Annotated in this window: 56 protein-coding genes and 1 riboswitch (2 of these 57 cut by a window edge); of the genes, 25 read left to right on the top strand and 31 right to left on the bottom strand. The window is 58.7% G+C overall.

The window, feature by feature from the left end:
* From LC334_RS11875 to LC334_RS11865, 3 genes are all read right to left on the bottom strand, one after another.
* On the bottom strand, window positions 1-251 hold the 5' end (the start) of the coding sequence (locus tag LC334_RS11875) for a histone deacetylase family protein (RefSeq protein WP_085800754.1). Its footprint begins 664 nt before the window's first position; the window shows 251 of its 915 coding nt (coding positions 1-251); its start codon is at window positions 249-251; its stop codon lies beyond the left edge, outside the window.
* 31 nt (window positions 252-282) lie between these two features.
* On the bottom strand, window positions 283-2964 hold the full coding sequence (locus LC334_RS11870) for a bifunctional acetate--CoA ligase family protein/GNAT family N-acetyltransferase (protein ID WP_085800753.1): 2682 nt from the start codon (window positions 2962-2964) through the stop codon (window positions 283-285).
* Between the two features lie 383 nt (window positions 2965-3347).
* On the bottom strand, window positions 3348-5774 hold the full coding sequence (locus tag LC334_RS11865; RefSeq protein WP_085800752.1) for a hypothetical protein: 2427 nt from the start codon (window positions 5772-5774) through the stop codon (window positions 3348-3350).
* 321 nt (window positions 5775-6095) lie between these two features.
* On the opposite strand from LC334_RS11865, the gene LC334_RS11860 reads away from it, so the two are divergent.
* Window positions 6096-8099 carry a hypothetical protein gene (locus LC334_RS11860; RefSeq protein ID WP_085800751.1) on the top strand — a complete coding sequence of 668 codons (2004 nt, stop codon included), beginning with the start codon at window positions 6096-6098 and terminating at the stop codon, window positions 8097-8099.
* A gap of 188 nt (window positions 8100-8287) precedes the next feature.
* Here LC334_RS11860 and LC334_RS11855 read toward each other — a convergent pair whose 3' ends face one another.
* From LC334_RS11855 to LC334_RS11845, 3 genes are all read right to left on the bottom strand, one after another.
* Window positions 8288-10285, bottom strand: a complete 1998-nt coding sequence (locus LC334_RS11855; RefSeq protein WP_085800750.1) for a DEAD/DEAH box helicase — start codon at window positions 10283-10285, stop codon at window positions 8288-8290.
* A gap of 401 nt (window positions 10286-10686) precedes the next feature.
* A complete protein-coding gene (locus LC334_RS11850) occupies window positions 10687-11100 on the bottom strand; it encodes a DUF4304 domain-containing protein (RefSeq protein ID WP_176237696.1) in 414 nt (137 codons plus the stop codon).
* Window positions 11101-11226: 126 nt separating this feature from the next.
* Window positions 11227-12597 carry a glutamate--cysteine ligase gene (locus LC334_RS11845; protein ID WP_085800748.1) on the bottom strand — a complete coding sequence of 457 codons (1371 nt, stop codon included), beginning with the start codon at window positions 12595-12597 and terminating at the stop codon, window positions 11227-11229.
* Window positions 12598-12755: 158 nt separating this feature from the next.
* Here LC334_RS11845 and LC334_RS11840 point away from each other — a divergent pair, with 158 nt between their 5' ends.
* Complete coding sequence (locus tag LC334_RS11840) at window positions 12756-13286, top strand: hypothetical protein (protein ID WP_139836393.1); 531 nt, start codon at window positions 12756-12758, stop codon at window positions 13284-13286.
* A 26-nt stretch (window positions 13287-13312) separates the two neighbouring features.
* Here the strand turns inward: LC334_RS11840 and LC334_RS11835 are convergent, their stop codons facing one another.
* Both LC334_RS11835 and LC334_RS11830 read right to left on the bottom strand, forming a co-directional pair.
* Window positions 13313-13831, bottom strand: a complete 519-nt coding sequence (locus LC334_RS11835; protein WP_085800746.1) for a hypothetical protein — start codon at window positions 13829-13831, stop codon at window positions 13313-13315.
* Entirely contained in the window at window positions 13828-14553 is a 726-nt protein-coding gene (locus tag LC334_RS11830; RefSeq protein WP_085800745.1) for a 16S rRNA (uracil(1498)-N(3))-methyltransferase, read from the bottom strand. Before LC334_RS11830 ends, LC334_RS11835 begins: the two co-directional genes overlap by 4 nt.
* Window positions 14554-14564: 11 nt before the next feature.
* Here LC334_RS11830 and ubiA point away from each other — a divergent pair, with 11 nt between their 5' ends.
* The 3 genes from ubiA to LC334_RS11815 all read left to right on the top strand — a co-directional run bounded on the left by ubiA (window position 14565) and on the right by LC334_RS11815 (window position 17839).
* Entirely contained in the window at window positions 14565-15530 is a 966-nt protein-coding gene (gene ubiA / locus LC334_RS11825) for a 4-hydroxybenzoate octaprenyltransferase (RefSeq protein ID WP_085800744.1), read from the top strand.
* A gap of 61 nt (window positions 15531-15591) precedes the next feature.
* Complete coding sequence (locus LC334_RS11820) at window positions 15592-17514, top strand: OmpA family protein (protein WP_085800743.1); 1923 nt, start codon at window positions 15592-15594, stop codon at window positions 17512-17514.
* Window positions 17501-17839 carry a hypothetical protein gene (locus LC334_RS11815; RefSeq protein ID WP_085800742.1) on the top strand — a complete coding sequence of 113 codons (339 nt, stop codon included), beginning with the start codon at window positions 17501-17503 and terminating at the stop codon, window positions 17837-17839. The genes LC334_RS11820 and LC334_RS11815 overlap by 14 nt, the downstream gene beginning before the upstream one ends.
* Before the next feature lie 99 nt (window positions 17840-17938).
* Here LC334_RS11815 and LC334_RS11810 read toward each other — a convergent pair whose 3' ends face one another.
* Complete coding sequence (locus tag LC334_RS11810; protein ID WP_085800741.1) at window positions 17939-18145, bottom strand: hypothetical protein; 207 nt, start codon at window positions 18143-18145, stop codon at window positions 17939-17941.
* A gap of 302 nt (window positions 18146-18447) precedes the next feature.
* Here LC334_RS11810 and LC334_RS11805 point away from each other — a divergent pair, with 302 nt between their 5' ends.
* The 6 genes from LC334_RS11805 to LC334_RS11780 are packed head-to-tail and all read left to right on the top strand — an operon-like array spanning window position 18448 to window position 24992.
* The gene (locus LC334_RS11805; protein ID WP_085800740.1) at window positions 18448-19494 is read left to right on the top strand and encodes a rod shape-determining protein; all 1047 of its coding nucleotides are present in this window, start codon (window positions 18448-18450) and stop codon (window positions 19492-19494) included.
* A gap of 31 nt (window positions 19495-19525) precedes the next feature.
* Entirely contained in the window at window positions 19526-20452 is a 927-nt protein-coding gene (gene mreC / locus LC334_RS11800) for a rod shape-determining protein MreC (RefSeq protein WP_085800739.1), read from the top strand.
* Window positions 20445-20978, top strand: coding sequence for a rod shape-determining protein MreD (locus LC334_RS11795; RefSeq protein ID WP_085800738.1), 534 nt, complete (start codon window positions 20445-20447; stop codon window positions 20976-20978). The genes mreC and LC334_RS11795 overlap by 8 nt, the downstream gene beginning before the upstream one ends.
* On the top strand, window positions 20975-22918 hold the full coding sequence (mrdA, locus tag LC334_RS11790; RefSeq protein WP_085800737.1) for a penicillin-binding protein 2: 1944 nt from the start codon (window positions 20975-20977) through the stop codon (window positions 22916-22918). The genes LC334_RS11795 and mrdA overlap by 4 nt, the downstream gene beginning before the upstream one ends.
* Entirely contained in the window at window positions 22915-24054 is a 1140-nt protein-coding gene (gene rodA / locus LC334_RS11785; RefSeq protein ID WP_085800736.1) for a rod shape-determining protein RodA, read from the top strand. The genes mrdA and rodA overlap by 4 nt, the downstream gene beginning before the upstream one ends.
* 5 nt (window positions 24055-24059) lie before the next feature.
* Entirely contained in the window at window positions 24060-24992 is a 933-nt protein-coding gene (locus tag LC334_RS11780) for a 2-hydroxyacid dehydrogenase (RefSeq protein WP_085800785.1), read from the top strand.
* On the opposite strand, the gene LC334_RS11775 is transcribed toward LC334_RS11780, so the two are convergent.
* Window positions 24993-25769, bottom strand: coding sequence for an SseB family protein (locus tag LC334_RS11775; RefSeq protein WP_085800735.1), 777 nt, complete (start codon window positions 25767-25769; stop codon window positions 24993-24995). It abuts the gene before it with no gap.
* Complete coding sequence (locus LC334_RS11770) at window positions 25762-26349, bottom strand: uracil-DNA glycosylase family protein (RefSeq protein WP_085800734.1); 588 nt, start codon at window positions 26347-26349, stop codon at window positions 25762-25764. Before LC334_RS11770 ends, LC334_RS11775 begins: the two co-directional genes overlap by 8 nt.
* A 192-nt stretch (window positions 26350-26541) precedes the next feature.
* On the opposite strand from LC334_RS11770, the gene LC334_RS11765 reads away from it, so the two are divergent.
* The 3 genes from LC334_RS11765 to LC334_RS11755 all read left to right on the top strand — a co-directional run bounded on the left by LC334_RS11765 (window position 26542) and on the right by LC334_RS11755 (window position 29266).
* On the top strand, window positions 26542-26886 hold the full coding sequence (locus tag LC334_RS11765) for an ArsR/SmtB family transcription factor (protein ID WP_085800784.1): 345 nt from the start codon (window positions 26542-26544) through the stop codon (window positions 26884-26886).
* Window positions 26879-27907 carry a permease gene (locus LC334_RS11760; protein ID WP_085800733.1) on the top strand — a complete coding sequence of 343 codons (1029 nt, stop codon included), beginning with the start codon at window positions 26879-26881 and terminating at the stop codon, window positions 27905-27907. Before LC334_RS11765 ends, LC334_RS11760 begins: the two co-directional genes overlap by 8 nt.
* A gap of 93 nt (window positions 27908-28000) precedes the next feature.
* On the top strand, window positions 28001-29266 hold the full coding sequence (locus tag LC334_RS11755) for a Na+/H+ antiporter NhaA (RefSeq protein WP_085800732.1): 1266 nt from the start codon (window positions 28001-28003) through the stop codon (window positions 29264-29266).
* Between the two features lie 78 nt (window positions 29267-29344).
* Here LC334_RS11755 and LC334_RS11750 read toward each other — a convergent pair whose 3' ends face one another.
* A complete protein-coding gene (locus LC334_RS11750) occupies window positions 29345-30295 on the bottom strand; it encodes a catalase (protein ID WP_085800731.1) in 951 nt (316 codons plus the stop codon).
* Window positions 30296-30458: 163 nt separating this feature from the next.
* Between LC334_RS11750 and LC334_RS11745 the strand changes: the two genes are divergently transcribed.
* Complete coding sequence (locus LC334_RS11745) at window positions 30459-30878, top strand: MarR family winged helix-turn-helix transcriptional regulator (RefSeq protein ID WP_223412963.1); 420 nt, start codon at window positions 30459-30461, stop codon at window positions 30876-30878.
* A gap of 179 nt (window positions 30879-31057) precedes the next feature.
* On the opposite strand, the gene LC334_RS11740 is transcribed toward LC334_RS11745, so the two are convergent.
* Window positions 31058-32392 carry a UDP-glucose dehydrogenase family protein gene (locus LC334_RS11740; protein ID WP_085800783.1) on the bottom strand — a complete coding sequence of 445 codons (1335 nt, stop codon included), beginning with the start codon at window positions 32390-32392 and terminating at the stop codon, window positions 31058-31060.
* A gap of 171 nt (window positions 32393-32563) precedes the next feature.
* Here LC334_RS11740 and LC334_RS11735 point away from each other — a divergent pair, with 171 nt between their 5' ends.
* Window positions 32564-33523 carry a KpsF/GutQ family sugar-phosphate isomerase gene (locus tag LC334_RS11735; protein ID WP_085800782.1) on the top strand — a complete coding sequence of 320 codons (960 nt, stop codon included), beginning with the start codon at window positions 32564-32566 and terminating at the stop codon, window positions 33521-33523.
* A 97-nt stretch (window positions 33524-33620) separates the two neighbouring features.
* Here the strand turns inward: LC334_RS11735 and LC334_RS11730 are convergent, their stop codons facing one another.
* The 7 genes from LC334_RS11730 to LC334_RS11700 form a co-directional block, all read right to left on the bottom strand.
* Window positions 33621-34805, bottom strand: coding sequence for a DegT/DnrJ/EryC1/StrS family aminotransferase (locus LC334_RS11730; protein ID WP_085800729.1), 1185 nt, complete (start codon window positions 34803-34805; stop codon window positions 33621-33623).
* On the bottom strand, window positions 34802-35728 hold the full coding sequence (locus tag LC334_RS11725) for a GDP-L-fucose synthase family protein (protein ID WP_085800728.1): 927 nt from the start codon (window positions 35726-35728) through the stop codon (window positions 34802-34804). The genes LC334_RS11730 and LC334_RS11725 overlap by 4 nt, the downstream gene beginning before the upstream one ends.
* The gene (gmd, locus tag LC334_RS11720; protein ID WP_085800727.1) at window positions 35725-36783 is read right to left on the bottom strand and encodes a GDP-mannose 4,6-dehydratase; all 1059 of its coding nucleotides are present in this window, start codon (window positions 36781-36783) and stop codon (window positions 35725-35727) included. The genes LC334_RS11725 and gmd overlap by 4 nt, the downstream gene beginning before the upstream one ends.
* Before the next feature lie 65 nt (window positions 36784-36848).
* Window positions 36849-37589, bottom strand: a complete 741-nt coding sequence (locus LC334_RS11715) for an SDR family oxidoreductase (protein WP_085800726.1) — start codon at window positions 37587-37589, stop codon at window positions 36849-36851.
* Between the two features lie 23 nt (window positions 37590-37612).
* Window positions 37613-38782 carry a winged helix-turn-helix domain-containing protein gene (locus LC334_RS11710; RefSeq protein ID WP_085800725.1) on the bottom strand — a complete coding sequence of 390 codons (1170 nt, stop codon included), beginning with the start codon at window positions 38780-38782 and terminating at the stop codon, window positions 37613-37615.
* A 3-nt stretch (window positions 38783-38785) separates the two neighbouring features.
* On the bottom strand, window positions 38786-39586 hold the full coding sequence (locus LC334_RS11705) for a hypothetical protein (protein ID WP_139836392.1): 801 nt from the start codon (window positions 39584-39586) through the stop codon (window positions 38786-38788).
* Window positions 39587-39722: 136 nt separating this feature from the next.
* A complete protein-coding gene (locus tag LC334_RS11700) occupies window positions 39723-41213 on the bottom strand; it encodes an ABC transporter substrate-binding protein (protein ID WP_085800723.1) in 1491 nt (496 codons plus the stop codon).
* Window positions 41214-41373: 160 nt separating this feature from the next.
* Here LC334_RS11700 and panB point away from each other — a divergent pair, with 160 nt between their 5' ends.
* Both panB and panC read left to right on the top strand, forming a co-directional pair.
* A complete protein-coding gene (gene panB / locus LC334_RS11695; protein ID WP_085800722.1) occupies window positions 41374-42225 on the top strand; it encodes a 3-methyl-2-oxobutanoate hydroxymethyltransferase in 852 nt (283 codons plus the stop codon).
* Window positions 42222-43070, top strand: coding sequence for a pantoate--beta-alanine ligase (panC, locus tag LC334_RS11690; protein WP_085800721.1), 849 nt, complete (start codon window positions 42222-42224; stop codon window positions 43068-43070). Before panB ends, panC begins: the two co-directional genes overlap by 4 nt.
* A gap of 129 nt (window positions 43071-43199) precedes the next feature.
* On the opposite strand, the gene LC334_RS11685 is transcribed toward panC, so the two are convergent.
* From LC334_RS11685 to LC334_RS11655, 7 genes are all read right to left on the bottom strand, one after another.
* Window positions 43200-43403: a hypothetical protein gene (locus LC334_RS11685; protein ID WP_085800720.1), complete on the bottom strand. Its 204-nt coding sequence runs from the start codon at window positions 43401-43403 to the stop codon at window positions 43200-43202.
* A 121-nt stretch (window positions 43404-43524) separates the two neighbouring features.
* A complete protein-coding gene (locus LC334_RS11680; RefSeq protein WP_085800719.1) occupies window positions 43525-44706 on the bottom strand; it encodes an aromatic ring-hydroxylating oxygenase subunit alpha in 1182 nt (393 codons plus the stop codon).
* Window positions 44707-44760: 54 nt separating this feature from the next.
* Window positions 44761-45939: a 23S rRNA (adenine(2503)-C(2))-methyltransferase RlmN gene (gene rlmN, locus LC334_RS11675; protein WP_085800781.1), complete on the bottom strand. Its 1179-nt coding sequence runs from the start codon at window positions 45937-45939 to the stop codon at window positions 44761-44763.
* 72 nt (window positions 45940-46011) lie between these two features.
* Complete coding sequence (locus LC334_RS11670) at window positions 46012-46944, bottom strand: OmpA family protein (protein ID WP_085800718.1); 933 nt, start codon at window positions 46942-46944, stop codon at window positions 46012-46014.
* 5 nt (window positions 46945-46949) lie between these two features.
* The gene (locus tag LC334_RS11665) at window positions 46950-47522 is read right to left on the bottom strand and encodes a peroxidase-related enzyme (protein ID WP_085800780.1); all 573 of its coding nucleotides are present in this window, start codon (window positions 47520-47522) and stop codon (window positions 46950-46952) included.
* 5 nt (window positions 47523-47527) lie between these two features.
* Window positions 47528-48247: a GNAT family N-acetyltransferase gene (locus LC334_RS11660; protein WP_085800717.1), complete on the bottom strand. Its 720-nt coding sequence runs from the start codon at window positions 48245-48247 to the stop codon at window positions 47528-47530.
* The gene (locus LC334_RS11655) at window positions 48244-48966 is read right to left on the bottom strand and encodes a competence/damage-inducible protein A (protein ID WP_085800716.1); all 723 of its coding nucleotides are present in this window, start codon (window positions 48964-48966) and stop codon (window positions 48244-48246) included. The genes LC334_RS11660 and LC334_RS11655 overlap by 4 nt, the downstream gene beginning before the upstream one ends.
* Before the next feature lie 47 nt (window positions 48967-49013).
* Between LC334_RS11655 and sfsA the strand changes: the two genes are divergently transcribed.
* The 3 genes from sfsA to LC334_RS11640 all read left to right on the top strand — a co-directional run bounded on the left by sfsA (window position 49014) and on the right by LC334_RS11640 (window position 51387).
* Complete coding sequence (gene sfsA, locus LC334_RS11650) at window positions 49014-49715, top strand: DNA/RNA nuclease SfsA (protein ID WP_085800715.1); 702 nt, start codon at window positions 49014-49016, stop codon at window positions 49713-49715.
* Between the two features lie 121 nt (window positions 49716-49836).
* Complete coding sequence (gene map, locus LC334_RS11645) at window positions 49837-50676, top strand: type I methionyl aminopeptidase (RefSeq protein WP_176237695.1); 840 nt, start codon at window positions 49837-49839, stop codon at window positions 50674-50676.
* A 150-nt stretch (window positions 50677-50826) separates the two neighbouring features.
* Entirely contained in the window at window positions 50827-51387 is a 561-nt protein-coding gene (locus tag LC334_RS11640; protein WP_085800714.1) for an outer membrane protein, read from the top strand.
* A 148-nt stretch (window positions 51388-51535) separates the two neighbouring features.
* On the opposite strand, the gene LC334_RS11635 is transcribed toward LC334_RS11640, so the two are convergent.
* Complete coding sequence (locus LC334_RS11635; protein WP_085800713.1) at window positions 51536-52039, bottom strand: invasion associated locus B family protein; 504 nt, start codon at window positions 52037-52039, stop codon at window positions 51536-51538.
* A 205-nt stretch (window positions 52040-52244) separates the two neighbouring features.
* On the opposite strand from LC334_RS11635, the gene LC334_RS11630 reads away from it, so the two are divergent.
* The 3 genes from LC334_RS11630 (at window position 52245) to LC334_RS11620 (ending at window position 54540) form a co-directional block, all read left to right on the top strand.
* Window positions 52245-53240 (top strand): asparaginase, encoded by a 996-nt coding sequence (locus LC334_RS11630; protein ID WP_085800712.1) that lies wholly within the window; start codon window positions 52245-52247, stop codon window positions 53238-53240.
* A 274-nt stretch (window positions 53241-53514) separates the two neighbouring features.
* Complete coding sequence (locus tag LC334_RS11625; RefSeq protein ID WP_085800711.1) at window positions 53515-53757, top strand: EF-hand domain-containing protein; 243 nt, start codon at window positions 53515-53517, stop codon at window positions 53755-53757.
* Between the two features lie 120 nt (window positions 53758-53877).
* Window positions 53878-54028, top strand: a riboswitch (FMN riboswitch).
* A 77-nt stretch (window positions 54029-54105) separates the two neighbouring features.
* On the top strand, window positions 54106-54540 hold the full coding sequence (locus tag LC334_RS11620; protein ID WP_085800710.1) for a 6,7-dimethyl-8-ribityllumazine synthase: 435 nt from the start codon (window positions 54106-54108) through the stop codon (window positions 54538-54540).
* A 121-nt stretch (window positions 54541-54661) separates the two neighbouring features.
* On the opposite strand, the gene LC334_RS11615 is transcribed toward LC334_RS11620, so the two are convergent.
* The 3 genes from LC334_RS11615 to LC334_RS11605 are packed head-to-tail and all read right to left on the bottom strand — an operon-like array spanning window position 54662 to window position 55763.
* Window positions 54662-54976, bottom strand: a complete 315-nt coding sequence (locus LC334_RS11615) for a YciI family protein (protein WP_085800709.1) — start codon at window positions 54974-54976, stop codon at window positions 54662-54664.
* A gap of 26 nt (window positions 54977-55002) precedes the next feature.
* Window positions 55003-55437, bottom strand: a complete 435-nt coding sequence (locus LC334_RS11610; protein ID WP_085800708.1) for an SRPBCC family protein — start codon at window positions 55435-55437, stop codon at window positions 55003-55005.
* Between the two features lie 2 nt (window positions 55438-55439).
* Window positions 55440-55763 (bottom strand): ArsR/SmtB family transcription factor, encoded by a 324-nt coding sequence (locus tag LC334_RS11605; RefSeq protein WP_085800707.1) that lies wholly within the window; start codon window positions 55761-55763, stop codon window positions 55440-55442.
* Window positions 55764-56088: 325 nt separating this feature from the next.
* On the opposite strand from LC334_RS11605, the gene LC334_RS11600 reads away from it, so the two are divergent.
* Window positions 56089-56450, top strand: partial view of a MerR family transcriptional regulator gene (locus tag LC334_RS11600; RefSeq protein WP_085800706.1) — the 5' portion only. 40 nt of this gene lie beyond the right edge of the window; 362 of the gene's 402 nt are visible here — the first part of the coding sequence; its start codon is at window positions 56089-56091; its stop codon lies off the right edge, out of view.

Below are 56450 nucleotides of genomic sequence, written 5' to 3'. Positions count from 1 at the left end.
ACCGTATCTCCGTCGATCTCGACAGATCCGTCTGTGGGGGCCATGTCATAGACTCGCGAAATATACTCTCGGTCGTGAACGCGTTCCAAAGCCTCCCGGCTAACCTTGGGGGCATCGTAGCGGCGGATGACGAAATCCAACCCCGACATCAACAACTGGTTGTCGATTGCCTCAAGCCGCTGGCGGCATTCGGGATGACATGGGCCTGCGTCGTGTTCCAGACAGTCGGAGTGCGAAACAAAACCTAGCATTTATGCACTCTTTCGGATGGCGGAAGCCTGATCATAACGAGCGCTCAACCTGCACGACATCACTGTCACTGGCGAACGTCTGGATGCTGAATCCAAGTTCTTTCATCAAATCCAGCATCGGCTGGTTTCGCGCCAGAACAGAGCCTTCGATAGAGGTCAGGCCATGATCGCGGGCGGCCTCCATCAGTGCTTTCATCAGCTTCGTACCGATGCCCTGATGCTGCAAATCGTCCGATACCACGATGGCGAATTCGCAGCTGGTATTGTCATCATTGATGTAATAGCGCGCCACGCCGTGCTGCCGGGTCTTGCCGTCTTTTTTGGTCACAGCAACCAAGGCCATTTCCCGGTCGTAGTCGATCTGGGTGAAGCGCGAGAGCATGGCGGGGCTCAGTTCTTTCAGCGTGGCCATGAAGCGCAGTTGTTTCGCGCCCGGAGACAGTTCACGCACAAATGCCTGTTCACTTTCGGCGTCCTCGGGGCGGATTGGTCGAATTGTCAACGCCGTTCCGTCATCCAGATGGTACGCGCGGGAAAGATGTTTTGGGTAAGGTGCAATCACAAGGTGATCAAACGGACCGTCGCCCGCTGGCGGGCGATGGACAACGATACGCACGTCGACCGCCATGACATCCTCCGGTCCGGCAAAAAGCGGGTTGATGTCCAGTTCGTGCACTTCGGGTAGTTCGGTTACAAGTTCCGACACGCGGCACAGCACGTTGATAACAGCGGCGCGGTCCACGGCCTCGCGATCTCGCACTGCTGTCAGCAGCTTTGACACCCGCGTCCGGTCGATCAAACGGTTTGCAAGCACCTCGTTCAGCGGTGGCAGCGTGACGGAGCTGTCGCGCAACACTTCGACCATGGTACCGCCCGCTCCAAACACGATGCTGGCGCCGAAAACCGGGTCGCGGCTTGCCCCGACCAGCAATTCACGGGCGTCGCTGACAGCTGCCATCCGCTCGACCGTTACACCTAGCAGGGATGCATCGGGACGCGCCAGGGCAGCGGCCTCCATGATCTCGTGAAAGACGCGCTTTACATCACTGGCACCCATTATGTTGGTGCGAACGCCGTGCACATCGGATTTGTGCGAAATCTGCGGCGAGTTAATCTTCATCGCCACGGGAAAACCCACCGTCTCGGCAGCGATCAAGGCCGATGCGGCGCTGTCAGCCGGTAACGTTGTCGTGACCGGGATGTGGAAACAGCGCATCAGCGCCTTAGCTTCAATGTCGGACAGCATCGACCTGCCGTCAGCAAGCACGCCTTGGATGATCATCCGCGCACCTTCCAGGTCGGCCGGTTCAAGATCCGAAAGCGGACCCGGCGTTTCTTGTGCCAGAAGACGGTTGGCGTGATGCTGGGCAAGATAGGAAAACGCCTCGACCGCACGTTCCGGTGTTGTAAAATCCGGGATGCCGTTGCTGCTGAGCAAGGCGCGCCCTTCATTTACCGATGTCTCACCCATCCAACAGGCCAAAACCGGTTTTTTCGGTCGCTTGCCCACTGTTTCAACAACGGCCTGCGCCGCGGCAGTGGCATCGGTCATAGATTGCGGTGTCAGCATCACCAGCAACCCGTCAAACGCATCATCCTTCACGCCAGCGGCTATCGCCGCGCCGAACTGGTCTGCGGTTGCGTCCCCGATGATGTCGATCGGATTGCCCCGCGACCAGTTCGGCGACAGGACCTTGTCCAGTGTCTTGAGTGTCGTTTCCGAGGGTTGAGACAGATCGATATTGAAATCTCCTGCCCGATCGGCAGCCAAAACGCCCGCGCCGCCGCCATTGGTGATGACGCCCAATCGGTTGCCACCCGCGCGGCGATGCGCGGAAAGGATTTCAGCGGCAGCAAAAAGCTGGCCGAACGTGTCGACCCGCACCGCGCCGGCACGTCCGAGCGCCGCATCGAACACCGCGTCAGATCCGATCAGGGCACCCGTATGCGTGGTTGCCGCCCTCGAGCTTTGCACATGGCGCCCGGATTTCAGCACTATCACGGGTTTTATCCGCGCAGCCCCGCGCAGCGCACTGACAAAAGACCGGGCCTGACGGATACCTTCGACATAAAGCAAAATGGCGTCAGTATCCGGATCGGATGCCAGATATTGCAGCACATCGCCAAATCCCACATCCGCAGAATTGCCCAAAGAAACCAGCGCCGAAAAGCCAAGGTGGTTGGGGCCGGCCCAATCGGATATTGCGGAACACAGCGCTCCGGATTGAGAAATCAACGCGATACGCCCTTTTGGTGTCGCCGATTTCAGGAAGGTTGCGTTCATTCCAATAGTCGGGCGGACCAAGCCAACGCAGTTTGGTCCAAGCAATCGGATGCCGTTGCGCCGCGCTGTTTCCAGCAATTCTGCTTCCAGCCGTTTTCCTACGTCACCTGCCTCTCCGAAGCCGGCAGACAGAACGATAGCGTGTCTGGTGCCTGATTTGGCGCAATCGCGAATGATGTCGGGTATCGTGTGGGCGGGAGTGGCAATAACCGCCAGGTCGATATGCGCGCCGACCTCACCGAGGGTCGCGTGACAGGCTTTGTCGGCGATTTTGTCGTGCTTGGGATTGATCGGCACAACCGGGCCGGTAAAGCCCCCGCTCAGCAGGTTGGCATAGACTTGCGAACCGACGCTTTTGCCCGAGGCGCTGGCCCCAAAAACGGCGATTGAGACAGGGTCGAGCATGGGAGCGAGCGGATTGGATTTCATCGAACGGTCTCCGAACAAAGGGGTGGACAGCGATTCATAATGGGTCGGAGATTTTCCTATGGACGTGATAACCAACCATCGCCTTGATCGAAATCACACCGGCCAGATTGAAAGCTTGGAGTCACGGACCATTCGCGGACCATTCGCGGACCATTCGCGGACCATTTGACGCCCAGTTCAGCAATTCAAGGCTTGATTGGCCAATGTCCGCATTGGGCTAGAATTACGAGGCTTGGGCGATCCATCGCCAAAAAGTCGTGTCATCAGAAAACACAACAGGTGCCCGCTTTGTATCACGAGCGAAGAGCCTAAACTGCGGGGATCATTTGACCGTGTGTACAACCTTCATCACCGGCACATCTTTCGCTCAAGAAATGCCGCGGTTAGAACCAATTCCCGATCTTGCCCAGCTCCTTCTCGATCTCTTTGCCGAGGCGGTCCAACCGGTGGGCGATATCCTTGAGCGAGATCGTGATGTTTGCGGACTTGGGTAAAGGTCCATATTTTGCCTTGGCCTTGACGCTGAAAATGCCAGTCTTTGACGACATACCGATACTGAGAGATTTAAGTTTCAGACCTCCCCCGAGATCAATCGGATGTTTTTTGAAGTCAGCGCTTGCCGACATCGACGCCACGTAGTGTCCGGGGCTGCGCGCACCAAGAACACAATTAAGCGAAATCTTCTCTCCCTTGAACTTGATCACTGCGCTAAGCGAGAACCCTTGATTGGTCAGCTCAAGGCTCGTCGTGTCCGAAAAACCCAGGACATCGACGAAATAGCTGGCGTGCAGATAGGGAGGTTTGCTGGTGCTAAAGGCGAATTGCGGCCCCTTCGAATGGTCGCGGGCATCGGCCACGGTAAAGACTTTCGGAACGCCAAACGCCTTACTCGTGGACAAGCTTCCGGACATGCCCTTGGTCGTGATCTGCAAATCGGCATGGGCCGGAAAGTTGAAAATATCCGCATCCCCCTGGAACGCGAACCCGTCATCGTAGCACGACCTGTCGGACAGGCGGCAGGTGCCGGAAGGATCGGTGCAGCTCCAGATCAGCAGGTTGCTGAACGAGATGCCGCGATTGAGCTCTCTGGGTAGTTTCGCGCCGCGGCACAACACTTTGAACATCGGCGCGAGATCAAGATGGCTGTAGCTCGCCTTGAGGAAAGTCGGGCTGAGTTCCGGCAGCGCGAAGGCGAAGCCAAATGACGCACTCTCCTTTCCAATCCACATGGAGCCGTCCAGACCGATGATGAAAGCTTCGGGCTCGATCGAGAAACTTGCGCCGATGTCCTTGAGTGTCAGGCCCGTGGCGTTCTTCGGCGGGGCGAGGCTCTGGGACTGGTCGTGCGCATGTCCGACAAAGCTCAGGACGGGACCCGCTTTGGTCTCTTCGGCTTTGACGGCGCCGGTAACCTCAACGGTCTGACCCTGCGGTGCGGGGAACAGGACGTCACCGCTGACCGCGATAGACGGCTCAAGGGACAATTCCATCTTGGCACGTTTGATTTCCATGGTCGCGGGTTTGCGGGTACCGGGCACTTTGAGATGCAGATCCAGATTTCCGAGATTGGCGGAAAACGTCGTGTCTTTGGCCGAGGGGCCGATGCTGGCCTGCAACAGAAGTTCGGGCGTTCCCCCCAGCAGCCCCGAGACCGCCTTGCCCAGAACTGATGACTGAGACTTATTCATCGCGAGGTCTGCGCCGACATTCAGCCCCGTCGTCAGATCGAACGTGTGGGCACCAAGCTTGGGAAAAAATTTGCTCTCGATAGAAACATTGCTGGTCGACAGAGCAAGGAAGGATTGGCGAAAGGTCAGAACCTTGTCGACGACCGCGAAATCCCGGGAAAGGTCGGACATCTTCCAACCCTTTTGCGTCGCCACCCCCAGCGCGAGTGTGGGCGAGTCTGTTGTGCGTGCGACATAGACAAAGGCATCCTCTTTGAGTGAATTCCTCCCGGCGACTAACAGGTTTTGATCGGCAAGATTGAGCGTCAGCTCACCCGCTACCATGTCGAGGCCCTTTGGCGTGGAAAGCTTGTCCGTCCTTGGACCGCTCCCCTTGAGGCCCAAAACCTTGAGAACATCCTCGAACACGACAGGTGACTTGGGGTCGGTTTTAAGCTTACCTGAAAGAACAGATATTTTCGGGCCGAACGTATAGCCGATTGAGAGGGCGCCAGACCTGCCGATGCGTGTCTCGCCCTCCAGCCCGAGCCGGGTAAGTCTTAGCTTCTTCTTGCCGCTGTACTCGATCATCAGCGACAGGCTTGTCGCGCTGCTTGCGAACGGCAGGAAATCGGCCTGTTTCAGCCTGCCCTTTGACGCAAGCGTCCAGCCCTTCTTACCATCCCTTTCGATGGACATGGTGATCAGGTCGATAAGCGTTTCTTTCATCTGACCGGGGGCCTTGGCCTTACCGGCGCTGAGCTTGCTAACGACCGAACTCAGCGAGGCCGGCTTGCTTAGCTGGGACGTCAGGCTGAAACTCTCCGTCCGCTTGGAAAGCGCAACTTCTACGTCGAAGTCGATCCCACCGAAGTTGAGATCGGCACGGAGCAATCCTTTTGCCGCTCTCTTCGCCCCGTTATAGGTCAGGCTAACCGAGATATCCTTGAGCGAGAGTGCATCGTTTCCGAAAAGTGGATACGCATAGGATTTGGAGGCCCCGGTGGCGGTAACGGTCCAGGTCTTTGCCTTGTAATCGGGATCGTTGGTGATCACGATCTTGATGTCACCAATGGAGGTGACGGCAAGCGTCCCGCCGAACTTGTCCTTGATGAGCTTTCCAAGAGTTGTCGTCTGTGCCATGCGCAATGCTCCTGTTAGAATGGGAGTGATCCAAACCGTTCATTAAATTGATGTGTTGCAAACTATTGTGATCGTCACACGAGCAACCCGCAGATGTCTACTGGAATGGAGATTCATACCCCGGCGACCCTCTGCGTCGGTCAACCCATGCAACAGGTGGAAACATCACCTAAATCTTTGAAATAAATAATAATTTTTCGCCATGACGCATGTCCGTGCGGCACAGCTCCAGAGAGCATCGTAATCTGACATCATTGCTTCACGGTTGCCAAACCGGACAGCTATATGGCACTCTTTTGCCATTGATTGACGGGTTTTAAGATGTTTATTCGCCAGAAAGACAACCTCGCTAATGGCATCCGTCTGCTCGCCGCAATGAGTGGATTTGTTTCGGCCCCCAGTCCAAAATCCGGCCTCGCGGTTTACGATGCCATCCGCAAGATCGCCGCACGTCCGCCGAAATCACTTGTAACCATGGCCGACGAACTGACCGAGGCCGCCCGAACCGCTCTGGCCCGCGCTCTTGATGCACCAAAGGACGCAGACATCCTTTTCGTCCAGATGGTCGAAGCGGGCCTTCTGACGCCACAGGAGATCACGGCAAATAGCATGGATGCCGAGGCTTGCACCACGGCGATGCTGGCCAAACTCTCTGACAAGACCGATCCGACCGGCGAGATGCGTCGCCCGGAAATGTGCAAGCTCTTTACCGGGATTGTTCAGTCCACGCTTGTCCCGCTATTTCGCACGAAGGCGTACGCGGCCGACCTGACACCCGCCTACATGGCGGAAAGCTTGCAGTCAGCACACCGCGCCGAGCACAAGATCGACCACGTCGCCGCAAAGCTCGACAATCTTGAGGCACAAACCAGGGATACCCTCGATGCCCTGGCTCTTCGCTTCGGGGAGCCCGCGCCGGAGGAGATGACCTCAGCCAACCTGCGCGCGTTCCTGATCGAGAAGGCGCATGATTACCGTGCCCTCCAACAAGAAGTAGAGACGCTCCGTGGTACAACGCCGCGCATCGACAACGTGCTTTCAGCAGTCGAAGCCTCAATTGCGACTCTCGACCTCGAAGAGGCTGAACGCCTCCTCGTCTCGGTCCGCGAGACCAGCTCTGACGCGCTCCGAAAACCGTTGGAGGACAATGCGCGCGTGATGGAGGCCCAGGCCCGCATTGCGATGATGCGCCAGCGACCTGAGCGGGCGTTCACGCTATTTTCGAGCGCCGCCGACAGCTTCGCAGCCCTTGATCCGCTTGAACCATCACGCAGGCGCCTGTCCTATGCGCGGGCCTTCTACGAATATGGCGAGCGTTTTGGTGGTCCTGTAACCGAATTTGCGGAACGCGTCGCACACGCGATTCTGGCAGCCGTCGACACCTCCAATCCCAAGATTTTCGCCGAGGCGCAGAACCTGCTCGGCCTCTCCCTCTTGTCTCAGGGCCGGTATGCCACCGACGCCAGCGGCAGCGACATCCTAAACCGGGCTATCGAAGCGTTTACAATCACCGCGAACACGCCGGATGGACACTTACGCGCGGCGTCACTGGATCATCTTTCGATGACCCGGATGACTCAGGCCCATCGCGCCAAGCCGTCTGATCGGGTAGACTTGCTACGCGCAGCGATCACGGGGTCGCGTGAAGCGATCGAGCTGTTTGGTGATGACCAGCCGTCGGTGGCACGAGCGCTCAACAATTTGGGCAATGCTCATCTATTGCTCGCCGACCAGTTAGATGGCGCCGAACTTGTTGAGACCCTCGACCAGGCGTTCTCGGCTCTCGACCGCGCCACACGGCTGTTTGGTGACCTTGGGGACATCATAAACATGGCCGGCGCGAGGTTTGGCGTCGCTACGGTGATCGAACGCCAGGCGAAAGTCTATGGTGATCCGGCGCGGCGGAAGCGGGCGATCGACGAGTTCGACAAAGCGCGGCAATTCTACCGTGAGCAAAAGATGCCGCAGGATGCTGCTATGGCCTCCGGGGCCATGGGCTCTGCCCTGCTGACCCACGCGACGAACGCGCCTCCGGAACATATCGTCTCACTCCTGACCGCGGCTGAGTCTGCGCTTGGCGATGCCGCGGCACATTATCGGGACACCGAACAGCCCCTGCTCGAAGTGGCGCTGCTGCGCAAGCTGTCTATCTCGAAGGAAATGCGTGCTCTAGCATTACCTGCGCCAGAGGCTTTAGACCTGTTGCATCAAGCGCAGGCGCATCTCAAACGGGCGGTAGAACTTGGTGCTGCTGGCCGCGAAGTTGACCTGCTTCACGCAGCGCAGGAACGGATTGAGAATAAGCTTGCCGGACTTGCCCAATGACCCTTCCAGACTTCTTGCAGGAACCTAGAAAACCGAGCTTCGAGATTTTTCCGAAAGCTCCGTGAGATACTCGGCCTTATTGTCCGGATTTCTGCAAATCCAAGTGACGTATGCAAAGCGAATGCTGCAGCCCGTTGGCTGGTCAAGAGCAGGAATGGACCCGAACGCAGACTAAGCTAAACCCAGCCTTATCGCTTTTTTGGCGCGGCTTGCTTGCCTTTCACGGCCTTCGCCACAGCGGCGCGGGCGCGGTTTTTCTTGCTGTTTGGCTTGCTTTTAGGGGGAGGTGGCCCTTTGCCGCCACCGCGAGGTTTGTGAATACCATCCTTGCCCACGGCCTTGCTTGACGTGCTGCCTTCGCCAGCTTTTGACTTGCCCTCGGAACGCGACTTCGAAGGTTTTTGTCTGTTCAAAGGTGCGTGCACAGCGGTGTCTAATCCTTCCGTACCAGGTTTTTGACCCTGCGGTTTGCGGGGTTTGCGATCTTCGGGCTTAGGTTTGCGGCGACGTGGTTCCGGCGCGTCGTTCCAGTCAATAGGCAGTGTGCCGCCTTTGCGATGGCCTGACCCGGACTTGGGCCCACGATCAGGCTTGGCGCGTTTGAAAGCCGGCAGGTCTGGCGCTTTGTCCAGACGCACAATATCTTTAGACCCCTCAATCTTCATGCCGGGGCCAACTGCGGCCAGAAAGCCTTTGACGCTGGCTTCGCGGATTTCGACATAGGACAGGTCGTCGGTGATGCGGATCGCGCCAATATCGTCTTTGGTTATATCGCCCGCCTTACAAATCATTGGCAGCAAATGACGCGGGGACGCGGCTTGATTGCGTCCTTCTGACAGTGAAAACCAAACGCTGGGGCCGAAGGCGGCGCGTTTTTTGCGATCCTCGGGCTGAACCGCGCCCAGTTCTTCGGGCGCGGAATGGCGCATCTTGTATTGCCGCATATAAGCTGCGGCGATTTGTTCAGGTGTGAATTTCTCGATCAGTTTATCGACTGCGGCGCGTTCACTCTCGGTGATCTCGGCCTGCCAGTCCTCCGCAGCAAGCATACGTACCTGATCGCGTGCGTCCACGTCGGCAGCCGAGGGCGCCGAGCCCCAATCCGCATTGAGTTTGGCGAAATTCAGAATGCGTTCCGCCTTTTTACGCGACGACGGCACAACCACCAGTGCGCTCACGCCCTTGCGCCCCGCGCGACCGGTACGGCCCGATCGGTGTAAGAGGGTTTCGTGACTGCCCGGCAATTCGGCATGGACCACCAGATCAAGCTTAGGCAGATCAATCCCCCGGGCAGCGACATCTGTCGCGACACAGACCCGCGCCCGCCCGTCACGCATGGCTTGCAATGCGTTGGTTCGTTCACTTTGGGTCAGTTCACCGGACAACGCCACGACCGAAAAACCACGGTTAGACAGCCGCGTTGTAAGGCGCGACACCATTGCACGGGTGTTGCAAAACACAAGCGCATTGGGTGCCTCGTAGTAGCGCAGCACATTGATGACTGCGTTTTCCCCGTCGCGCGCAGCCACCATCATGGCACGGTACTCAATATCGGTATGTTGCGTTTGTTCGCCAACCGTAGATATCCGTTCCGCGTCGCGTTGATAGCTTCGCGCAAGCTTGGTGATCGAGCTGGGAACGGTGGCGGAAAACAGCAGCGTCTGACGCTGTGCTGGTGTTTCCTGTAAAATGAATTCCAGGTCCTCGCGAAAACCCAGGTCGAGCATTTCATCGGCCTCGTCCAGCACAACCGAGCGGACTTTGGTCAGATCAATCGAGCCGCGCATGATATGGTCGCGCAACCGTCCCGGTGTAGCGACAACGATATGGGCGCCGCGTGCCAATGCACGGCGTTCGTCGCGCATGTCCATACCTCCGACACAGGAGGCGAGAGACGCGCCTGCATCCGCATAAAGCCAGCCAAGTTCACGCTTAACCTGCATTGCCAATTCACGTGTCGGGGCGATGATCAGAGCCAGCGGCGTGCCTGCCTCGCTGAATGTCTCACCGTCGCCCAGCAACGTGGGCGCGATCGCCAATCCAAACCCGATGGTTTTGCCCGATCCGGTTTGGGCTGAAACCAAAAGATCTCGCCCCTGCAGTTCCGGTTGGGTGACGGCCTGTTGAACAGGCGTCAAAGTATCATAGCCCTTGCGGGCAAGCGCATCTGCGATCGTTTTTTTCAAGGCGGAGGTTCTTTGTATTGGGCAGGTGATATGGGCCGTACGGAATCACAAGCGACGCGTCATCCAAGGTTAAAGACAGTGCACTATCGGGTGAAGCGCAATTTGTATAGGCAAGGTTTTCCTGTCGCGCCTAAAGTCACCCTATTTCTCTCAGACGGCTACGACGTGTCATGCAAATTTGTTGCTGTCCTAAATACATGGACCCCGCCCACCTGACGACGACGTTGACCAATTTGGGTAAGTGGGCCGTTCTCCAACCGAATGTGCAACATAGCCTCTGTCATCTGCACACAAAAGCAGATATTCGCAGAATGTATGCGCGATGGCTGGATGAGCGAAGATACGACTAAATTCTGCTACGAGCCCAAAGCGGACAGTGCAGACGATAGATGCCGAGCCTACTACTGATATAGCCCTTGCTTTTCTTGCCACCAATTTTTTGCTTCAGATAGCAGCAACTGAGTACATGTGTCGGCTATTTCTGCTACTCCTGATGGCGTTCCTCGATACTCGCCATAGCTTGTCTTGCCAAAGCTAAACCACCGATCTCCGCCATCTAGTGCACCTAATCTTCGTTGGTCTTTGGTTGCACTGACTCTCAGCCTATTTGTCTTCGCTTGGGGTTCAAAGAAGACATTCTTTCGCTCAGGATCAGCATACCCAAGGTTCACGCAAAAGCTGCCACCTGCACTATAATATTGGAAGTTAACTAGAGCTATAAACTTATCGCTTTCTCTATAGAAATTTGGAAACGAGCCCTTAAACCCTTGTTCTCGCAACACCGGAACACACCGCTCCTTGAGCGCAGCTTCCATCGTTTTCCGCTTGGAGTTATACACTGTTTTTCGAAGAGGCCTAAGGAGTTTACCAAACATTTTTCTACGTTAGCACCTTATGTCAAATGCTCAACGTCCGCTTCGTCCACAAAGCGATCATTTCAATCAATAGCTGTATTCGGCATAAATCCGATCCAGATCACCGTTCCAGTCGCCATTGTAGTGATCAAGCAACTCATCCGCAGGGACCTTTCCGCTCTCCACGCTTTCCTTGAGCGCATTGAGAAAATGTGTCTCGTCCGGCACCAGCCCACCTGCGCCGCTGCGTGCCCGTGCCTTCAGCCCGGCCTCTGAGATCGCGACGGCTTCGCGCGCCAGATCGTGCATGTTGATCTTGCCCACCTGCGCCTGCAAAGCGTTTTCACTGGCGGCCACGCGCAGGGCCTCGCGGGTCTCGGTGTCCCAGTCCTTGCACAGGTCCCATGCCGCATCGAGCGAGGATTGATCATACATCAGCCCGACCCAGAAGGCCGGTAGCGCGCAAAGCCTGCGCCAAGGGCCACCATCGGCGCCGCGCATCTCCATGAACTTCTTAATGCGGGCTTCGGGGAAGGTCGTTGTCAGGTGATCGGCCCAATCGCTCAGGGTCGGTTTTTCACCGGGCAGTGCAGGCAATTCACCCTTCAGGAAATCACGGAATGACATGCCCAACGCATCGACATACCGGCCATCGCGGTAGACAAAATACATCGGTACATCAAGGGCATAATCCGCGTATTGCTCGAACCCGAAACCTTCCTCGAAAACGAAGGGCAGCATGCCCGTCCGGTCCGCATCCAGATCGCGCCAGACACGGCTGCGCCAACTCTTGTGGCCATTGGGCTTGCCGTCAAAAAACGGCGAATTCGCGAATAGTGCAGTCGCCACTGGTTGCAGGGCCAGCGCCACACGCAGCTTCTGCACCATGTCGGCCTCGGACGCGAAGTCCAGATTGACCTGCACCGTGCAGGTCCGGCGCATCATTGACCGGCCCATGGTGCCAACCTTCTGCATATAGGCATCCATCAGCTTGTAGCGGCCCTTGGGCATCATCGGCATTTCCTCATGCGACCATTGCGGCGCCGCGCCCAGACCGATGAAGCCGACACCGACCTTATCGGCGATGTCCTTCACGTCGCGCAGATGCGCGTTCACCTCGTCGCAGGTTTCGTGAATGGTCTCTACCGGAGCGCCCGACAGTTCCAGCTGTCCGCCCGGCTCAAGCGAGACATTGGCCCCATCCTTTTCCAGCCCGATAAGCTTGCCGCCCTCTTCCAGCGGGGCCCAGCCATGCAGATCACGCAGCCCCTCCAACACGGCCAGAACGCTGCGCTCGCCATCATAGGGGATGGGCTTGAGCGTATCACGACAATAGCCGAATTTCTCGTGCTCGGTGCCGATGCGCCACTCATCCTCGGGCTTGCAGCCGCTTTCCAGATATCCGGCCAATTGTTCATGGTGCTCTATCGGTCCGCCGCCGGATTGAGGAATGGACATGGTGGACGCTCCTGCATGTGGTTTCGGGCGCCAGTGGTGAAACGACTGGTTCGGGGTGTCAAGCGGCGATTGCCTGCACAAAGACACAGAAATTTGATGCTTGTTCTGTAGCTGTACACAACCTCTACGCTATTTCGTTCAAAAAAGGAGTAAGCCTGTTGCGCAAAGAAGCCGCCCCAACCGACCACTCCCGTCGGCAATTTTCCGTCGGCCTATTCACAGCTTTAGCAACTGTTATCGGCACCAGTAAGTTGGCCGTGGCGCGTGGCGGCGGCGGTGATGCGCGCCAAGACCGGGAAGAGCAGCAGCGGCGGGCCAAACGCAAAAATGCCGCACGTACATCGAGCATTACTCAGGCGCAATTCATGCGGGGTTCGCGCAGCAAGCATTTCGAGTACAGTCAAAATTTAAACTATAATGTGGAAGGCTTTTCACCTGAAATGTCGGTGGAACTGTTCAGGATGGGCTATTCCAACCTGCCCCGAACCAATGCCCTGTTAGGCAAGTTGATGAAAGTCTCGCGGCTGCAGGCACGCAGCGATATTTTACGCCAGGAGGTCGCGCAGGCCCGCAAAGACGTTGAAACCGGATGGGGAGTTTCATCACAGAAACAAAAGCGCAAGAACTATCTGGACGCGGTCACCCGTTGGGCCGGGAACCCGCGCGAAGGGCGGCTGAGCGCGCAATAAGATCGAGTTTCCCAACCACTAATGCATCAATGCAGTTTTGAAAGATCGGGGACCCGTTCCCAGATTATGATCGGGCGGGCAGAACTGCGCCCCATCTCGGCCAGCATGAATTCGGTTCTGATGCCTGGCAGGCTAGCGAAGGCGTCGAACAGCGCTTCGGCACCCGCGGCGTTGAGCGGTATATACAGATCGGCCTGGCCAGCCTGGCTGAGCACCCAGTGCGCCGGGGTTCCCGTCGGATCGAGGGTCAGGCTGTTCATCTCGCGCAGGGCTACCACGCCGCCATTGAGCGGACCGAAATAGGCAACAGCCCCCTCATCCACCTGCACAACGCCAGGGCCGCCCTGATTGCCGCGGAACCGACCGCGCTGCACCCCCGAAAGCAATAAAAATATGCCCACGGCCAACACCACATATCCCAGCCAGCGCAGTAGTTCACCTGTGCTAATCGCCCAATAGGCCCCCACGACAAGAACCGCGATCGCCACCAGCACCTCGCGCCACTGCCAGATCGCGCGGCGCGCTTCGGGGCGAATAAAATTCATGTCCAGTCTCCCAATGCCTGCTGCCAAACCGTCAGCGCCGCGACCGCCGCAGTATCGGCGCGCAGGATGCGGGGACCAAGGCTGACTGAGTGAGCGTAAGCCGCATCGCCCAAACGCGCACGTTCGGCTTGCGAAAACCCACCCTCGGGACCGATCAGAATGGCCCATTTCTCTCCACCTGCCATGCGCAACGTCTTGGCGGCACCGACCAGAGCCTCGTCACAGAACATCAACTGGCGATCTTCGGGCCATTCTTCCAGTACACGGCTGAGCTTTTGCAGTTCGCACACCTCAGGCACAAACGTGCCGCCACATTGCTCGGCGGCCTCAACCGCGTGGGCCTGCAGACGGTCTTGCCGGATACGGTCGGCATTGGTGAAATCAGTCTGGACCGGACAGATGCGCCGCGCGCCCATCTCGGCGGCTTTTTCAACGATAAAATCAGTGCGGGCCTTTTTGATCGGCGCAAAGATCAGCCACAGATCGGGTGGCATCTGAAGCGCTTTCGACTGGGTCTTGACCGCCAAAACGCCGCCGCGTTTCCCGGCCTCGGTGATATCGGCCTGCCATTCGCCGTCCTTTCCGTTAAAGAGCGCAACAAGGTCCCCCACCGAACGCCGCATCACCCCGAAAAGATAATGCGCCTGATCGCGGTTCAGAGGAACCGATTGCCCTTGCCCCAGAGGGTGCTCTACATAAAGCCTGATCTTTGCCGACGTCATGGGGCCAACATATGACCGAGACTGACAAGACGCCAGAGGCAGCGGGCCAGGTCGCCGATGCCTATCGCGGCAACTGGGTTGACCGATTGGCACCTCCCGCGACGCGCCCGTATTTGAGGCTTTCCCGCGCCGATCGTCCTATTGGTACATGGCTGTTGCTGCTTCCTTGTTGGTGGGGGTTGTTACTGGCGATGCTTTATGACGGACGCGCCAGCGCCCATGATCTGTGGATCTTTGCCGGTTGCGCAATCGGCGCGTTCCTGATGCGCGGTGCAGGCTGTACCTGGAACGATATCACCGACCGGCATATCGATGGATCCGTCGCGCGTACCGCCTCACGGCCTATTCCATCCGGGCAGGTCAGCGTCCGTGGCGCGCTGATCTGGCTGGCCGCGCAGGCGCTGATCGCCTTCGCCATCCTGCTGAGCTTCAACATTGCCGCGATCGGACTGGGTGTGTTGTCGCTCTTGCCGGTGGCGATCTACCCCTTTGCCAAACGCTTTACCTGGTGGCCACAGGCGTTTCTGGGCATTGCATTCAATTGGGGCGCGCTTCTGGCATGGACAGCTCATACCGGCGCATTGCACTGGCCTGCGGTGATCCTCTATCTGGCCGGTATCGCCTGGACGCTGTTTTACGACACGATTTATGCCCATCAGGACGCCGATGATGACGCTCTGATCGGGGTGAAATCCACCGCGCGCCTGTTCGGGTCGAACTCTCCGAGGTGGTTGCGCTGGTTTTTGGTGCTGACGGTGACGCTGATGGCGCTGGCGGTGATGCTGACAACACTCGACGGGCATTTCGCTGCTGTGCTGGTAGCAATCTGCGGGCCCTGGGCGCTCGGCTGGCACCTGCAATGGCAGCTCAGGCATCTGGATATCGACGATCCGGCAGGTCTGCTGAAACTCTTCCGGTCAAATCGTGATGCCGGACTGCTGCCCCTGCCGTTTTTCGCCGCTGCCCTTTTCCTTTGATTGAACTCGGGGGCGCAGGGCCCTAAACACGTCAGAGGAACAACTAGTTACCGGCCTTGTCATGCGCCTGTCTGCCATCTTTGCGGTTACCGCCAGCTTTATCGTCGCGGCGATTCTCTGCCTGATCGCAGCAAGCTTTTCCGTCCGCATCATCGAAGACGTCTCGCGCAACGACGTGCGCGATGAGTTGGACCGGGAGGGCCTGATCTGGTCCGAGGTCGATGCCGATGGATTGCAGGTGTTTCTGGGCGGCACCGCACCAACCGAAGCACTCCGGTTCAAGGCATTGTCCGTTGCCGGTACGATTGTTGATGCAGCACGCGTTATTGACCAGATGGATGTGGCCGATAGTGCCGACATTGCACCACCTGATTTTTCGATTGAAATCCTGCGTAACGACAGCGGCCTTTCCTTGATTGGTCTTATTCCAGCTTCGACCGACCGCGAACAACTGCTGGAAGACGTGATCGATGCAGCCGATGGCTCAGAGGTGATAGATTTGCTGGAAACCGCAGATTATCCGGCCGCTGACACTTGGGATCATGCCCTGGACTATGCGGTGCGCACGATCAAAAAACTACCGCGCACCAAAATTTCCGTCGCCGCAGAGCGTATTGAAATTACGGCGATGGCGGATACGGCAGAGCAGAAGGACAAGATCGAAGCTGATCTGGCGCGCAATATCCCTGACGGCATTCGCCTGGCAATTGATATATCGGCGCCGCGTCCGGTTATCACTCCCTTTACACTCAGGTTCCTGATTCAGGATGGGCAGGCGCGATTCGATGCTTGTTCGGCCGATACCGAGGCGGCGCGTGATGCGATTCTGATGGCCGCCGCCAAAGCCGGGCTGCGCTACGATGCAGACTGCACCATCGGTCTGGGTGTCCCGTCGCCGCAATGGGGCAAGGCCGCAGCGCAGGCCATTGCCGCCCTCGGTCAGCTTGGTGGTGGAAGTGTCACCTTTTCCGATGCCGACATTACGCTGGTGGCAGCGCAGGGTATTGTGGAAAACCGCTTTGACGATGTGGTGGGCACTCTCGAAACCTCGCTGCCCGAGGTGTTCGCCCTGCATGCAGTTCTGCCATCCGCGCCTGAAAAAACCACTGAAATTACACCCGAATTTGTCGTCACCCTGTCGCCCGAAGGGCTGGTCCAGATCCGCGGGAGAGTGGGTAGCGAGACGACCCGCGACACGGTCAACAGCTTTGCCAAGGCCCGTTTCTCCTCGGACAGCGTGCACAATACCGCCCGGATCGCCAACGGCCTGCCGCAGGACTGGCCGACACGTATCCTCACTGGTCTTGAAGCGCTTTCGTACCTGTCAAACGGTGCGGTCACCGTTACGCCCGAAATTGTCGAGATCTCTGGCAATACCGGTCAGAGGGGTGCCAATGCCGTCATCGCGCAGTTCCTGTCAGACAAACTGGGCGATGCGAAAGAGTTTTCAATCGATGTTAACTACCAAAAGGCACTTGATCCGGTTGCCAGCATTCCAACACCCGATGAGTGTGAAGCCACGATTGCAAGCATCCTGACCGAGCGTAAGATCAATTTCGAACCCGGTTCAGCCACGATCGACGAAAATGGCGTGGTGATCATAGATGACATTGCTGAAATCCTGAAGAAATGCGGCGAGCTTCGCATGGAAATCGGCGGTCATACCGATAGTCAGGGTCGCGAAGTCATGAACCAACAACTCAGCCAATCGCGCGCTCGTGCAGTGCTCAGCGCTTTGCGCGAACGCCGCGTGCTGACATCGGCCCTGACCGCCAAGGGCTATGGCGAAAGCGCGCCGATCGCCGAAAATGACAGCGAGGAAGGCCGCGAAGCCAACCGCCGTATAGAATTCAAATTGATCCGCCCCGAGCCGATCAAGGAAAGACAGACGGGGCTTGAAAGCCTGGAAGAACAAATTCAGGTCGAAGACCCGGCAAACACAGCCGAACAGAACCAGGAAGATACGCCAGATGAACAGAACTGAGTTTATCATTGCCACCGCCATCGTGCTGTTCGTGGCGTTTTGCCTGGGATGGTTCGCCAACTGGCTGGTGCATCGCTTCATCCGTGTGGCCGGGTCGGACGTGGGCGAATTGGAGAAAATGGCACAGGAATTGCACGAAGCAGAAGAAACCCGCGATCAGGCCATCACCTATTTGCAGCAGCGTGAAGCGGAATTGACCAACCAGCTCAGCCAGACCGAGGCCGAACTATCCGCCACTATGGACGGGCTGCGCGAAGCCCGCCGAGAGGCTGAGGACCTGCGCGGCCATCTTGAACGCATGAGCCAAAGTCAACCTGAGGCTTAAATCGGTTCTGTCGGTGCTTGTATTCACCAGGGGCCATTCAGCAGAGCTGCTGTCGAGCTATCATATTTCAAACCCGGCGATCAGCGCGCACTTTACCGATCAGCTTGAGCGGTCTGGCTGCGGCTCGTGCAGTGCGTCTGCCGCCATAACCCGGATTGTCTGAAGCAAGGTCATCCCAAGCAACAGTAGTGCGCCGGAAATGGCATAGGCTGCGAAGGCCATTAAAAGCGTCGAACCCGACGCGTAGGTGATTATGCCAAAAACGACGCCAAATAAAACAGAGCAGAATACCATGCCGACAATCATGTTACTTCCCGTCAAAGCTGTGGTCCCTGCCCTGAACAGACATGAAAAAGGTTACACTTCGATTAATTTCAGCCTTTTGAGCGAGGCCAGCCCGACCGGTGATCGAGGCGGGGCCGACTGATGCGTGGCGATCTGCGTCATAAATCTGGCGCCCGACACTGGTCTGACATTCCGGCAACTACGTGCTGAGAGCATAAAAACGGGGCCTTTCGCCTTTTCTTCTTGGCATCTATAAGGTGATTTAACGCACCGTGTTGTATCACGGGCCCATCGAGCATGATCACCACAGGACGACGCGTAAAATGTCGATATTATACAAAATCCCAGGCCTGTTCGCGCAGGACATGGCAATTGATTTGGGAACCGCGAACACGCTGGTTTACGTCAAAGGACGCGGAGTGATCCTGTCTGAACCGTCGGTTGTGGCCTATCATGTCAAGGACGGTGTCAAAAAAGTGCTGGCCGTGGGCGAAGATGCAAAGCTGATGCTGGGCCGCACCCCGGGCAGTATCGAGGCGATCCGCCCGATGCGCGAAGGTGTCATTGCCGATTTTGACACTGCCGAGGCGATGATCAAACACTTTATTCGCAAGGTGCATAAGCGCTCCTCTTTTTCAAAACCCAAGATCATCGTCTGTGTACCACATGGCGCGACTCCAGTTGAAAAACGCGCCATTCGCCAATCGGTGCTGAGCGCGGGCGCACGCCGCGCCGGCCTGATCGCCGAGCCGATCGCGGCCGCCATCGGCGCTGGCATGCCAATCACCGATCCCACCGGCAACATGGTGGTGGATATCGGCGGCGGGACAACCGAGGTTGCCGTTCTGTCACTGGGCGACATCGTTTATGCTCGTTCGGTCCGCGTCGGCGGTGACCGCATGGACGAAGCGATCATTAACTATCTACGCCGCCAGCAGAACCTTCTGGTAGGCGAATCCACCGCCGAGCGGGTGAAAACATCCATCGGCACCGCGCGGATGCCCGATGACGGGCGCGGCAGTTCGATGCAGATTCGGGGCCGTGATCTTTTGAACGGCGTGCCAAAGGAAACCGAGATCAGCCAGGCCCAGGTGGCCGAAGCGCTGGCCGAACCGGTGCAGGCAATTTGCGAAGCGGTTATGACCGCACTGGAAGCGACCCCGCCCGATCTGGCGGCGGATATCGTAGACCGCGGCGTGATGCTGACCGGCGGCGGTGCCCTTCTGGGTGATCTCGACCTGGCGCTGCGCGAACAGACCGGGCTGGCGGTATCAATCGCCGATGACAGTCTGAACTGCGTGGCCCTGGGCACCGGCAAGGCGCTTGAATTTGAAAAACAGTTGCGCCACGCGATTGACTACGACAGCTAAGGCGACCACCTTTTAGACAAAAGGAGAGCCATTGGCGAGTGACCGAGAACAATCCGGCGAATTCACCGGCCCGTTAAGGCGATTGCTTTTCGGGGTCTTGCTGCTGTTTCTGCTTGGGCTCTTCCTGCTGTGGCGCATTGACAGCCCCCGGGTCGAACGGTTTCGCGCGCAGGTGGTTGACCGGGTCGTACCCAGCTTTGACTGGGCCATGGCGCCGGTGACAGGTACTGTAAACATCCTGCGTGACTTTCAGAGCTATCGCCGCATCTACCAGCAAAATCAGGAATTGCGGCGCGAATTGCAGCAGATGAAGGCCTGGAAAGAGGCCGCGCTACAGCTAGAGCAGGAAAATGCGCGCTTGCTGGATTTGAACAATGTACAGCTCGATCCGCGCCTGACCTATGTCACCGGCGTCGTGCTGGCTGACAGTGGATCGCCGTTTCGCCAGTCGGTGCTGTTGAATGTCGGCGGGCGCGACGGGATTGTCGATGGATGGGCCGCGATGGATGGTCTTGGGCTCATCGGGCGCATTTCAGGTGTTGGCAACAATACCGCGCGGGTGATCCTGCTGACCGATACCTCCAGCCGCGTTCCCGTTACCATCCAGCCGTCCGGTCAACAGGCACTGCTGATTGGGGATAATACTGCCGCCCCGCCGATTGATTTCATCGAAGATGCCGATCAGGTCAGGCCGGGCGACAGGGTCATGTCGTCGGGCGATGGGGGTGTGTTTCCGGCCGGATTGCTTGTCGGTCAGGTCGCGGAAGACCCGGGCGGACGCATGCGGGTGCGGCTGGCCGCCGACTATGAACGCCTGAAATTTCTACGCGTCCTGCGCCACTACGGTAACGAATCTATCACCGACCCTGGCAACCTGATCGCCCCGGCGCTTCGGAACGATCCATCCGAGACGCCTGAAACCTCCACCGACACAACGGCGGAGGGTGAAAATGGCTGACACTCGGCGCCCCCTGATGATGCGCAGCCTCTATGTTCTGGTTTGCGTGGTCCTGTTGTTCCTGCAGCTCTTGCCGCTCGATACCGTCCCCAAGGCCTGGGCTGCGCCCGAACTGATGTTGGCGGTTACCTTCGCCTGGGTGCTCAGACGGCCCGATTGTGCACCGCCTGTATTGATCGCACTAATCTTTCTGCTGGCTGATTTTCTGGTGCAACGCCCCCCCGGGCTATGGGCAGCACTGGTGCTTCTGGGCAGCGAAACGCTGCGAAACCGCGCGCCCGGTTTGCGTGATCTGACCTTCCCTGTCGAATGGCTGACCGTCGCCACGACGCTGGTGATCATGACCCTGGGGTATCGCATCATCCTCGGGCTGACGGTAATCGATCAGGCACCGCTTGGCCTCAGCCTGATCCAGATGGTGATGACGCTGATCGCGTATCCCATCGTCGTGCTGATAACCCAAAGCGTCTTTGGCATCCGCAGGCGCGGCCCCAGAGATACCGATACGCGGGGATACAGGATATGAAGCGCCCGGCCAAAGACACTGCCGACAGTCAGCGCAAGATCACGCGGCGCGGGCTTATTCTTGGCGGGGCACAGGCTGGTTTCATGACCCTCCTGGCGCTGCGAATGCGATATATGCAGGTGGAACAGGCTGATCAGTTTCGCCTGCTTGCCGAAGAGAACCGCATCAATATACGTCTGATACCGCCGGCACGTGGCCGCATCTTTGACCGCACCGGTGCGATTGTGGCCGAAAACGCCCCCAGTTATCGCATCACCATGGTGCGCGAGGATGCCGGTGACGTGGAAGAGGTTATCACCCGGCTGTCAAAACTGGTCGAGCTTGACCCGGACCTGCTGAAACGCGCGCGGCGCGAATTGAAGGAGTTGCGCGGCGATACCCAAGTGACGGTGGCCGATCGCGTCAGTTGGGACGAGATCAGCCGTGTCGCGGTCAACGCCCCTGCCCTGCCCGGTATTACACCCGAGGTCGGACTGTCACGACACTATCCCGGTGGTGGCGATTACGGCCATATCGTCGGCTATGTCGGCGCCGTCAGTGACCGCGATCTCGAGAATATAGACGCGCCGGACGCCTTGCTGCTTATCCCCCGGTTCCAGATCGGCAAGATCGGTCTGGAAGTGAAGATGGAAGATACGTTGCGCGGCACCGCCGGTACCAAGCGGGTCGAGGTCAACGCAGCCGGTCGTGTCATGCGCGAACTTGACCGCAAGAAAGGTGTGGCGGGACAAGATATCCAGATCACCGTCGACAACGAGCTGCAGGCCTATGTCAACGACAGGCTTGATGGAGAAAGTGCCGCAACGGTGGTGATCGATTGCGAAACCGGCGATCTGCTGGCCTGCGCCTCGTCGCCGAATTACGATCCCAACCTCTTTGTCCGCGGCATCTCCAGCGCTGACTACAAGGCACTTCTGGAAAACAAATACCGGCCTTTGCCAAACAAGGCCGTTCAAGGTGTCTATCCGCCGGGATCAACCTTCAAGATGGTCACCGCGCTGGCAGCGCTTGAAAGCGGCGTGGCCGTTCCGGGCGATACGGTCTATTGCCCGGGACATCTGAGGGTCGGCGGGCGGCGCTTCCACTGCTGGAAACGCGCAGGCCACGGCTATGTGGATCTGCACCGTTCATTGCGCGAAAGCTGCGATGTCTACTATTACGATATGGCACAACGTGCGGGCATCGAGCGGATAAGCGACATGGCCCGGCGCCTGGGCCTTGGCGTCGTGCATGACCTGCCGATGACAAGCGTTTCTCAAGGGCTGGCGCCGACCAATGAATGGAAACTGGAGAGCAAGGGCAGCGAATGGCTGCGCGGCGATACGGTGAATGTGGCGATTGGACAGGGCTATGTTCTGGCCTCTCCGTTGCAGCTTGCGGTGATGACCGCACGGCTTGCGACCGGCAAGATGATCAAGCCGCGGCTGATCAAATCCATCAATGGCGTCGAGGAAGCCATTGAGCCGCCCGAGGATCTTGGGCTCAACGAAAACCTTCTGAGACTGGTGCGCAAGGCGATGTACGCGGTCTCGAACAGTAACCGTGGCACCGCCTACCGCAGCCGGATCGTCGAAGATGCCTTCAAGATGGCGGGCAAGACGGGCACCAGCCAGGTGCGGAACATCACCAAGGCCGAGCGCGCGCGTGGTGTGACCCGTAACCGCGACCTGCCGTGGGAGCGGCGCGATCACGCGCTCTATGTGAACTTTGCACCGTTCGACAAACCCAAGATTGCGGTTTGCGTCGTGGTCGAACATGGCGGTGGCGGCTCGACCGCGGCGGCGCCGATTGCGCGGGATGTTACGTTGCAGGCGCTTTACGGCGGCGAGCCACCGCTGACAGCCTATCCAACAGCCGATCGTGCCCGGATCAAGGAACAGCAGGAAAGGCTACGCCAGATCCGGCCAGATCGCCATAAAGACAAAAGCGACCGCGCATGAGTTATCTGGAATATACCGTCAAGACCACGCCCACAGGGTTCCGCAAGGTGCTCTATCTCAACTGGCCCTTGATCGTCCTGTTGATCGCGGTCGCCTCGGCGGGTTTTCTGATGCTCTATTCGGTGGCGGGCGGATCTTTTTCACCCTGGGCCGGACCACAGATGAAGCGTTTCGCGCTTGGTCTCGTGTTGATGCTCTTCGTCGCCATGGTGCCCATATGGTTCTGGCGAAACATGTCGGTCGTCGCCTACATCATCTCGCTCCTGCTGCTTGTCGCGGTGGAACTTGTCGGCATCGAAGGCAAAGGGGCGCAGCGCTGGATAAACCTCGGATTCATGCGTCTTCAGCCCTCGGAACTGATGAAAATCGCGCTCGTCATGGTGCTGGCCGCCTATTACGACTGGCTGCCCCTGAAGAAGACCTCGCGTTTCATATGGGTCGTGCTTCCAGTGATCCTGATCCTGATCCCGGTAGCATTGGTCCTGAAGCAGCCAGATCTCGGCACGTCGATCCTGCTAATCACCGCAGGAGCGCTTGTGATGTTCCTGGCGGGCGTGCATTGGGGATATTTCGCGGTTGTGATCGCGGCGGTTGTCGCGCTTATCACAACTGTATTCCAGAGTCGGGGAACACCCTGGCAGCTATTGAAGGACTACCAGTTCCGGCGCATTGATACGTTTCTGGACCCTTCCAGCGACCCGCTGGGGGCGGGATATCACATCACACAATCCAAAATCTCTTTAGGGTCCGGCGGTTGGGCAGGGCGCGGGTTCATGCAAGGCACGCAATCAAGACTGAATTTCTTGCCCGAAAAGCACACGGACTTTATCTTTACAACGCTGGCGGAAGAGTTCGGGTTTGTCGGTGCTTTTTCACTTTTGTCGCTTTATGCGCTGATCGTTTTCTTCTGTATCATCGCTGCGCTGTCCAACAAGGATCGCTTTTCGTCCTTGTTGATCCTCGGTGTTGCGGCAACCTTTTTCCTGTTCTACGCGGTCAACATGTCGATGGTCATGGGGTTGGCGCCGGTGGTGGGGGTGCCTTTGCCGCTGGTCAGCTACGGCGGATCGGCGATGCTGATCCTGCTCATCGGTTTTGGCCTGATCCAGAGTGCGCATATCCATAAACCAAGGTGACAAAGATGACCGTCAACGTGCTGTTTGCCGCCATGTACGAGCGGTGGAAAACCTACGAAAACCCCTTGAAATCAGCTTTTTCCGCCGCCGGTCTAGATGTCGCTCTGAGCACGGATCTGCCGCCGGAGCAGGTTGATTACATCGTCTACGCGCCCAATAGCGAGGTGCAGGATTTCACGAAATTCACCCGCGCCAGGGCAGTTCTTAACCTTTGGGCGGGGGTTGAGGATGTTGTGGGTAACCAGACCCTTAAGATTCCGCTGGCGCGGATGGTCGATCACGGGCTGACGCAGGGAATGATCGAATGGGTCACCGGCCATGTGCTGCGACACCATTTAAACACCGACCTTCATGTTAACGGCCAGGACGGGGAATGGCGTAAGGAAATCCCGCCGCTGGCGGAGCATCGCGGCGTCACGATCCTGGGGCTGGGCACGCTTGGGGCCGCCTGCGGCACCGCATTGGCGAGGCTTGGCTTTGACGTCACCGGGTGGAGCCGATCCCCCAAGGACGCCACCGGCATCACCTGCTTGTCCGGCGAGGATGGATTAGCTCAGGCCTTGGGCACCGCTGAAATTCTTGTTCTGTTGCTGCCCTTTACGCCGCAGACCGAAAATATCCTGAATGCCAAAACACTGGCACAGACGCCCAAAGGCGCGGTGATTATCAACCCCGGACGAGGGCCGTTGATTGACGATGACGCGCTGCTGAACGCGTTGGATGCGGGCCAGATCGGCCATGCCACGCTGGACGTCTTCCGGGTGGAGCCCCTGCCCCGCGATCACCCCTATTGGGCACATCCAAAAGTTACCGTGACCCCGCATATCGCGTCCGAGACGCGGCCCGAAACGGCCGCACAGGTGATCGCCGAGAACATCCGCCGGGGCGAGGCGGGCGAGCCGTTCCTGCATCTTGTGGATCGCAGCCTGGGATACTAATTACCTGAGAATAGGCGGCTTTTCCGGGTCTGATCCGGGGGCTGACCGCGTCGTGACCTGCGGCTGAGGCAGATCGAATCGCAACCCGCATTTCGCCAGTTTTGCCGCCGCCGGATTGGCGGCATCGAAAAAACCGACATCAATTGTACCGGCCTCAAGGCCTGAAAAAACAAGGGCCTGGGCCACAGTTTGCGTCAATGCGGCATGGGCATCCGGACGGGCGTTAACAAAGCCAAGCAGATGGCCGTTGCTGCCATTGGCGTAATCGGCCGCCACCAGATAGGCGAGATCGGCCAGCCCCGTGGCGGCCGCAAGACGGGTGTCGAGCGCGCTCAGGAACGCTTCGGGCAACCCTTTGGGCGCGTTGAATTTTTCCACTTTCTGAGAGATTTCGTCGGGGGCAATTTCCATATTGGCCAGCCAGTCCACCGCCTCGGCAGGCAGCAGGATCGACGAGGGTGCAACATCGAGGTTGAACCCCACGCCCAGCCCCTGCGGGGCCAGCAGTTGAAACACCGTGCGCCCCGATAAGGCCGCATAGGGAGAGGTGATGCCGGTGAATTGCGTCAGCCGGTCCTCGCGATCGAAGATCAGAACAAAGGATTCATCCGTTAAATCAAACACATGCGGGGTAATTTGATCATCTTCGGGTTCTGATTCGAGCAACAGAAACAGCTCGCTCCCGACCAGTTTTTCATAGAAGTGCAGCCGGGCGGCGTCATCGTTAACGTCGGCCTGCATGGCGGCATGGGCAGCATCCAGAATGGTCTCAGCCATGTATAACCCTTTGAACCTGCGCGCGTAATTTCGGCAAAAGATTTTCCTCGAACCACGGGTTTTTCTTAAGCCAGCCTGTATTGCGCCACGAGGGATGAGGCAAGGGAAAGAGGCGGGGCGCGTGCGATTCCCATGCCCTGACCGTATCCGTCACGCCAGTTTTCACGCCCATGTGATATTTATGGGCATAGCCGCCCACAAGCACAGTAAGCTCAACCTTATCAAGGGTTTGCATGACCTGATCGTGCCATGTCGTGCCGCAGATCCTGGGCGGTGGCAGATCCGATCCCTTGGCGTCGTAGCCCGGAAAACAAAACGCCATCGGCACCACGGCAACGCGGGATTTATCGTAGAATTCTGAAGGGCTTAGCCCCAGCCAGTCGCGCAGGCGATCCCCCGAGGGATCATCAAAGGGCTTGCCTGACTTGTGCACGCGCATCCCTGGCGCCTGCCCGGCGATCAACAGCCGCGCCGAGGGTTTGAACCAGACGACAGGGCGCGGTTCATGCGCCGTGTGGGTCGCGGCGAAGCGGTCGGCGCACAGACGGCAGCGGGAAATGTTAACTGTAAGATCGGTCATGTCATTCGGTACAGGATGTACGGAACGTACGCGAGTTCTGTACGTTTTGCACGTCCAGCCGGGCGATGCCGGATCATGACGAACGATCGGCACGAAGATTTGGTAGATTGGTCCTTCGGCCGTCCATACATTATTTCGACAATATTCGAAATAAAGGTTGCATCCGGATTTTATTTCTATAATTCTAGAAACATGAAACAGACAGCGATTCCCGATCTTGACCTGGCCCTGGCGGCCTCGACCTTTGCAGCGCTTGGCAGCGAGCAGCGGCTTATGGTGTTGCGCAGCCTTGTGCGGGCCGGTCCCGAGGGGCTGAGCATCGGCGAGTTGGGAGAACGGACCGGTGTGACCGGATCGACCCTGACCCATCACATGAAAATTCTGGCGCAGGCCGGGCTGGTCACCCAGGAGAAACGCGGGCGCAGCATCATCTGCGCAGCGGTCGCTTATGACGAATTGAAAAGCATCTCGGAATTCCTGCTGCGCGAATGTTGCGCCGACAGTGATCACCCGCATGAAGGACACGGACATGACTGACACGACGGTACAATCCCAGGGGCCGAAATGGCGTCTCGACAAGGCGTGGGTGGCGTTGGTCATCATTCTGGCGCTGGTGGCGGTATTCGACTGGGCGCAGCTATGGCCGACAATCACCTTCGCCAGCGATGCGCTGTGGCACACGGCGCCTTTCATCACCTTCGCGGTGCTGGCCGTGGCCTACATGAAGGCCAGCGGCGCCGAGAGCCTGCTGGCGAAAGCTTTCGAGGGACGGCAGGTACGCATGATCGTGCTGGCGGCGCTGTTGGGGGGCCTTTCGCCCTTCTGTTCCTGCGAGGTAATCCCGTTCATCGCGGCGATGCTGGCGCTTGGTGCGCCTTTGGCCGCGGTGATGGCGTTCTGGCTGGCCTCGCCCCTGATGGACCCGGCGATGTTCCTGATCACCTCTGGGACGCTGGGCTGGGAATTTGCCATCGCCAAGACGTTGGCAGCGGTCAGCATCGGGTTGATGGGTGGCTTTGCCACCATGCTGGCGGCGCGAAGCGCGGTTTTTGCCGACCCCCTGCGCGAGAAAAAACAGGGCTGTGGCGGGTGCTGCAGCAGCGACAAGCCGTTTGAGGGCAAGCCGGTGTGGAAGTTCTGGGGCGAAAATGCCCGGCGTCAGGCGTTCAGGACGAGCGCGCTCGACAATGCGCATTTCCTGCTGAAATGGCTGGCACTGGCCTATGTGATCGAGGCGCTGATGCTGGAATATATTCCCGCCGATCTGGTAGCCTCTGTGCTGGGCGGCGACGGGCTGATGCCGATCATCCTGGGGGCCGTAGTCGGCGCACCTGCCTACCTCAACGGCTATGCAGCGGTGCCGCTGGTCGACGCGCTGCTTGCTCAGGGCATGACCCAGGGCGCTGCGATGAGCTTTGTCATCGCGGGCGGCGTAAGCTGCATCCCCGCCGCCATCGCCGTCTGGGCGCTGGTCAAGCCAAGGGTCTTTGCCGCCTATATCGGCTATGCGATGATGGGCGCGGTGCTGGCGGGCGTGGCCTGGCAGGCCGTTGCCTGACGCCTGACATTTGCGACCGTTCGCGCCTCTGGTTGCCCCGTTTCGCTAAATACCCTAGGTCTGAACCTGGAAGCTGCGAAACAGGGTGGTCACATGTATCGCGTCTGGAATTTTGTCGCCGAGTATTCACTGCTGCTGATCTTCGGCGCGTTGATCGCTTTGATCTGGGCCAATATCGACGCCCATAGCTACCATGCCTTCACCGAGTTCGTGATCTGGGATCATGCCCCGATCGGGCATCTGCATGATGGCCACCGGACGCTGACACTGCACTATCTGGTCAACGATATCCTGATGGCATTGTTCTTTGCCATCGCCGCCAAGGAAGTGTGGGAGGCGGTGATCCTCAGCAACGGCTCATTGCGCGGCAAAAAGGCTGCAACGCCCCTGTTTGCAACCGCGGGCGGCATGTTCGGGCCAATCGCGGTCTATCTGGGACTGGCCGCACTGATGGGGTCAGACACCTATGACGCCGTGGCCAATGGCTGGGCCATTCCGACAGCCACCGACATCGCCTTCAGTTACCTGATCGGGCGGATCGTTTTTGGTGCAGGCCATCCGGCGGTGAGGTTTCTGCTGCTACTGGCCATTGCCGACGACGCGGCGGGGCTGATCATTCTGGCGGTCTTCTACCCGTCGGGCGATCTGGCGCCGATGTGGTTGCTGTTTTCGTTCGGCGCGGCGGCGATGGTCTATCTGCTGTTCAACTGGTTGCCCCGCCGTCTGGACCGGGGCAAACAGGACCGGCCCAATTCGACCCGCATTCGCGCGAGTCTGGGCGGTGCCCCCTATATCGTTGCGGGCTGCGCCTGCTGGTACGGGTTCATGCGCTCGGGCCTGCATCCGGCGCTTGGCCTGTTGCCCATCGTCCCTGCCATTCCACACGCAGACCGTGCCTTTGGTATTTTCAGCGCGGCCGAGAAATACCTGAAAGACCTTCTGAACGTGTTGGAACATGCGCTGAAACACCCCGTCGAAATTGTGCTGTTCCTGTTTGGGCTAATGAATGCAGGGGTCGAATTTTCGTCAATCGGGGATGCCACCTGGCTGGTGCTCGCAGGTCTGATCATCGGCAAACCGGTGGGCATATTGCTCTTTGGCTGGGTGGCCGCGAAACCGATGGGGCTGGGCATCCCCCAAGGCATGCGCATTGTCGATCTGGTGGTGATCGGCTTCGTTGCCGCCATCGGCTTTACCGTGTCTCTGTTCGTGGCCTCAGTCGCCTTCGATCCCGGGCCGGTTCAGGACGCTGCCAAGATGGGCGCGCTGTTCAGTTTTGCGGCAGCAATCCTGTCGATCATCGCTGGCAAGGTCCTGAGGGTGCAAAAACAAACGATCCAGGGGGCTTTGGAGACCTGATTCTGCGACACAAGGCGCGGCAAGTGTGACTAGGGCCCCGTGGGGCCGTAATCCTGCCCGGTAGCGATGGTCAGCAGATCATTCCTTTTCAGACAGGCGCTTTCCGACGCCATGAGCATAGATCATGGAGCGAACCTGCAGCATAGGATCCTCGGAAGGCTCGAACCCGTTGCTGAGCACGGTCGGATCGAAATTGATCGCATCGCATTGCCCGTCCTCTTCGGACATTGCGGCATTCGCTGTAAATCGGGCAGCGACGATCTCGGTGTGATCTCCGGTCCACTGCGCGGAAGGATCTGCAACCGGGTCGCCCGGATTGGCCAATGTCACCACCATGTCCCATGAAACCGTGCCCTGGGCGATATTTGCCTGCATGTTGTCCAGGAAGAAATCGGGATGCGTGTCCACCACGATCGCCTCGTCGCCCGATGGCCGGAAGGAAAAGCGCATCGCCGTTTTTTCGCCGGCCTCGTTCACCAGGTAAAACGCATTTACGCTGTTATAGGTCGTGCCTTCATAGGGGCGCAGCGTCTTATCAAGAGCCCCGTGGTAGGCCTTGTAGGCCTTCAATTCGGGATGAGCGGCGGCGAATTCCTTTACCGCGTCCCCGCCAGTGGCTTTGGCACGCAAAAGCTCGATGAACGCCTCACTGGTCGAGACCGGGAAGAAATGTTCGGTATTCATCCCGATCACATGAAGATCATCATCATGCGTGCTAATTTCCATCGACAAGCCAAGCAAACCGTATTTGTCGTCCGCCGGATTGGCCTTACCGCCCTTGTGCGACACCCGCGCTATTACGTCCGAGGTACCGGTAAAAAGAGGGCTTGTGGAATAGGCTTTGATCGCCTCGTCGACGGGTGTCAACTCGCCCTCGACACAGAACCCTTTGGTGTGATTGCGTCGCTTTCCTTCGGTTACGCCAAAAAGATTTTCAAAAGCGGCAAACCCGCCTTCGGTATCGAACTCACCCCCGGCAGCGGGCAGAGAGGCAAGTGAAAGGCATGTCGCCATAAGAATCGTGCGCATCGTCGGTACTCCTGTTTTTGCATAATATAAACTTGTTTATAATTAGTATACTTACTATATGCAAGTGGAATTTTTAATGGTACTGAAGAGGCACCCCGTCATGAAAGAAAGCCGGAAGCCATTGTCAGAACAAACAAAATCTGCTGGAAAACCCAGTGTCCGCTTGGACAATCAGTTATGTTTTGCGCTTTACGCCGCATCACATTCGGTTGAGCAGCACTACCAGACGCTTCTGAAGGCTCAGGGCCTCACCTATTCTCAATATCTTGTGCTGATGGCGCTGGCCGAGGACGACGCGGTGTCGATCACATCCCTCGCCGGACGGCTGGAAGTATCCAAGGCGACAATGACGCTCCTGCTGCGTCGTCTGGAAGAAAAAGGGCTGCTGCTGCGCGAATTTCGCGAGGGGGACGAACGGCAAAAAATCGTATCTCTCACAGATGCCGGGCGCAGTATCTGGACGAAAAGCTGCAGCGTGTCGTCAGAGGTGTTTGACCGTCTTGGTCTGTCTGAGACCGAAGCAGACACAGTCATCCGGCTCTGCAGACAAATCGCGGCATCCAAAGCGAAGAACGCTACATAAAGCGTCGCGCTATTTTGAACGCCAAATCGACCCTTCTGCTTTGTCGAAAGTCGCCCCAGCGCCAGATATCGGATGGTTTTAGCCGAAACCCGGGTCAGGCCCTTGGTTCGGCGCAGCGCTCAAATCCGTTAGTACGCCAGCCTCGGCATGTATTCTGGTCCGGCTACTCAACCCGAATTTCAGGAGTCGTTCGAAAGTTTCAAAAATCCTTCGCGTCCGATGCTGTCATAGGCATCGAACCCGGCACGCTTGGCATCCTTGGGCGCATAGATATTGCGCAGATCAGCCATCCTCGGGCTGTTCATCTTCCGGGCAATCCGCTTAAGGTCGAGGGCCCGAAACTCGTTCCATTCGGTCAGGATGACCAGCAGGTCGGCATTATTGGCGCATTTATAGGGATCGTCGAACCAACTGACACCCGGCAACAGCGCCTCGCCCTCGTGACGACCCTGCGGGTCGGTCACCCGTACCTTCGCACCGCCGCCCACAAGTGCCGGAACGATCGTCAGGCTGGGCGCGTCGCGCATATCATCGGTATTGGGTTTGAACGTCACGCCCAAGATCCCGATCACTTTGCCATTGAATGATCCGTCACAGAGATCACGCAGCTTGTCGATCATGCGGCGCTTGATTTCTTCGTTGACGCTGATCACGGTTTCGGTGATCTGCATCGGCGAACCGTACTCCTGGCCGATCCGCGCCAGCGCCTTGGTGTCTTTGGGAAAACAGCTTCCGCCATAGCCCGGCCCGGCATGCAGGAACTTGTTGCCGATGCGCCCGTCCAGACCCACGCCGTGGCTCACCTGCTTCACATCAGCGCCGGTGCGCTCGCACAGCGCGGCGATTTCGTTGATGAAGGTGATCTTGGTTGCCAGAAAGGCATTCGCGGCATATTTGATCATCTCGGCGCTTTCCAGATCGGTGGTAATGATCGGGAAATCGCGCAGATATAGCGGACGATAGATATCGGCCATGACCTCAGCCGCGCGGTCGGATTGTACACCGACAACCACACGGTCGGGCTTCATGAAATCGTCGATCGCGGCGCCTTCGCGCAGAAATTCGGGGTTGCTGGCCACGTCGAAATCCAGATCCGGATTGGCCTTTTTCACGACCTGCTTGACCTGCCGGTTGGTCCCGACCGGCACGGTGGATTTAGTGACAATGACAACGTAATTCTTGGCGATACCGGCAATCTCTTCGGCCGCCGCCATCACGAAGCTCAGATCGGCATGGCCGTCACCACGCCGGGCGGGTGTTCCCACCGCAATAAATATCGCTTCGGCACCGTCCACCGCGCTGGCCAGATCGGTGGTGAATTTCAGACGGTCCGCCTCGACATTCTTTTCCATCAGCGTGTCAAGACCCGGCTCGTAAATTGGAACCTCGCCCCGCCCCAGCATGTCGATCTTTGCAGGATCTTTATCCACGCAGACCACATCATGCCCAAAATCTGAAAAACACACGCCGGACACAAGCCCGACATATCCGGTTCCAATCACCGCGATTTTCATCTGCTCATCCTCGTTACTGCCCCGTTTCGGGTTATGCGGCAGCCCTGCTTTCAAGTCAATTCAGGACGCACAACACGGCATGGAACCGATGCAGGTACGCGTTGGGGGCTTGGCGAGCACCCGAACGCGCGCTATCACGCGGCGTCGCATCACCGCCGGAGCCCCAACAAAATGACCGCGCAGAAAACACCAAGCCAGATCGCCCACGATGTGCTCAGCATCGAAGGGGACGCGTTGCAGCAGATGCGGGACAACCTGCCGGACAATTTCGACAAGGTGATCGAAACACTGCTCAAGGTGCGTGGTCGGGTGGTGGTATCCGGCATGGGAAAATCCGGCCATATCGCCGCCAAGATCGCCGCCACCATGGCCAGTACCGGCACCCCGGCGCAAACGGTTCACCCGGGCGAAGCCAGCCACGGCGATCTCGGCATGATCACCTCCGATGATGCAGTGATCCTGATCTCAAACTCGGGCGAAACCCGTGAACTGGCCGACATCATCGCCCATACGCGCCGCTACGCCATTCCGCTGATTGCCATTACCAAAAAACCCGCCAGCACCCTTGGCACGCAGGCGGATTTCCTGCTGCCGCTGCCCAACGCTCCCGAGGCCTGCGGCATCGGCATGGCGCCCACTACCTCGACCACCTGCACGATTGCCATGGGCGACGCGCTGGCGGTGGCGCTGATGAAGCACCGCGGGTTCGAGCGCGAAAACTTCCTTGCGTTCCATCCCGGCGGCACTCTTGGCGCGCAACTGCTGAAGGTCAGCGCGGTGATGCATAAGGGTGAGGATCTGCCCATCGTGCATGAAACCACCCCGATGAGCGATACGCTGATCGAAATGACCGCCAAAGGGTTCGGCGTCGCCGCCGTGGTCGAAAACGCGCGTCTGACGGGCGTGATCACCGATGGCGACCTGCGCCGCAACATGGAGGGGCTCATGAGCCGCACCGCGGGAGAGGTCGCCACGCGAAAACCGATGGTCACGACCCCCGACACGCTGCTGATTGAAACTCTCGGCGTGATGAACACCCACAAACGCACGACGATGCTTGTGACTGACGAAAATCACCATTTGGTCGGCCTTGTCCATATCCACGACGCCCTCCGCGCCGGGGTAGCCTGAAGCTCTCCTCACGCGCCAATCCGAGGAAGCAGCGCAAAGCGCGAATGACGAGATATCGAGCGTGCTCGTCAGCGCACTCCTTTTGAGAACAGCACGCTTAGTCGATCAACTGGTCAAAGGCCGCGCGCAACAACCCCCATTTCTTGTTCAGCGGATAGTGATGATTACCGATAAAAAGACCATTTTTATCAATATCTTCCGCGTTCTTCAGCGCCCCGTGGATAACGTGATCCATGTGATTTTTCACCACGTCGTTCTTGGCAAAATTGCCGGTCACGATAGGGCGGCACTCTACACCGTGATCTCCCAATGCCCGAATAAGCGCTGCCCGATCGAAACCGGCATCCGGCTGAATCACCAGTGAGAACCCGAACCAGCTGCTTTCGCCGATCTCCTGCTGAATACGGATCTGCGGATAGCCCTGCATCAACGCGCGAAAGCTATCGGCGTTCTTGCGCCGCTCTTCCACGATCATCGGTAGTTTCGCGATCTGTTCCTGCCCGATCGCGCCGCTCATCTCAACCGGGCGCAGGTTATAACCGGGCAACACGAACCTGAAGCTCTCCTCGAACGGATCGTCACTTTTCTCTCCGGTCACGTGGTTGAACTTGGGCAGATGCCGGGTCCAGCCGTGTGAGCGTACCGACAGCATGATGTGATGCAATTCCTCGTCATCGGTCACCACAAGGCCACCTTCCATGGTCGCGATATGGTGAGAAAAGAACGAAGAGTAGCTGCCCGCAATCCCGAAAGTCCCCGCCTGACGCCCTTGATACGTGGCCCCGAGTGACTCGCAATTGTCCTCGATCAGCAGGATATCACGATCACCGATGATCTTGCCGATCCGCTCGAACTCATTCGGGTTGCCCAGGAGGTTCACCACCATGATTGCCCGCGTCTCTGGGCTGATCGCCTCGGCCAGCGCGTCAAGATCATAATTCAGCGTATTCCGGTCGATATCGACGAATTTCTGGCGCAACCCATATTGATGCAGCGGATAATAGGTGGTTGACCAGCTGACCGCAGGCACGATCACCTCGGCGCCCTCAGGCAACCCGTGTCTGGAGTGATAACGAAGAGCCGCAACGATGATCAGGTTCGCGGACGAGCCGGAATTGACCATCACGCAATACTTGCTGCCCATCGCGGCGGCGAACTGCTCCTCGAACCGCGCCACTTCCGGCCCCATCGAGAACATGCCGGATTTGACCACCCGGTCGATGGCGGCATATTCCTTCTCGTCCCAACTTGTCGTGGCCAGCGGAAACCCCTGCTCGCTCATGCGTTTTCGCCCTCCAGCTCAAGAAAATGCGCGTAAGTCTGTGCGATACCATCCTGCAGCGTTGTTTTCGGCGACCAGCCAAATGCCGTCTGCCGATCCACGGCCAAAAGCTTCTGTTTCATGCCGGTGGGTCGGTTCAGATCATGGGAGAATGCACCCTGCCAGCCGATCACCTGCGCGGCCTCGGCGTAATATTCGTTAATCGAATAATCATGACCCAAACCGATATTCATGCAGCCCGGCAGGCCATCAAAATGCGCCACCGCATGCCAGACGCCATCCGCCAGATCGCCCGAGAACATGAACTCGCGCCGGGCTGTGCCATCGCCCCAGATCTCGACCGTGCCGGCGCCCGATTGTTTCGCCTCGTGCACCTTGCGAATGATCGCCGGCAACAGATGCGAAACCTTTGGATCAAACTTGTCGTGCAACCCGTAAAGGTTGCAGGGAATCAATGTTTTATAGGCGAAATCGCCTCCCCGGCCAATGAAGTCGCACAGGCGTGCCACCGCCAGTTTTGCCAGCCCATACCCTTCGTTTGTGGGTTCAAGTTCGCCCTTGCCCAGGCTGTCCTCGTGCAGCGGATTGGGCGCGTCATGAGGGTACATACAGCTGGATCCAAGATTGATCAGCCGGATCACCCCCGCTGCCTTGGCGGCCCGCACGATATTGAACCCCATATCCATATTCTCGACCAGAAACGCCTCTGGGTCGGCCATATTGGCGTGAATGCCGCCCACACGCCCCGCAGCGTGGATCACCATGTCGGGTCGCTCAGTGGCGAGCGCGTCCATGACGGCGGGCCTGTCGGTCAGGTCCAGGTCGTCACTGTTCGGGGCCACGATTTGATGCCCTGAAGCATTCGGATAGTACTGAATGGCGCGGCCCACCATGCCGCGCCCGCCGGTCAGAAAGATTTTCATGTTGCGGCGGCGCGTTGCTGCGCCTTTGCTTCCGCCAGATCCGCATCGACCATCTCGCGCACCAGTTCCGCAAAACTTGTTTCCGGCTCCCAGCCCAGTTGCTGCCGTGCTTTGCTGGCATCGCCCAATAGGGTCTCAACTTCGGCGGGGCGGAAATACTGCGGATCGACCTTGACCACCACGCGGCCGGTCGCATCACGCGCCACCTCGTCCACGCCGTCCCCCTCAAACGTCAACGTCATCTCCAGCGCGTCGGCGGCACGCGACACGAATTCACGTACCGAATATTGCTGGCCGGTGGCAATCACGTAATCCTCGGGGGTGTCCTGCTGCAGCATCAGCCACATCATATGGACATAGTCGCGCGCATGGCCCCAGTCCCGTTTGGCGTCCATGTTGCCAAGGAGCAGTTCATCCTGCATGCCCAGCTTGATCCGCGCCAGCGCCCGGGTGATTTTGCGGGTAACAAAGGTTTCGCCACGAATGGGGCTTTCGTGGTTAAAGAGAATGCCATTGCAGGCATACATCCCGTACGCCTCGCGGTAGTTGACGGTGATCCAATAGGCGTAAAGCTTGGCTACCGCGTAGGGAGAGCGGGGATAGAACGGCGTCCGCTCGGTCTGCGGGGTTTCCTGTACTAGCCCGTAAAGTTCCGAGGTTGAGGCCTGATAGAACCGCGTGGTTTCGCCCATGCCCAGAAACCGGATCGCTTCGAGCAGGCGCAGCGCCCCCATCGCGTCGGAGTTGGCGGTATATTCAGGCTCTTCAAAGCTGACGGCGACATGGCTTTGCGCGGCGAGGTTATACACCTCGTCAGGTCGGGTTTTTTGCAGGATATGGGTCAGTGACGAGCTGTCGGTCATATCGCCATGATGCAGCTGAAATTGGCCGGATTTACCGGGCTCACCTTCGAACAGGTGGTCGATCCGCGCGGTATTGAACAGCGACGTGCGGCGCTTGATGCCATGCACGCGATAGCCCTTATCCAGCAGGAATTCAGCCAGATAGGCCCCGTCCTGCCCGGTCACGCCGGTGATGAGTGCGGTTTTCGCCATCTTTGCCTCGTCGCTACCTTTGCCTTTGCCCCCGGATAAAGCTTTCGCGCGCCGATGAACAGGGGTCAGATGCAGCGCCCGCCATCGACCTCAAGGCTGGCGCCTGTGATCATGCTGGCCTCGTCACTGCAGAGGAACGCCGCCGCGTTTCCCATATCCTCGGGCGTTGAAAACCGGCCCAGCGGGATCGTGCTGAGGAATTTGGCGCGCATTTCGGGCGTGTCCTCGCCCATGAAACTGCGCAAGAGCGGCGTTTCCCCGGCAACGGGGTTCAGCGCGTTCACGCGGATGCCTTCGGGCGCCAGTTCCACGGCCATAGCCTTGGTTGCGGTGATCATCCAGCCCTTGGAGGCGTTGTACCAGTTCAGCTTTGGCCGGGGGCTGACCCCGGCGGTCGACGCCACGTTGAGGAATACCCCGCTGCCCCGCGCCTTCATTTCCGGCACAAAGGCCTGCGCGGTCAGAAAAACCGACTTGCAGTTGACCGCCAGTACACGGTCGAAATCCGCTTCGGTCACGTCTTCAAGCGCCGTCGGCAGATGGGTGATGCCCGCGTTGTTGACGATAATGTCAGGTGTACCAAACGTATGTTCCGCAGCCCGTTTCATACCTTCAACGCTGGCCGCGTCAGAGACATCGACCATGCAGGCGGCGCAGCCAAGCTCGGCCGCCATCGCCGCCGCGGCCTCGTTGTTCAGATCGGCAATCATCACCTGCGCGCCTTCGGTCAGAAACTTGCGGGTAATGCCTGCACCAAATCCGCTGGCACCCCCGGTCACGATTGCGGTTTTCCCCTCGAGTCGCATCTTTGCCCCTTTTCCAGCCCTACTTAGTCTGCCCGATGCGCATGCCAGGAAATATCCTCTATTCCAGCAAGCCGCGCAAACCGCCCAAGCTCGGCCTCCAGCTTTTCCAACCGTGCGGCGCCCCATTTTACCGGCACCTCGGGCCAGAAACCGGTCACCTTCATCCATCCCTGCGCACGATCGGCTTTCAGCTCAATACGGCCCACAAACCGATCGCCTTCAAGCAGCGGGTAGACGTAATAGCCCCAGCGGCGTTTGGCGGCGGGGACGAACATCTCGTTTCGGTATTCAAATCCGAAAAGCCGCGTCAACCGATTCCGGTCCCGGATAGCCGGATCGAAAGGGTTCAACAGGCGCAGGCGTTTGGTCGGTGCGGGCGAGTTGTTGAGCCGCTCTTCAATGTCAGGAACCGCCCAAGCGGTGTTGTAATCGCCACTTGCAGACTGCACCTCAACAGGTACCAGATCAGGTATTTCGCCACACCAGTTCTTTGCGTCCTGCGCCCCGACCACATCCCAAAAGCGTTGCACGTCGCCACTGGTGCCAAATGTCAGCCGGTCAAGCGCCTGATGGCACAGCCAGTCAATCTGGCGGGCCTCACTGGGGCCTTCTCTTAGGTGGGCGGGAAAGACACGTTCACTGAGATTATAGAATTTCACGAAATTCTCGCGGAAACAGGTAGCCAGGTCGCCCGCATACCACATCTGGTCCAGCGCTTTCTTGTGTGGCGGCCTCGCCCACATTTCGCGCTTTCCCTCGATCTTGGTGTCAAAAGCATGGGTGGACAGCGCGCCTTCCCGCTCTATTCGGGCGCGAATATTCCGGATTTCCTGCTGAGCAAGGCCCGATTGATACCACGGCCCCTGCGCTGCCTTTTCCCCCAGCCGGCGAAACTGTCGCTGCCAATATGGCAGATACTCCATCGGGATCAGCGAGGCGTCATGGGTGAAGTGTTCAAAGATCGCCCTGTCGCACTGCAACAATGGCCATAGCATCTTTTCCCGGTAATTCTGGTTGCGCGTCCACAATATGTGATGATGCGCACGGGTCACGTTGCGGATCGTATCAATCTGAACAAAGCCCAACCGGCGGATCATCTCCATGACATCCGGCTTGCCCACCGGCGTTGGCGACAGGCCGTTTGTCCAAAGCCAGAGCCGCCGTGCATCGCGATTGGCAATCTTCAGCACCATCTCTTAGGACCCCAACGGCACGCTCAGCAGAATGAGGGCATGATGCAGGTCACGCCCTTCCATCGCCAGTACCGCATCCATGAAGACGCGCCCCGCTATACAGGCGCGTCGGTTGCTGACGCGGTTGAGGTCCTCGTAGGCCCTTAGCAACGCGGGGGCATCCGGTCTGTCGGCCAGTGTCCGGCCAAGGGCCTCGTTGATCTTCTCGACAACACGCGCCTCGTCACGCTTGCTCAGCATTGTCACATCGCGAGAGGCCCCGAGGCGCGCGGCCTCGTACTGAATCCGGTAATATTCCCGCAATGCCGGTGTGTTCAGCCGTGCAGCCACCCGGCCTGTCGCCGCCGCGAGCTTGTCGGGCGCCAATCTTTCCTTGACCGCCAACCCGCACTGACGCGTCGGAAGTGCCTTCAGCATGGTCTGTTCGACAAGATAGAAATAGCGCAGGTCACGCGGGGGAAGGTGTCCCAGCCCACGATCGACCAGCGGCCAGAACAGCCCACCGGCCTCGGCCGGCTCGATCGACGGGTTGCGCGCCGCTATCACGCGATCCGCAATGTTGCTGGCGATCACCGGATCGTTCAGCATTCTGGCGATCTGGTTCACCGCCATTTCAAGCTTTTCGCCCTTAAATCCCAGCGCGATCATATCCTCGCGGATTGGCGTATAGTTCGGCAGTTCCCCAATCAAGCGCACGATATCGGATTTGCGAAAGGAATTATCCTGCGCGATGCCGGGCTTGGTCGCAGCAATAATCGTGCTCGCGCTGATGACTGCTGCCGCTATCAATGGGAAGATCTGCACGTTTTTTTCCTTACCGATCCGCCCCCGCAGGCAATCCTGTATTGCCCTGCATGTATATGTGTAGAGCTTTTGTTCTGAATGAAAACCCCGCGACAGCACAGAGCCGCCGTGACAGAAAATTGCAGCGTCCGCCGCGCTATTCGTCGAGTGCTTTTTCGCCCCAGCTAACACCGGTCAGATCGGTCGCCTTCAGTGGCGCGTTTTGCCAAAGCCCGCGCAGCCTTGCGTCGGCAACGGTGACAAAAGGCTCTTGAAAAAGATAAGCATTTACATAGCCCTCGGAAATCAATCGCTGCGCGGCGGTTAGCCATTCTGAGCGGCGCGCCCTGTCGGTTTCGGCATTCAACCCCGAGATAACCGCCTGAAGAACCGGATCGTCATACTGAAAATAATAGTCAGGACGCGCGTAGTTCCGGATATCCAGCGGTTCAGGGTGGCTGACGATACTGAGCCCGAAATCACTATTGCCGACCACCTGCTCAAGCCATTCCGGCCACCCCAGATGGATGATCTCGGTTTCGACTCCGACCGCACGTAATTGCTCGGCAATGATATCGCCACCCGCGCTGGCGTACTCCGTTGGTGGCAGTTTAAGCGTTACCTCGAACCCGTCTTCAAATCCGGCCTCTTCCAGAAGCTGCGCGGCGAGCGCCGGATCGTAGGGAGACTTTTCAAGCAAATCGACATAATCCGGATGATAAGGCGGGAAATGTGTTCCAATCGGAACCGCCAGGCCCGATGTCGCATCACGGATCAGCACCTTGCGATCGATCGCATGGGCAATCGCGCGGCGCACCCTGATGTCGTCAAACGGCTCTTGCTTGTTGTTGATCGCCAATATGGTTTCGGCACCGGTGCTGCCGACCAGCACCTGAAACTTTGGGTCGGCCTCGAATTGCGTCAGGTTTTCCAAGGCAGGAAAATTGGGAAAGGCGTCCAGTTCCTGCGCCATCATCGCCGCAAAAGCCTGCTGCGGATCGCTGATAAACCTGAAGGTAACATGATCCAGTCCCGCCGGTTCGCCCCAGTAGTCCGGATTTCGCTCCAGCTCGATCTGTTCACCCTGCACCCAGCTCCGGAACTTGAAGGCGCCGGTGCCAATGGGTTTCTGGCGAATCTCGCCGATACTTTCCGGCGCTACGATCACCGCATCACCAAGCGCCAGGTTGAACAGGAAATCGCCCTTCGGCTCTTTCAGGGTGATCTTGATCAGCAGCGGCCCGATCACATCCACGGTCTTGATGATGTCGAAGGCGGCTTTTTGGGCATTCTGGAGCGCTTCATCCTGCGCCCTCTCAAAAGAAAACTTGACGTCGCCGGCATCCATCTCGGTGCCATCGTGAAACGTGATACCCGCGTTTAACCTGAAGATATACTCCTTCCCGCTGGCCGAAACAGTCCAGGTCTCGGCCAGCCCTGGCCGCACCGATCCATCGCGTGCCACGCGCGTCAGGCCTTCAAACACATTAGCATAAAGCACCTGATCAATCGCCCCGGCAGCAGCGCCTGTCGGGTCCAGATGTGGCGGTTCATGGCTAAGGCCGACCACGATGCCCTCTTCTGCCTGGACCGGAGTGGTCAGGAGGCCGACTAGCCCGGCAAGTACAACTTTGCGCAGCGCAGACATTGCGCGCCTCCGATCTGATCCGGCAGCAATTCCGGCATTTTACGCGAATCTTTGTGTAAATCACCCGCGCGATCAAGGCCAGTCCGGTTAATAGAACGGTGGAAATTACTGAGAAGACTTGTTAGGATTTGCTGCAACGCAGCATGAATCGGACAAGAAAATGAGCGCCACAGCCCAGAAATCCGCCCCATTGCCCGATGATATTCGCGCCATGAAGGGCGGCAAACCGATTGTCAGCCTCACCGCCTACACAACGCCAATGGCCCGCATGATGGATGCCCATTGCGATTTTGTTCTGGTTGGTGACAGCGTTGGCATGGTGTTGCACGGGCTACCCTCGACCCTCGGTGTCACGATGGAGATGATGATCCTGCATGGTCAGGCGGTCGCCCGTGGACTTGAGCACGCCATGCTTGTCATCGACATGCCCTTTGGCAGCTACGAGGAAAGCCCCGAACAGGCCTTCGCCAATGCCGCGACGCTGATGCGCGAAACCGGCGCGGCGGCGGTCAAGCTGGAGGGGGGTCAGCATATGGCCGACACAATCGCGTTTCTGGTCGCCCGCGGTGTGCCGGTCATGGCGCATATCGGCCTGACACCACAATCAATCAACACGCTGGGCGGCTACAAGGTACAAGGCCGCGATGCCGGGGCCGACAAGTTACTGGCCGATGCCAGGGCGATAAGCGATGCCGGGGCATTTTCGGTAGTGCTCGAGAAGGTGCCCGCCAGTCTGGCAGATAGTGTCACCAACGACATTCCCATTCCCACCATCGGCATCGGCGCGTCCGCCGGGTGTGACGGCCAGATCCTGGTGGTCGACGACATGCTGGGCCTTTTCACCGAGTTCAAACCGAAATTTGTCAAGCGATTTGGCAATCTGGGTGAAGATGGCGAGAAAGCGATCAGCGCCTATGCCGCCGAGGTGCGCGCCCGTAGCTTCCCGGCACCGGAACACACATTTGCGGATCAGGCCCCCGGTAAGAGCGGCGGCAAAGGCACGAAGAAATGATTGCTCCGATTCTGCGCAGCCTGGCCGAATTGCGCGATGAGACCGCCCCGTGGCAGCGCGCCGGTGAACGCATTGGCGTTGTGCCCACCATGGGCGCACTACATGACGGGCATCTCTCGCTGGTCGAGGCCGCGAAGCGCGATTGCGACCGGGTGATCGTTACGATTTTCGTGAACCCATTGCAGTTCAACAATCCCGACGATCTGGAGAATTATCCCCGCACCGAACATGAAGATGCCCACAAGCTGGAACGGTTTGACGTCGATGTGATCTATGTGCCCGGCGGCGACCAGATGTATCCGGCCGAGTTCGCGACGGCGGTCATCGTTTCGGGGCTGAGCCAGCCGATGGAAGGTGTCTTTCGTCCCGGCCATTTCGAAGGCGTGGCCACCGTGGTGGCAAAGCTTTTCCTGCAAACCAGCGCAACCGATGCCTATTTCGGCGAAAAGGATTTCCAGCAATTGCAGATCGTCCGCCGCATGGCCCGTGATCTGGACATTCCGATCACGGTGCATGGTTGTCCCACGATCCGCGAAATCGACGGTCTTGCCATGTCCTCGCGCAATCTTCTGCTCAGCGACCGCGCCCGGGTCAAGGCGCCGGCCCTCAATGAAGAGATGGAACGCATCGCCGGTGAGCTGGCAAAAGGTGCCGCCTTCTCCGACTTGCAGGCAGATGCCATCAGGCGCATCGAGAATGCAGGCTTCACCAATGTCGAATATCTGGAAGTTCGAGCAAACGACACGCTGGAAGAGCTTGACAAACCTACCCGTCCGGCGCGGCTTCTGGCCGCTGCCTGGCTGGCTGGCGTCCGCCTGATCGACAACATTTCAGTCAGGGATTAAGCCACATCCCGGTCGCTGTGACGGGCTCGGACTGGTACCACATCTAGGTCGTGCGGCCCGAGGAGACCACGCGGAGCGCGGGTGACGAGACATCAGGCGCGCGTGAAACGCGCTCAATTTAACAGCGTTTTAGTGCAAAACCCGACCCGGCAGACTGCACAGGCGCGCGCCGCGCAGCAACGAGGTGACGATCCGGCCTTCTTCGGTATCCATGATCGCGTAACCATATCCGCGCAGCCGGTGTTTCCATTCGCGCTCAGAGATTGCCATTTCACGTTCGCGCATGACCAGATCACGGATCTTGGCCTTTGTTTCCTGGTTTAGAATTTCCATTTTGGCAGCCTTTCGTCAGACATAACTTATAACCACAGGTAATTGGTACCGGTGGCAACAATCGTCTCAGAAAAGGGCGGGTATGGGATAATTCCGGGGCGTCTGCCTTAATTCGACCGCCTTATCCACCGCAGCATTTCGCGGCTAGATACCGGGTGAACTGCCAAAGGTTCCGCTCGATAGGATGAAATGTCCCCTCTGGTAAAAACGGTGACGACGTGCCTTTGAAAAGCGCCTCGACAAGCAGCTTGTCCTCGTCATTCGCCACGTTCATGTAATCGCGCAGGTCACTTAGCCAGCGGTCATATTCCTCCGGCAGAATATCGTCCAGAACCTCCGGCGGGATCGCGACGCCCCAGGTAGCCTGAAATTGCCCCACTCCGCTGGGCTGAACCGAGATATACCACAGGAAATCCGGCATCACCGTTACCAGCTGACAGGGAAAGATGCAGAAATCCACCATCATCCGCCGCCATTCGCCCTCCAGGCGGTCATTATCGGGATGGGCTGCGCCGCCTCCGGTCTCAGAGGGTTGCGGCGCGCGGTGATAGCCATAATGCAAGCTGTCCTCGCCGCAGACATAGACATCCAGCGGTTTCTTGTGCTTGGCGAAGGTCTTTTTGTGCGCCATTGGCACATGGTAGCTCTCGGTGAAATTCTCGATCAGATTTTTCCAGTTGGCGCCCCATGTCATGGTCTCTCGCATCACCGTACGATAACAGCCCATGTCATAGCGCCCGACCACGCCCGCGCGAAACGGCTCCAACGCCTTTGCCAGAGATTTCGGCGTCTCCGACAGGCTGACATAGAGAAACCCCTCCCAGATCTCGGTCGCAATCCTGCGCAGATGATGTTCCGCTGGATCAAACCCGTCTTTCATCTCCATGAAAGGTGCGCGGATCAATGCGCCGGACAGATCATAGGTCCAGGCGTGATAGGGGCACACAAAACGTTTCGCCTGTCCTTTGACCTCAGATACCACGCAGGCAAAGCGATGCGCACAGGCATTGACGAACCCCTGCACGCTGCCATCAACCTGACGCACCACCAACACCGGTACGCCCGCCACTTCATGAGTCAGATAGTCGCCCGCTTCTGCAACCTCGTCCGCGCGCCCGACACAGATCCATTCCTGCAGGAACACCCGCTCTCGCTCATGGGTATGGAAGGCACGCGAATGGTTCACCGCCGCCGGGATCGGATGAGCGGTCTCGAACGCCTCCGAGGTCGCCGACCTGAGCAGTCTCAGAACCTCGCTCAGCGGCGCATCGGTATGGCCGCAGTGGTTATTCTTGTTGTCCATAAGGGCAGGCTACAGGCGATTTTCGCCCGATCTCGCCCAAATGCGACATGACGCTCAGCTACGGGTTTCGGCCTCGATCTGGGCGCGGCTCTTGCGGGCGCGTTCAGTTGCGGATTTCAACTGCCCGCAGGCGGCCATGATATCCTCGCCGCGCGGGGTGCGGATCGGGCTGGCATATCCGGCCTTATAGATGATATCGGCAAATTTCTCGATCCGCTCCCAGTCGCTGCGCTCATGCGGCGCGCCCGGCCATTCGTTGAACGGAATAAGATTGATCTTGGCCGGAATGCCCTTGATCAACTGCACCAGACGGCGGGCATCGGCATCGCTGTCGTTGACATCCTTCAGCATCACATATTCAAAGGTGATACGCTCGGAGTTACTGAGGCGCGGATACTCGCGCAGCGCCCCCAGAAGCGTCTCGATGTTCCATTTCTTGTTGATCGGCACCAGCTTGTCGCGCACCGCGTCGGTGGTCGCGTGAAAGCTAACCGCCAGCAAACAGCCTATCTCTTCCGCTGTCTTGGCAATCTCGGGCACCACGCCCGAGGTGGAAAGCGTGATCCGCCGACGGCTCAGCGAAATTCCCTCGCCATCCATCGCGATCTTCATTGCGTCGCGCACATTGTCGAAATTGTACAAGGGCTCGCCCATGCCCATCAGTACGATGTTGCTCAGCAGTCGGGTTTCATCCTTGCGGGTGCCGGGTTCCGGCCACTCGCCCAGATCATCACGTGCCATCATGATCTGGCCAACGATTTCTCCGGCCGTCAGATTACGCACCAGTTTCTGCGTACCGGTATGGCAGAAGGAACAGGTCAGCGTGCAGCCAACCTGAGAGCTGATGCACAGTGTCCCGCGCGTCTCTTCGGGGATGTAAACCACCTCGACCTCGTGCCCCCCAGCGATCCGTACGAGATATTTGCGCGTGCCATCTGCGCTGATCTGTTTGTCGACCATCTCGGGCGTTTCGATGACGAATTTCTCGGCCAGTTCGGCGCGGTAGGTCTTGGCCAGATTGGTCATGGCGTGAAAATCGCGCACGCCCCACTGGTAAATCCACTGCCAGATCTGGCCGACACGCATCTTGGCCTGTTTCTCGGGCGTTCCGTTTTCGATCAGCAGATCGCGCAGCGCATCACGGGTCAGACCCACAAGATTGACCGGTCCCCCCGGCAATTTCCGGGGGATGGTCAGGACATCCTGGGTGATGGGGGCGGTGTTGTCGGTCATCTCGGCGCGGCTTTCAGGGTTCAGATGCGCCTCCATATAGGAGTTTTTCGCCGATGCCAAAGGATTCGGAAGCTATTCCGTACTCAGCAAAATCGCTTCGACGCGCCGGTTGGCCTCGCGCCCCTCGGCGGTCTGGTTGGGTGCAATCGGGGAAAGATAACCGACGCCATTCGCTTCAAGCTGGGCGCGCGGCACATCGTGTTCGCCCGCCAGACGCTCCAGCACCGAATTTGCCCGCCGCCGCGACAGGGTAATGTTGTCTTCCAGCGTACCCACGCGATCGGTGTGGCCCACCAACGCGATCCGCCGTTTTTTATCGGCCAGAAGATATCCCGCCAACGCCTCGAGCGTGCCATGCGGCCCCGGCCCCAAGGCGGACGACCCCGTGCCGAAATCCAGATCCCTCAGAATGACATGCCCCTGTTCGACCAATGCGCCTATCAGCGGCAGGTTTTCCTGAGCGGGTTCTGTCGACGACGTCGCCGCCGTCACACGCAGGTCATCCGTGTCGCCATTCGCAGTCACCTGGATCATCTGTACATATCCGGCACCGCCCGCCTGAGAAACAATCACCGAGACGACATTGCCCGCAGCTCCAGCTTTGCGGGCGGATAGAAACCGGAAATCAAACAGATCGACATACATATCCGGCGCCGGCAGCACCTTTGTGTTGAAGCGGAAATCAAAGCCGCCGCATTCCTGCCCGCTGCAATCCAACAGAATTTCATAGCCCGCCCGTGTCAACTCGTCACGAAACGGGCGGATCAGCTGCAGCGTCGTCATCCCGGTCTGGTCGATCCGCCAGGCCTGCTGATGCACGCGCCCCTCGACCCCTATCACCGGCAAGGTGCCGTCCGCGAAGGGGCCGACCGGCAGCATGTAACTATCAGCAGCACGCAACACGTCTACACTTTGGGTGGCATTGCCCGGCAGGGTCAGATCAAGGGCACGGGCGGGCCCGGTCAACAAGGCCGCACAGGCCATGGGGATCAGCCAGCATCGCATCGCGTTCAGCGAGCCTGCGCGTGGTAATCGGCATTGGGCACCATGCCCGTGGCGCTGGCCACCCGGTTCGACATGTTGAAGAACCCGGTCACATTGGCGATGTCCCAGATATCCCGGTCGCTAAAACCAACATCGCGCAATGCAGCGCGGTCTTCTTCTTCGATGGCAGCACTTTCTTTCGTGATCTTGGCAGCGAAATCCAGCATCGCCCGCTGTCGCGCATCCAGCGGTGCGACGCGGTAATTCATCACCATCGCCTCGCCCAGTGCCGGATCGCCCGAAAGCTGCCGCACTGCCGCGCCGTGGGCCACCTGGCAATACCAGCAGCGATTGATCGAGCTGACGACCACAGCGATCATCTCGCGTTCCAGCTTGCTCAATCCGCTGTCGCCCAGCATCAGATCGTTATAGAGCGCTGTAAAAGCATTCAGTTTTTCAATATCGAACGCATGCGCTTTCAGGACATTGGGGATCATACCCAGCTTGTTCTGACAGATATCGAAATATTTCTGCGTCGCCTCCGGCAGCGGATCGACCATCGGAAGATCGAGTGCGGTGGGCTGGTCTGAACTGGTCATGATCGTCATCCTTTGCGGCGGTAGTGATATTGTCCCACAAGCGTCAGCCCGAGGGAAGAATAGAGCGCGTTGGCCGCCGCATTGGCCTGTGTGCAAATCACCGACATATGCGTGGCCCCCTGCTCTGCCGCCCAGAAAGCCGCCTGCCGCATCATGTGACAGCCCATGCCCTCGCGCCGGTGCCGTTCGAGCACTTCCAGAGCATGCACCATCGCGATGCGCTCGAAAACAGCCACGAAGCCGGCAGCGGCGGGGCGGTTGTTCGACCGCCCGAACAGGCCGGTTTTGGGGCCCTTGACGCGCGCCATCACCTCGATCCTTTCGGGGCCGATGCCGCCCGCCGCCCAGATATCACGCATGATCTCAAGCGGTTCCCAGATTGCGAAGGTGGTGACCTTCGGCGGGCGTTCGGCCATCAACTCGGTCAGGGGTGCCACGTAGATATTCACCGGGTCGACAATCGGATAGCCTGCCGCTTCGAGCACCGCATCCAGATCGGCATCGCCATCACGGATCATGAAAAGCTGAGGCTGCCCCAAACGGCGCATGGCCGCTTCGGCATCGGGCAGATCGTGCAAAAAGACCTCGGTTGCCGTGGTCGCCGCCGAAACCCTTTGCCCGCCGCCCTGCCCGTCACGGATTGTCCAAGGCCCCACCTGCGATACAGCCGCAGCAGGCCAGGTACCTTCGATCACCGAATAAAGATGCTGCACTCCGGGCATCATGATGGGAATACCGCCTCTAATTCGGTCATCGCCGCGGTGACCTGCGCGCCGTCGCTGCCCCGGATCACGATATTCGCACCAAAGACGCCATCACGCTGAAACGGGTAAGAGCCGATCGACAGGTCCGGATATCGCCCCGCCAGCTCCGCCAGTGGCCCGGCAATATCGCCCTCGCCGCGGCGGATTTCAACGCTCCTGGATACCAGCGGCTGGCCACCGGTCAGCGTCGGCAGCACCGTCGCCACCATGGCCTGAAAAATCGCCGGCACCCCGGCCATCACATGCACGTTTTCGATGGTAAACCCGGGCGCGATGCTGACAGGGTTGTCGATCAGCGCAGCACCGTCAGGAATACGCGCCATGCGCAGCCGGGCCTCGTTTATCTCCCATCCGCGCGCTTCGTAATGTGCGGCCAGTAACGCGCGCGCATCCTCGCGCACATCAATATGCACATCAAAAGCCCGCGCCACATTGTCGGCTGTGATGTCGTCATGGGTCGGCCCGATCCCGCCCGAGGTGAACACTGTATCATAGGCCACGCTCAGCGCCTGCACCGCCGCCACGATAGCATCACCGTCATCGCTGACCACGCGGACCTCTTTCAGATCGATCCCCACCTTGGTCAACTCCCCAGCCAGAAAATGCATATTGGCGTCGCGGGTGCGGCCCGACAGAATTTCATCGCCGATCACAAGCATCGCGGCAGTGGGGTTTGACATCAGAGCTGTCCTTGAATGGGTTCGTCCCCCGGTATAGGCAAGCATTCATGCGCTTTCAAACCCCTCTTGTGCCCGCCCGCCTGATCCGACGCTACAAACGCTTCCTGGCGGACATAAGGCTTGAAGACGGGCGCGACGTCACCGCCCATTGCGCCAATCCCGGCTCGATGATGGGGCTGAAGGATGAGGGCATCAAAATCTGGGTTGAACCGAACGACGACCCGAAGAAAAAGCTGAAATACGGCTGGCGGCTGGTCGACCATGAAAATGGCCATTTCACCGGCGTCGATACGTCACTGCCCAACCGTGCGCTCAGGGCGGCGATCATGGCGCGCGACGTGCCCGAACTGGCCGACTACAAGACCGTCAAGCCCGAACAGAAATACGGGGAAAACAGCCGTATCGATTTCTTGTTGCAACAACAGGGCTTGCCAGATGCCTATGTCGAGGTCAAATCCGTCACCCTGTCACGCCAGCCCGGGCTTGCTGAGTTTCCCGACAGCGTGACGGCGCGCGGCACCAAGCATGTCGGTGAATTGGCCGAGATGGCGCGTCAAGGCCACCGCGCCATCTTGTTTTACCTGGTGCAACGCACCGACTGCACCTCGGTCGGCATCGCTGCGGATATTGACCCGGCCTATGCGGCTGCTTTTGCCACCGCGCTTGAAGCGGGTGTGGAATGCATCGCCTATGACACGCTGATCACGCCCGACGCGATCACGCTGAACCAGCCGTTGCCGCTGCGATAAACCCCACCGGTTATCATAGCCGACCGGCTGCCACCCGCGCGACGGATCACGACGTGACACGTGTATGATTGATTACGCTTCCCTCTGGTTCTTCACGGTAAAAACCCCTAGATAACGCGCCATGATACAACTACCGGGGCTGAAAAAGGTGAAAGACAAGCACCAGGGCAAAACCACACGTGACGGCATCCGCATCCACGAAGCTGCGGATTTTGCTGGTATGCACAAGGCCGGCGAGCTGGCGGCGCGCATTCTTGACGAGGTTGCGGATCATGTCTTTGTCGGCCAGACCACGGGCGCGCTCGACAACCTGATCGAGAACAAGGTCAATACCGCCGGGGCGACCTCGGCCACGATCGGCTACAAGGGGTATCAGCACGCCAGTTGCATCAGCGTCAATCACGTGGTCTGCCACGGCATCCCCGGCGACAAGAAGCTGAAGGATGGCGATATTCTGAATATCGACGTGACCGTAGTTGTCGACGGCTGGTTCGGGGACACAAGCCGGATGTTCGTGGCGGGCAAACTCAGCCGCAAGGCAGAACGCCTGATACAGGTCACACATGATTCACTCTTCAAAGGGATCGAGGCGGTCCGCCCCGGCAACACGTTCGGCGATATCGGCAATGCCATTCAGACCTATGTCGAGGCACAGCGCATGTCCGTGGTCCGCGATTTCTGCGGTCACGGGTTAGGCCGCGTCTTCCATTCGCCGCCCAATGTGCTGCACTACGGGCGCGCAGGAACCGGGCCGGTGCTGGAAGAGGGCATGTTCTTTACCATCGAACCGATGGTCAACCTGGGCCGCCCGGAAACCAAGGTACTGGCCGATGACTGGACAGCGGTGACTCGCGACAAGTCCCTGTCGGCACAGTTCGAACACTCGATCGGAGTGACTGCCGATGGCTGTGAATTATTCACCCTGTCGCCCGCCGGTCGTTTCCATCCGACATGGGGCTAAGCTTCCCGCAACGCCTCTCTTGCCGTTTTTGCTGGTAAGTCCCTTTCTCGCGCATTACCCGCTGTGGGGAGTCAATCAGATAAGGCTCGTATTCAATTCGTCCCGGTAAGGGGTTCAAATAAGGTAACGACGGAAATGCTCAATTAACTCATGCTCACTACTGCCGCTCTTGTCCTGACAGCGGCCCCTGCCCTCGCCGGATCGCCGGTCGCCGCACCAGCTGATGCCCCTGTGTCCCCGCCGCTCGCCGCAAGCTCCCCCGACTGGACAGGTTTCCACCTCGGTGCCCAGATCGGCTATGCCGACGTGAATGCGAGCCCCGGCGCCAGCGGTGATGGCCTGATCGGCGGGCTGACTGGTGGCTATGACTGGGATCTTGGCGATTGGGTGATCGGTGCTGGCGCCGATTACGACTTCACAGACATTTCAGTCGGCAGTGTGGACATCGAGAGCATGTGGCGCCTGAAACTGCGCGGCGGCTACAAGCTTGGAAATGGCCTGGCCTATGGTACTGCGGGATACGCCCATGCCGATACCGACGTTGTCGGTGATGATGGCGGCTATTTTATCGGTGCCGGATATGAGCACCTGATCAGCCAGCACTTCAGCCTCGGGGGCGAGGTTATCTACAATCAAATCAGTGGTTTCGGTCCGACAATCTCTGATCTGGATACCGTGACTGTTCAGCTCAGGGCCTCCTACCGCTTCTGAAGCTCTAAGACAGACAAGCAAGAACCCCCAGAACGTCTCCGGGGGTTTTCGTTTTGAAGCTTGACGGCGCGCCGAGGCGCATAGTCTGTGCAACTATTAAGCAGGCTTTTTCAATCAGCAAAACCCAGGGCGATCTCCCGAAGCTCTCCTACTGACAGCGCTTCTCGGCCTCTTCAATCGCAGCTGTAAAACCGGACAGCGAGAAAGTGTCCTTGGTCACCGTGCCGCGCCCCGATCGTGCTGTCAGCACCGCCGACGCGCCACGTTTGAGCGCCGCGATCATCTTGGCATCATCCGCCGTGCTGGCGGGCCAGGCCCATTCGCCCTCGGTGAACATCTCGAACTCGCTGCCGCCGACATTCACGTTCACGGTCGAGCCGCTGGCAAAGGGATAGCCGCCGGTAAAGGTCACCTGCCCCTTCACCCCGGCATCCGGACGGAAGAAAGTCATCAGCAGGATATCTCCGCGCCGCACCGCCACAACACGGCCATCCTTGGTGTTCACCGTCTCGGTCGGCGCCGACACCGCCCAGCATTCACGCGGGTCTTTATCTTCGAAAACACTCCAGGCGGTTTTGGCAGCCACCTGATTGGTGCTTTCTTCCTGCGCCCAAACACCGGTTGCAGCCAGCGCCAGAACAGCGCATCCCATGCCGCGAACTATACATGATACCATTTGTCCAGCCTCCAAGCTGACCTTTGCCTCAATTTCGTGGGCCGATTGCATCCCTCGTCGGATTTATTGTTGTGAACGGCCTATACTTACTCGACATTGCAACAATAGCCTGAAACAGGCGAGATATGAAAGACGCAATTGGCGGAAATTTGCACGTTCGCCGCAAGAGCCGGAGCACTCCATGTCCGATCCCGTAATCCTCGCCGAAGTCTGGCGCGGGCCGTTTCTGGAATGCACCCATACGGGCCATGCGGTGATTTGCGACGACAGCGGCCAGATTGTGGCGGCTTGGGGCGATCCCGACGCCATCTTCATGCCCCGCAGCTCGGCCAAGATGATCCAGGCCCTGCCACTTGTCGAAAGCGGCGCGGCGGATGCGTTTGGCGTGACGCAACCGCAACTGGCCCTGTCCTGTGCCTCTCATCTGGGCGGCGCGATGCATACCGACCGCGTTCGGGACTGGCTCACTGGGCTCTCGCTGGGCGACGACGACCTGCGCTGCGGCCCGCAGATGCCCCAGGACCGTGCGGCTTTCAATGACCTGATCCGCGCTGACGCCAAACCCTGCCAGATCCATAATAACTGCTCCGGCAAACATGCAGGTTTCCTGACCTTATCCAGACATCTGGGTGGCGGCCCCGAATATATCGACCCCGACCACCCGGTGCAGCGCGCCAGCCTCGCGGCGTTCGAGGAGATCACCGAAGAGACAAGCCCCGGGTCCGGCATCGACGGCTGCTCGGCGCCCAACCCCGCCTGCACGATGCATGGCATGGCCCGCGCCATGGCCAGCTTTGCCGCCGCGCGCGACGGCGCGGATACGCGCCAGACGGCCGCGGTCCGGCTCTGGCAGGCGATGGTGGCCCATCCCGCCCTCGTGGCTGGCAACCGCCATGCTGCCACGGCGCTGATGCGTGCCACGACCCAGCCTGTTGCCATCAAGAACGGCGCCGAGGGGTATTATTCGGCCATCATCCCCGGCCTCAAGCTGGGCATCGCGCTCAAGGTCATGGATGGCGCGATCCGCGGCTCGAACTGCGCGATTACCGCGCTGCTCGTGCGTCTGGGCTTACTTGATCCCGACCACCCCGCTGCGCGCCGTTTCTGCAACGCCCCGATTCTGAACCGCCGCGGCATCGAAACCGGCGTGATCAAACCGGCCGAATCTCTGATATAACATCCGGCGACTTTTCGCCACTCAACCATAGCCTGCATTTTGGGCCAGATTCTGCCCAAATACAGACAGCCGCCGGGCGCCGTTCCGCCGACCGGAAGAAACTCGCCGGATGTGGCAGCGATGCGCCTAGGCGAGCACCCCGTTTCGGCCTGTTTCTGCATGATTTTTCCCCGGCAGCCTGACAGCACGGGACATTCCGATCTCCACTGCCCATGTTCTGTTTCGAGGGCACCATGCCCCTCATGAACATGACACCAAAAAAGGGAATAAACTCATGTTGAAAGAACTTACCGCCGCAACCTTCGCGATTGCCCTGACACTGCCCGCCGCTGCTCTTGCCGGTGACGCAATGGACGCGGATGGCGACGGCCTGGTTTCTGCCGAAGAATTCACCACCGCTCATCCTGAAGCAGCCGAAGGCACCTTCGAGCAGGTCGACACCAATGCCGATGGCGCCCTCGACGAAGCAGAAATCAGCGCAGCGAAAGATGCGGGCGTACTGATCTCGGATTCGTAATCCGGCAGCACAAATTTGATCCCCGGGGGCAGCCGATAGGCCCCCGGGGTTTCGCCGTTTTCACGGCGTCTCCTGCCGCAATCACATCTTGCGCGGCCTCTCTTTTCCAAACATCATTGCAATAGTTCTCAGGGCGGGGTGAAATTCCCCACCGGCGGTAACGGGGCGCGCTCCCGAAAGCCCGCGAGCGGCCCCGTCAGATACCGGGGTGTCAGCAGATCTGGTGTCATTCCAGAGCCGACGGTCATAGTCCGGATGGAAGAGAGCGGCAGGTAAACGGGCCTTGGCCCGACCTCCTATCGTTTGATGCTCTTGGTGAACGTGTCAAAACGAGAAGGAGAGACCCTAATGACACTTCCCCGCTACGCCTTCATCAAAGCCAACTGGCACGCCGATATCGTCAGCCGCGCGTTTGATGGCTTTGTCGAAATTATCCCTCCAAACCAGATTGAGGTGTTCGATGTGCCCGGGGCCTTCGAAATGCCACTTCTGGCCCTCGACCTGGCCCGCAGCGGGCAATATGCGGCGATCGTCGCCGCGGCTTTCGTCGTCGATGGCGGTATCTACCGGCATGATTTCGTGGCGCAGGCGGTGGTCGACGGTTTGATGCGGGTCAGCCTCGATACGGGCGTCCCGGTACTGTCGGTCTCGCTGACACCGCATCAGTATCAGGATACCGACCATCACAACGCCACCTTCCGCGCGCATTTCATCGAAAAGGGCCGCGAGGCAGCCCGCGCCGCGCTCATGATCGGCAAAACCCGTGCACAAGTAGCTGCGTGAAAACGCCCTCCACATACGCCACATTCATGGAGCTGGGTAGATCAGCCAAAAGCTTCCTCCTCCCCCATGGGAGGAGGACAGGTGGAGGGGTCAGGTAACCGGCGCCCGGCACGGGCGCTAATTACATTTCCATGACCGGGGCCACTTCGACCGTACCGCTGCCACCGTCAAGGATCGGACAACACTTGGCCATCTCGACAGCCGCATCGATATCCGCGGCCTCGACAATCGTGTACCCCGACAACGGGTTCGAGCCACCGTCATCGGCCACGCCTCCGGCACTGACGGTTTTCGACATGCCCACCGGCGCGCCCATGTCAACGCAACCGTCGCCCATACCACCCAGCCAGTTCTGCCAGGCCGCCATCACCTTGGCACCCTCTTCCTCGCTCTCGGGCTTACCGCCCCCGTGATAGGCAAAAACGAATTTCGGCATTTTCTTTCTCCCTTCTGGTTAAATTCTCAACCCGCCAGATAGCGCTCCAGTCGCTTGAGCGGCCCACCGGCCCAGCCGATTTCATGACGCCCGGCCACTTCGTCACTAGGCAGTTCCCTGTGATCTACAATTAGGCGCGACCCGTCGCCGGCCGCCTCGATTGTGAAGGTTACATGGCTTTCCGGCCCGCGTTGATCTTCTGCGTCATGCCAGCCCCAGGTGAACCCGACCGAGCGCGGCGGCGTCACATGCGTCACCTGCCCTGAAAGCTTGTAGCGGGTCCCGTCCTGCCCGAACATTTCCGAAAACCACGGACCTTCCCGCGTAAAATCAAGCTGCTTCACCGGGATTGTCATCCCGTCATGACCCCACCAGTTCAGGACCTCCGCCTGTTCGGTCACCGCCCGGAACAGCCGCTCGGGGCTCACCGGAAATTCACGCACGATCTGAATGTCGGCCATCCCTAATCTTTCTCCTCCAGCGCAAGATGCACCTCCAACCGGTCCAACCCCGCCTGCCAGAAAGCACGGTGATCCAGCGTCCAGTCCGCAATCGCCTTCATCGCATCGGGCCGCACCGAATAGAGCCGCCGCGTGCCATCAACTTGGACCTGCACCAAGCCAGCCCGCCGCAAGACCTTAAGATGCCGCGACATCGCCGGAGCAGACATACCGACATCGTCCAACAAGTCACCCGCAGACAATTCGCCCTCCGCCATCAGACGCTCCACCACGGACAAACGTGTCATGTCGGATAGTGCCGAAAAGATTTGGCTCAGGTTCTGCATGTATTCTACTTACCATTCTTGTTAATTAACATTCAAGTTAATTATTGGAACGCCAATCCTGAGTATACATTGCGACCATCTGCAAAACGTGGCTGCAGATTGGATGATGGCACGCGCCCGCCGCACGATGGCTCCGCTCTGAAAAAGCAACAAGAATAAATTTCGTACTAACAAAATTACCCGAAACGGCAGTTTACGTTGCCTTATCTTACGTCAACTCAAAAGTGACGTTACGTATCAGTTACGTCAACACATCTTCCTGTTGTATCGAATCTTCGACGCACACAGATACCCTGCACATTCTCGTGTGAAAATAGGCAGACCGATGACCGACGAAACGATGACAATCCGGGCGATGTGCGACGAATTCGAGGTGACGCCGCGCACCCTGCGCTTTTACGAATCCAAGGAACTGTTGTTTCCTGTTCGTGAGGGGCAAAAACGCCTTTTTACCAAGCGCGACCGGGCACGGCTCAAGCTGATCCTGCGCGGCAAGCGCTTTGGCTTTAGCCTGGAGGAAATCCGCCAATTGCTCGATCTCTACGACAAGGGCGACCAGCAGTTTACGCAATTGTCTCGCGCATATGAAATCGCCAAGGAGCGCCTGGCCGACATGGAACGCCAGCGCGACGAACTTAACCACGCGATCGCAGATCTGCGTGACCAGATGAATTGGGGCGACCAGAT

It is taken from the genome of Roseovarius aestuarii (assembly GCF_019966515.1).
GTDB lineage: Bacteria > Pseudomonadota > Alphaproteobacteria > Rhodobacterales > Rhodobacteraceae > Roseovarius > Roseovarius aestuarii.
This window is presented reverse-complemented; position numbering and strand designations above follow the sequence as displayed.

Excerpts from the sequence above, each read along its gene's own strand:
- LC334_RS11870 (WP_085800753.1), bottom strand. The coding sequence starts at position 2,964 with ATGAAATCCAATCCGCTCGCTCCCATGCTCGACCCTGTCTCAATCGCC.
- LC334_RS11865 (WP_085800752.1), bottom strand. The coding sequence starts at position 5,774 with ATGGCACAGACGACAACTCTTGGAAAGCTCATCAAGGACAAGTTCGGC.
- LC334_RS11860 (WP_085800751.1), top strand. The coding sequence starts at position 6,096 with ATGTTTATTCGCCAGAAAGACAACCTCGCTAATGGCATCCGTCTGCTC.
- LC334_RS11850 (WP_176237696.1), bottom strand. The coding sequence starts at position 11,100 with ATGGAAGCTGCGCTCAAGGAGCGGTGTGTTCCGGTGTTGCGAGAACAA.
- LC334_RS11845 (WP_085800748.1), bottom strand. The coding sequence starts at position 12,597 with ATGTCCATTCCTCAATCCGGCGGCGGACCGATAGAGCACCATGAACAA.
- LC334_RS11835 (WP_085800746.1), bottom strand. The coding sequence starts at position 13,831 with ATGAATTTTATTCGCCCCGAAGCGCGCCGCGCGATCTGGCAGTGGCGC.
- LC334_RS11830 (WP_085800745.1), bottom strand. The coding sequence starts at position 14,553 with ATGACGTCGGCAAAGATCAGGCTTTATGTAGAGCACCCTCTGGGGCAA.
- ubiA (WP_085800744.1), top strand. The coding sequence starts at position 14,565 with ATGACCGAGACTGACAAGACGCCAGAGGCAGCGGGCCAGGTCGCCGAT.
- LC334_RS11820 (WP_085800743.1), top strand. The coding sequence starts at position 15,592 with ATGCGCCTGTCTGCCATCTTTGCGGTTACCGCCAGCTTTATCGTCGCG.
- LC334_RS11815 (WP_085800742.1), top strand. The coding sequence starts at position 17,501 with ATGAACAGAACTGAGTTTATCATTGCCACCGCCATCGTGCTGTTCGTG.
- LC334_RS11810 (WP_085800741.1), bottom strand. The coding sequence starts at position 18,145 with ATGATTGTCGGCATGGTATTCTGCTCTGTTTTATTTGGCGTCGTTTTT.
- LC334_RS11805 (WP_085800740.1), top strand. The coding sequence starts at position 18,448 with ATGTCGATATTATACAAAATCCCAGGCCTGTTCGCGCAGGACATGGCA.
- LC334_RS11795 (WP_085800738.1), top strand. The coding sequence starts at position 20,445 with ATGGCTGACACTCGGCGCCCCCTGATGATGCGCAGCCTCTATGTTCTG.
- mrdA (WP_085800737.1), top strand. The coding sequence starts at position 20,975 with ATGAAGCGCCCGGCCAAAGACACTGCCGACAGTCAGCGCAAGATCACG.
- rodA (WP_085800736.1), top strand. The coding sequence starts at position 22,915 with ATGAGTTATCTGGAATATACCGTCAAGACCACGCCCACAGGGTTCCGC.
- LC334_RS11780 (WP_085800785.1), top strand. The coding sequence starts at position 24,060 with ATGACCGTCAACGTGCTGTTTGCCGCCATGTACGAGCGGTGGAAAACC.
- LC334_RS11775 (WP_085800735.1), bottom strand. The coding sequence starts at position 25,769 with ATGGCTGAGACCATTCTGGATGCTGCCCATGCCGCCATGCAGGCCGAC.
- LC334_RS11770 (WP_085800734.1), bottom strand. The coding sequence starts at position 26,349 with ATGACCGATCTTACAGTTAACATTTCCCGCTGCCGTCTGTGCGCCGAC.
- LC334_RS11765 (WP_085800784.1), top strand. The coding sequence starts at position 26,542 with ATGAAACAGACAGCGATTCCCGATCTTGACCTGGCCCTGGCGGCCTCG.
- LC334_RS11760 (WP_085800733.1), top strand. The coding sequence starts at position 26,879 with ATGACTGACACGACGGTACAATCCCAGGGGCCGAAATGGCGTCTCGAC.
- LC334_RS11755 (WP_085800732.1), top strand. The coding sequence starts at position 28,001 with ATGTATCGCGTCTGGAATTTTGTCGCCGAGTATTCACTGCTGCTGATC.
- LC334_RS11750 (WP_085800731.1), bottom strand. The coding sequence starts at position 30,295 with ATGCGCACGATTCTTATGGCGACATGCCTTTCACTTGCCTCTCTGCCC.
- LC334_RS11740 (WP_085800783.1), bottom strand. The coding sequence starts at position 32,392 with ATGAAAATCGCGGTGATTGGAACCGGATATGTCGGGCTTGTGTCCGGC.
- LC334_RS11735 (WP_085800782.1), top strand. The coding sequence starts at position 32,564 with ATGACCGCGCAGAAAACACCAAGCCAGATCGCCCACGATGTGCTCAGC.
- LC334_RS11730 (WP_085800729.1), bottom strand. The coding sequence starts at position 34,805 with ATGAGCGAGCAGGGGTTTCCGCTGGCCACGACAAGTTGGGACGAGAAG.
- LC334_RS11725 (WP_085800728.1), bottom strand. The coding sequence starts at position 35,728 with ATGAAAATCTTTCTGACCGGCGGGCGCGGCATGGTGGGCCGCGCCATT.
- gmd (WP_085800727.1), bottom strand. The coding sequence starts at position 36,783 with ATGGCGAAAACCGCACTCATCACCGGCGTGACCGGGCAGGACGGGGCC.
- LC334_RS11715 (WP_085800726.1), bottom strand. The coding sequence starts at position 37,589 with ATGCGACTCGAGGGGAAAACCGCAATCGTGACCGGGGGTGCCAGCGGA.
- LC334_RS11710 (WP_085800725.1), bottom strand. The coding sequence starts at position 38,782 with ATGGTGCTGAAGATTGCCAATCGCGATGCACGGCGGCTCTGGCTTTGG.
- LC334_RS11700 (WP_085800723.1), bottom strand. The coding sequence starts at position 41,213 with ATGTCTGCGCTGCGCAAAGTTGTACTTGCCGGGCTAGTCGGCCTCCTG.
- panB (WP_085800722.1), top strand. The coding sequence starts at position 41,374 with ATGAGCGCCACAGCCCAGAAATCCGCCCCATTGCCCGATGATATTCGC.
- panC (WP_085800721.1), top strand. The coding sequence starts at position 42,222 with ATGATTGCTCCGATTCTGCGCAGCCTGGCCGAATTGCGCGATGAGACC.
- LC334_RS11685 (WP_085800720.1), bottom strand. The coding sequence starts at position 43,403 with ATGGAAATTCTAAACCAGGAAACAAAGGCCAAGATCCGTGATCTGGTC.
- LC334_RS11680 (WP_085800719.1), bottom strand. The coding sequence starts at position 44,706 with ATGGACAACAAGAATAACCACTGCGGCCATACCGATGCGCCGCTGAGC.
- rlmN (WP_085800781.1), bottom strand. The coding sequence starts at position 45,939 with ATGACCGACAACACCGCCCCCATCACCCAGGATGTCCTGACCATCCCC.
- LC334_RS11670 (WP_085800718.1), bottom strand. The coding sequence starts at position 46,944 with ATGCGATGCTGGCTGATCCCCATGGCCTGTGCGGCCTTGTTGACCGGG.
- LC334_RS11665 (WP_085800780.1), bottom strand. The coding sequence starts at position 47,522 with ATGACCAGTTCAGACCAGCCCACCGCACTCGATCTTCCGATGGTCGAT.
- LC334_RS11660 (WP_085800717.1), bottom strand. The coding sequence starts at position 48,247 with ATGATGCCCGGAGTGCAGCATCTTTATTCGGTGATCGAAGGTACCTGG.
- LC334_RS11655 (WP_085800716.1), bottom strand. The coding sequence starts at position 48,966 with ATGTCAAACCCCACTGCCGCGATGCTTGTGATCGGCGATGAAATTCTG.
- sfsA (WP_085800715.1), top strand. The coding sequence starts at position 49,014 with ATGCGCTTTCAAACCCCTCTTGTGCCCGCCCGCCTGATCCGACGCTAC.
- map (WP_176237695.1), top strand. The coding sequence starts at position 49,837 with ATGATACAACTACCGGGGCTGAAAAAGGTGAAAGACAAGCACCAGGGC.
- LC334_RS11640 (WP_085800714.1), top strand. The coding sequence starts at position 50,827 with ATGCTCACTACTGCCGCTCTTGTCCTGACAGCGGCCCCTGCCCTCGCC.
- LC334_RS11635 (WP_085800713.1), bottom strand. The coding sequence starts at position 52,039 with ATGGGATGCGCTGTTCTGGCGCTGGCTGCAACCGGTGTTTGGGCGCAG.
- LC334_RS11630 (WP_085800712.1), top strand. The coding sequence starts at position 52,245 with ATGTCCGATCCCGTAATCCTCGCCGAAGTCTGGCGCGGGCCGTTTCTG.
- LC334_RS11625 (WP_085800711.1), top strand. The coding sequence starts at position 53,515 with ATGTTGAAAGAACTTACCGCCGCAACCTTCGCGATTGCCCTGACACTG.
- LC334_RS11620 (WP_085800710.1), top strand. The coding sequence starts at position 54,106 with ATGACACTTCCCCGCTACGCCTTCATCAAAGCCAACTGGCACGCCGAT.
- LC334_RS11615 (WP_085800709.1), bottom strand. The coding sequence starts at position 54,976 with ATGCCGAAATTCGTTTTTGCCTATCACGGGGGCGGTAAGCCCGAGAGC.
- LC334_RS11610 (WP_085800708.1), bottom strand. The coding sequence starts at position 55,437 with ATGGCCGACATTCAGATCGTGCGTGAATTTCCGGTGAGCCCCGAGCGG.
- LC334_RS11605 (WP_085800707.1), bottom strand. The coding sequence starts at position 55,763 with ATGCAGAACCTGAGCCAAATCTTTTCGGCACTATCCGACATGACACGT.